42 protein-coding genes are annotated in these 43,938 nt (G+C 36.8%); 6 read left to right on the top strand and 36 right to left on the bottom strand.

Going from position 1 to position 43,938, the window contains the following annotated elements; all coding sequences use genetic code 11:
* Nucleotides 1-339: 339 nt before the first annotated feature.
* Nucleotides 340-1,410 (bottom strand): citrate/2-methylcitrate synthase, encoded by a 1,071-nt coding sequence (locus M3627_RS18155; protein ID WP_251556921.1) that lies wholly within the window; start codon nt 1,408-1,410, stop codon nt 340-342.
* Nucleotides 1,411-1,513: 103 nt separating this feature from the next.
* Here M3627_RS18155 and M3627_RS18150 point away from each other — a divergent pair, with 103 nt between their 5' ends.
* Nucleotides 1,514-2,395 carry a LysR family transcriptional regulator gene (locus M3627_RS18150; protein ID WP_251556920.1) on the top strand — a complete coding sequence of 294 codons (882 nt, stop codon included), beginning with the start codon at nt 1,514-1,516 and terminating at the stop codon, nt 2,393-2,395.
* A 130-nt stretch (nt 2,396-2,525) separates the two neighbouring features.
* Here M3627_RS18150 and M3627_RS18145 read toward each other — a convergent pair whose 3' ends face one another.
* Complete coding sequence (locus M3627_RS18145; protein WP_169358158.1) at nt 2,526-2,885, bottom strand: YolD-like family protein; 360 nt, start codon at nt 2,883-2,885, stop codon at nt 2,526-2,528.
* A 226-nt stretch (nt 2,886-3,111) separates the two neighbouring features.
* Here M3627_RS18145 and M3627_RS18140 point away from each other — a divergent pair, with 226 nt between their 5' ends.
* Entirely contained in the window at nt 3,112-3,744 is a 633-nt protein-coding gene (locus M3627_RS18140; protein WP_251556918.1) for a CPBP family intramembrane glutamic endopeptidase, read from the top strand.
* Between the two features lie 86 nt (nt 3,745-3,830).
* Here M3627_RS18140 and M3627_RS18135 read toward each other — a convergent pair whose 3' ends face one another.
* From M3627_RS18135 to M3627_RS18105, 7 genes are all read right to left on the bottom strand, one after another.
* On the bottom strand, nt 3,831-4,823 hold the full coding sequence (locus M3627_RS18135) for an LLM class flavin-dependent oxidoreductase (RefSeq protein WP_251556917.1): 993 nt from the start codon (nt 4,821-4,823) through the stop codon (nt 3,831-3,833).
* 394 nt (nt 4,824-5,217) lie between these two features.
* On the bottom strand, nt 5,218-6,534 hold the full coding sequence (locus tag M3627_RS18130) for a dihydrolipoamide acetyltransferase family protein (RefSeq protein ID WP_251556916.1): 1,317 nt from the start codon (nt 6,532-6,534) through the stop codon (nt 5,218-5,220).
* A 50-nt stretch (nt 6,535-6,584) separates the two neighbouring features.
* Nucleotides 6,585-7,568 (bottom strand): alpha-ketoacid dehydrogenase subunit beta, encoded by a 984-nt coding sequence (locus tag M3627_RS18125; RefSeq protein WP_251556915.1) that lies wholly within the window; start codon nt 7,566-7,568, stop codon nt 6,585-6,587.
* Nucleotides 7,568-8,578 carry a thiamine pyrophosphate-dependent dehydrogenase E1 component subunit alpha gene (locus M3627_RS18120; RefSeq protein ID WP_251556914.1) on the bottom strand — a complete coding sequence of 337 codons (1,011 nt, stop codon included), beginning with the start codon at nt 8,576-8,578 and terminating at the stop codon, nt 7,568-7,570. The genes M3627_RS18125 and M3627_RS18120 overlap by 1 nt, the downstream gene beginning before the upstream one ends.
* An 18-nt stretch (nt 8,579-8,596) precedes the next feature.
* Nucleotides 8,597-10,027 (bottom strand): dihydrolipoyl dehydrogenase, encoded by a 1,431-nt coding sequence (lpdA, locus tag M3627_RS18115; RefSeq protein ID WP_251556913.1) that lies wholly within the window; start codon nt 10,025-10,027, stop codon nt 8,597-8,599.
* Between the two features lie 85 nt (nt 10,028-10,112).
* Nucleotides 10,113-11,207, bottom strand: a complete 1,095-nt coding sequence (bcd, locus tag M3627_RS18110) for a branched-chain amino acid dehydrogenase (RefSeq protein WP_251556911.1) — start codon at nt 11,205-11,207, stop codon at nt 10,113-10,115.
* An 82-nt stretch (nt 11,208-11,289) separates the two neighbouring features.
* A complete protein-coding gene (locus tag M3627_RS18105) occupies nt 11,290-13,308 on the bottom strand; it encodes a sigma 54-interacting transcriptional regulator (RefSeq protein WP_169358150.1) in 2,019 nt (672 codons plus the stop codon).
* A gap of 129 nt (nt 13,309-13,437) precedes the next feature.
* Between M3627_RS18105 and M3627_RS18100 the strand changes: the two genes are divergently transcribed.
* Nucleotides 13,438-13,689 carry a DUF2627 family protein gene (locus tag M3627_RS18100; protein ID WP_169358149.1) on the top strand — a complete coding sequence of 84 codons (252 nt, stop codon included), beginning with the start codon at nt 13,438-13,440 and terminating at the stop codon, nt 13,687-13,689.
* A 208-nt stretch (nt 13,690-13,897) separates the two neighbouring features.
* Here the strand turns inward: M3627_RS18100 and M3627_RS18095 are convergent, their stop codons facing one another.
* The 3 genes from M3627_RS18095 to M3627_RS18085 all read right to left on the bottom strand — a co-directional run bounded on the left by M3627_RS18095 (nt 13,898) and on the right by M3627_RS18085 (nt 16,619).
* Nucleotides 13,898-14,623 carry a glycerophosphodiester phosphodiesterase gene (locus tag M3627_RS18095; RefSeq protein WP_251556909.1) on the bottom strand — a complete coding sequence of 242 codons (726 nt, stop codon included), beginning with the start codon at nt 14,621-14,623 and terminating at the stop codon, nt 13,898-13,900.
* A complete protein-coding gene (locus M3627_RS18090) occupies nt 14,616-16,103 on the bottom strand; it encodes a flagellar assembly protein A (RefSeq protein ID WP_251556907.1) in 1,488 nt (495 codons plus the stop codon). The genes M3627_RS18095 and M3627_RS18090 overlap by 8 nt, the downstream gene beginning before the upstream one ends.
* Nucleotides 16,104-16,442: 339 nt before the next feature.
* On the bottom strand, nt 16,443-16,619 hold the full coding sequence (locus tag M3627_RS18085) for a sporulation initiation factor Spo0A C-terminal domain-containing protein (protein WP_251556905.1): 177 nt from the start codon (nt 16,617-16,619) through the stop codon (nt 16,443-16,445).
* 116 nt (nt 16,620-16,735) lie between these two features.
* Between M3627_RS18085 and M3627_RS18080 the strand changes: the two genes are divergently transcribed.
* On the top strand, nt 16,736-17,278 hold the full coding sequence (locus tag M3627_RS18080; protein WP_251556903.1) for a hypothetical protein: 543 nt from the start codon (nt 16,736-16,738) through the stop codon (nt 17,276-17,278).
* A 343-nt stretch (nt 17,279-17,621) separates the two neighbouring features.
* Here M3627_RS18080 and spo0A read toward each other — a convergent pair whose 3' ends face one another.
* The 23 genes from spo0A to M3627_RS17965 all read right to left on the bottom strand — a co-directional run bounded on the left by spo0A (nt 17,622) and on the right by M3627_RS17965 (nt 41,108).
* The gene (spo0A, locus tag M3627_RS18075; RefSeq protein WP_169358145.1) at nt 17,622-18,413 is read right to left on the bottom strand and encodes a sporulation transcription factor Spo0A; all 792 of its coding nucleotides are present in this window, start codon (nt 18,411-18,413) and stop codon (nt 17,622-17,624) included.
* Between the two features lie 455 nt (nt 18,414-18,868).
* Nucleotides 18,869-19,825, bottom strand: coding sequence for a SpoIVB peptidase S55 domain-containing protein (locus M3627_RS18070; RefSeq protein WP_169358144.1), 957 nt, complete (start codon nt 19,823-19,825; stop codon nt 18,869-18,871).
* 95 nt (nt 19,826-19,920) lie between these two features.
* Nucleotides 19,921-21,624: a DNA repair protein RecN gene (gene recN, locus M3627_RS18065; RefSeq protein WP_169358143.1), complete on the bottom strand. Its 1,704-nt coding sequence runs from the start codon at nt 21,622-21,624 to the stop codon at nt 19,921-19,923.
* A 255-nt stretch (nt 21,625-21,879) separates the two neighbouring features.
* Nucleotides 21,880-22,329 carry a transcriptional regulator AhrC/ArgR gene (ahrC, locus tag M3627_RS18060; protein ID WP_169358142.1) on the bottom strand — a complete coding sequence of 150 codons (450 nt, stop codon included), beginning with the start codon at nt 22,327-22,329 and terminating at the stop codon, nt 21,880-21,882.
* A 98-nt stretch (nt 22,330-22,427) separates the two neighbouring features.
* Nucleotides 22,428-23,246: a TlyA family RNA methyltransferase gene (locus M3627_RS18055; RefSeq protein WP_169358141.1), complete on the bottom strand. Its 819-nt coding sequence runs from the start codon at nt 23,244-23,246 to the stop codon at nt 22,428-22,430.
* Nucleotides 23,243-25,138, bottom strand: a complete 1,896-nt coding sequence (dxs, locus tag M3627_RS18050) for a 1-deoxy-D-xylulose-5-phosphate synthase (protein WP_251556901.1) — start codon at nt 25,136-25,138, stop codon at nt 23,243-23,245. Before dxs ends, M3627_RS18055 begins: the two co-directional genes overlap by 4 nt.
* A gap of 89 nt (nt 25,139-25,227) precedes the next feature.
* Complete coding sequence (locus tag M3627_RS18045; protein ID WP_251556899.1) at nt 25,228-26,112, bottom strand: polyprenyl synthetase family protein; 885 nt, start codon at nt 26,110-26,112, stop codon at nt 25,228-25,230.
* Nucleotides 26,102-26,323 (bottom strand): exodeoxyribonuclease VII small subunit, encoded by a 222-nt coding sequence (gene xseB, locus M3627_RS18040; protein WP_169358139.1) that lies wholly within the window; start codon nt 26,321-26,323, stop codon nt 26,102-26,104. Before xseB ends, M3627_RS18045 begins: the two co-directional genes overlap by 11 nt.
* Before the next feature lies 1 nt (nt 26,324).
* Nucleotides 26,325-27,674, bottom strand: coding sequence for an exodeoxyribonuclease VII large subunit (gene xseA / locus M3627_RS18035; protein ID WP_251556897.1), 1,350 nt, complete (start codon nt 27,672-27,674; stop codon nt 26,325-26,327).
* Between the two features lie 62 nt (nt 27,675-27,736).
* Nucleotides 27,737-28,591 (bottom strand): bifunctional methylenetetrahydrofolate dehydrogenase/methenyltetrahydrofolate cyclohydrolase FolD, encoded by an 855-nt coding sequence (gene folD, locus M3627_RS18030; protein WP_251556895.1) that lies wholly within the window; start codon nt 28,589-28,591, stop codon nt 27,737-27,739.
* A 25-nt stretch (nt 28,592-28,616) separates the two neighbouring features.
* The gene (gene nusB, locus M3627_RS18025) at nt 28,617-28,994 is read right to left on the bottom strand and encodes a transcription antitermination factor NusB (RefSeq protein WP_169358136.1); all 378 of its coding nucleotides are present in this window, start codon (nt 28,992-28,994) and stop codon (nt 28,617-28,619) included.
* A 111-nt stretch (nt 28,995-29,105) separates the two neighbouring features.
* On the bottom strand, nt 29,106-29,501 hold the full coding sequence (locus tag M3627_RS18020) for an Asp23/Gls24 family envelope stress response protein (protein WP_169358135.1): 396 nt from the start codon (nt 29,499-29,501) through the stop codon (nt 29,106-29,108).
* 14 nt (nt 29,502-29,515) lie between these two features.
* A complete protein-coding gene (accC, locus tag M3627_RS18015) occupies nt 29,516-30,868 on the bottom strand; it encodes an acetyl-CoA carboxylase biotin carboxylase subunit (RefSeq protein WP_169358315.1) in 1,353 nt (450 codons plus the stop codon).
* 31 nt (nt 30,869-30,899) lie between these two features.
* A complete protein-coding gene (accB, locus tag M3627_RS18010) occupies nt 30,900-31,409 on the bottom strand; it encodes an acetyl-CoA carboxylase biotin carboxyl carrier protein (protein WP_251556893.1) in 510 nt (169 codons plus the stop codon).
* A 638-nt stretch (nt 31,410-32,047) separates the two neighbouring features.
* Entirely contained in the window at nt 32,048-32,581 is a 534-nt protein-coding gene (locus M3627_RS18005; RefSeq protein ID WP_169358133.1) for a SpoIIIAH-like family protein, read from the bottom strand.
* A 1-nt stretch (nt 32,582) separates the two neighbouring features.
* Complete coding sequence (locus M3627_RS18000) at nt 32,583-32,954, bottom strand: hypothetical protein (protein WP_251556891.1); 372 nt, start codon at nt 32,952-32,954, stop codon at nt 32,583-32,585.
* 263 nt (nt 32,955-33,217) lie between these two features.
* Complete coding sequence (locus tag M3627_RS17995) at nt 33,218-34,129, bottom strand: stage III sporulation protein AE (RefSeq protein WP_169358131.1); 912 nt, start codon at nt 34,127-34,129, stop codon at nt 33,218-33,220.
* Nucleotides 34,130-34,530: 401 nt separating this feature from the next.
* Entirely contained in the window at nt 34,531-34,740 is a 210-nt protein-coding gene (locus tag M3627_RS17990) for a SpoIIIAC/SpoIIIAD family protein (protein WP_144536004.1), read from the bottom strand.
* A gap of 284 nt (nt 34,741-35,024) precedes the next feature.
* Nucleotides 35,025-35,582, bottom strand: coding sequence for an elongation factor P (gene efp / locus M3627_RS17985; RefSeq protein ID WP_169358130.1), 558 nt, complete (start codon nt 35,580-35,582; stop codon nt 35,025-35,027).
* Between the two features lie 15 nt (nt 35,583-35,597).
* Nucleotides 35,598-36,662: a M24 family metallopeptidase gene (locus M3627_RS17980; protein ID WP_277347060.1), complete on the bottom strand. Its 1,065-nt coding sequence runs from the start codon at nt 36,660-36,662 to the stop codon at nt 35,598-35,600.
* A 70-nt stretch (nt 36,663-36,732) separates the two neighbouring features.
* Nucleotides 36,733-37,155, bottom strand: a complete 423-nt coding sequence (locus M3627_RS17975; protein WP_169358129.1) for a DNA helicase — start codon at nt 37,153-37,155, stop codon at nt 36,733-36,735.
* 390 nt (nt 37,156-37,545) lie between these two features.
* Nucleotides 37,546-40,113, bottom strand: coding sequence for a vitamin B12-dependent ribonucleotide reductase (locus tag M3627_RS17970; protein WP_251556890.1), 2,568 nt, complete (start codon nt 40,111-40,113; stop codon nt 37,546-37,548).
* 158 nt (nt 40,114-40,271) lie between these two features.
* Nucleotides 40,272-41,108 (bottom strand): lipoate--protein ligase family protein, encoded by an 837-nt coding sequence (locus M3627_RS17965; RefSeq protein ID WP_251556889.1) that lies wholly within the window; start codon nt 41,106-41,108, stop codon nt 40,272-40,274.
* A 103-nt stretch (nt 41,109-41,211) separates the two neighbouring features.
* On the opposite strand from M3627_RS17965, the gene M3627_RS17960 reads away from it, so the two are divergent.
* On the top strand, nt 41,212-41,595 hold the full coding sequence (locus M3627_RS17960) for a rhodanese-like domain-containing protein (RefSeq protein ID WP_169358126.1): 384 nt from the start codon (nt 41,212-41,214) through the stop codon (nt 41,593-41,595).
* A 73-nt stretch (nt 41,596-41,668) separates the two neighbouring features.
* On the top strand, nt 41,669-42,931 hold the full coding sequence (locus M3627_RS17955) for an ATP-binding protein (protein WP_251556888.1): 1,263 nt from the start codon (nt 41,669-41,671) through the stop codon (nt 42,929-42,931).
* A 239-nt stretch (nt 42,932-43,170) separates the two neighbouring features.
* On the opposite strand, the gene M3627_RS17950 is transcribed toward M3627_RS17955, so the two are convergent.
* Nucleotides 43,171-43,710, bottom strand: coding sequence for an alpha/beta fold hydrolase (locus M3627_RS17950; protein ID WP_251556887.1), 540 nt, complete (start codon nt 43,708-43,710; stop codon nt 43,171-43,173).
* Between the last annotated feature and the right edge of the window lie 228 nt (nt 43,711-43,938).

The following is a 43,938-nucleotide window of genomic DNA, read 5'->3' as shown; positions in this document are numbered from 1 at the left end:
CTTTTTTAAAAGCAGAAAAATGAGAGGTTTATTTGGTATGCGCAAAAAGTGTTCATTTGGAAAGTATCACTTAAGTAATTTCCAATTCATTTCTTTTTTTCGCTTGACATATTACCACTGGGCTTGTGAATATAAAGCAAATAGATAGTTACTTATAAATAAAATAAGAGGTTCACAAATTTATAACCTCCCTCTTATAAAATGTCTCCTATCATTTTATATCAGAATAGTCAAAATTAATATGCATTTTATACTATTTACTGTAAGAACTTACTAATTTATTCTTATACAAAATAAAAAAGGTTCCTGACAGCTGTCAAGAACCTCCACGTTTCTTACTTATTTTAGTTCCCCTACATAAATGGATTGTGGGCGGAAAATAGTATTGTCTCTAATTTGCTCAATTGCGTGTGCTGTCCATCCAACCATTCTTGCTGCACTAAATGTCGGTGTAAATAGTTCCGCTGGCATGTCAATTGAACGCATGATCGCTGCAGCATAATATTCTACATTTGTGTATAATTTACGCCCCGGCTTATGTTCTGCTAGTAACTCAATAATCTCCTTTTCAGCTATAGTCGCTATGTCTAGCCAAGGATCTTTCCCTTGTAGATTAAGGCATTTATCTCTCAGTAAAATAGATCGAGGGTCTTCAGTTTTATAGATGCGGTGACCAAAGCCCATAATTTTTTCACCGCTCGTAATCTTGTCTCTTACAATATCTCTAATCATTGTAGGATTTTTAAACTCATTGAGTAGTGAAATTACTCCGGAAGGCGCACCACCATGCAATGGTCCCTTCATTGTTCCTAATGCTGATGTTACTGCTGCAGTTAAGTCTGACTCGGTTGAAATAGTTACTCGAGCAGCAAATGTCGATGCATTCAAACCATGCTCCATCGTCAGCTTTAAATAAGTTTCAAGTGCTTCAACTTGTACATCTGTTGGCACTTCCCCATTTAACATCCATAAATAGTTTGCTGTATGGTTAAGCTCTTGTTTAGGTTCAACTATCGGTAATCCTTTTTGATTTCGGTAATGCCTTGCAATAATAACTGGCAATGCAGCCGTTAAAATTACTGCCTGCTCCTCTAGCGTTTTTTCCTTAAATTCTGTATGTGCAAAGGCAGAAATTGCTGTTCTCATGGCATCCATTAAAGAAACATCGCTTGGAAGAGCATCAATAATGGCGATTATATGATTTGGTAACACTCTATATTCTTTTAATGATGCCAAACTTGTATTTGCTCTTTCCCCTGACCATAAAAAGCTTGCGATATCTTCAAATGTCCCTTCATTTATAAGCTCATCTACCTTCACACCTCGGTATCTAAGCTCACCCTTCTCCCCGTCAACTGATGCAATTTTTGTATGAACGGCAACTACATCCTTTAGTCCCTTTTGAAACATACGAAACGCCTCCTTTTTCTTTATTATATTTCAAAACATTGATAATAAAAATTAAATATATATAATTATATTAATTAAAAAAATTAATTGAGTGGGTGTATATATGGAATACCATTGGTTAAAAACATTTTGTGTAGCAGCAGAAACCTTAAACTTTCGAAAAGCCTCTGAAAAATTAATGGTTTCTCAGCCTAGTGTAACTGTCCATATTAAATTGCTTGAAGAATATTTAGGTACCCCTCTTTTCGATCGAGTAAACAATCGTGTTTCTCTTTCAGACGCTGGTAAATTTTTTCTTCCAGAAGCTATGCGGCTTGTCCAACAAACAGATCATAGCGTCAACAATGTACGTGCATTCGCACAAGGGTATCGACGAAAATGGACTATTGCCATTTCTCCGCTTATGGCAGAGACAATCCTTCCTTACTTTTTAAAGACTTTCTTAAAGCGTCATCCAGACTTAGAGATAAATATTCGGGTAGAGGAATCCAATCTAATTGAGGATTTAGTAGATACAGGTGAAGTAAATATAGGAATATCAGCAATTGATTCTCAGAAAAAAAATATAGAATCTATTTCTATTTATGAGGATCCTATTCTATTTTTAATGCCATACGATGGTTTTGATGAAGAAAATGGACCCCCAATAGATATTAAGGATATTCTTCAAAAAAATTATCTTTTTACACACCATCATCCTGTGTTTTGGGATGAACTGTTATTAAAGCTGAATAAGCATGTAGTTGGATTAAGAACGATGAAGGTTACGCAGGCACACATAACTAAACGCTTTATACAAGAAGGACTCGGTATATCCTTTCTTCCTCACTCTATTGTGAGACGAGAATTAATCGAGGGAAAGATGATGCAACCACATTTTGATTTGTTTGAACTGCCTACAGTTTCTACATTTATAATTGTTAAAAAGAAGGGGGTGCTCGAAGAAGAGTTTATATCCCAAATTTCCAAATATTATTTTGGGTAAAATAAGCATATGTATGAGCAGGAACTTTCTTCATACTTTCACTTTCAAATCAAAACAAAAACGTAAAAAAGTTGCTGTTTTTTACGTTTTTGTTTTATTGATTACCTACATCAGCATCTTTTATCTACAATTACTCTAGAATAGTGACATCAACTATTTCATCAATCTTTACTTCATAAAAACGATAGGGATCGTCTAACTCAAGAACACGCCTATTTAAATCAATCCATTGAATCGTTCCACGATGATATAAAAATTCTCCATCCTTCCAACGTTTAACTTTTATATCTACATTTCTTTTCATAGCAATTTCTATTTGTTCCTGAATTGCCTCGTAGTCGAATTCGTTTAGATCTGGGCGTGGAACTTTTTTTATCTCCTCATGATAGTCTCTCAGCATTGTTACATGTTCTGGCAACATCATAGCCACCCATTTTTTCGAGCCTCTATCACGTATTTTAGATAAATCAAACTCCTCGAAATTAGTCATCTCCATCACCTTTCTTTTTTGACTATTATACAGAACACACGTTCTTAATACAACCGCCAATTTATACCTAGGCATGAAAATCCTTTACATAATAGTTATCCTTAAGAAAGTAATTGCTTAATAAAAAGTCGCCATTATTGCCAGCAATATTATTATTAATGTTTTTTAAAATGGATATTTATGTTAAATTTATAGTAGGTTCTATATTACAGAGAGGGAGATCAAGATGATTGCAACTAACAAAAATAGTAATACATTAAATAATTTTGTGTATGCCGTTTTACTTATGCTAACAGGATATGGAGTGAGTTATTTTAATAATCAACTTTTTAACGGATTTGGTACATTTATTTGGTTTACTATTTTCATTTTATTATCCATTAGTTTTAGTTCGGTTAGAAATTTAATTGTACCTTTAATAAACTTCAAGCCATTTAAAAGTTCTTGGACATATCTATATATGTTAGTAGGAATTATGATCCCCTACCTAATATTAAAGTTAAGCTTTCATTATGAAATTTTAATGGACCGAAGTATTATCGTTAATTATAAAAATGGTTGGCTTGAGGGTCCCAACCAACTTTCCTTAATAGATGCTGTCATCTTAGCTCCAATTTGGGAGGAGCTTCTTTTTAGAGGGGTACTACTATTTGCTCTATTGAAAGTGGTGAAGCCTGTATGGGCTGTAGTTATTACTTCGTTATTTTTCTCTCTTTTCCATCCTGCCTACCTATTCCTTTCACTTATTGCAGGGGTGGTATTAGCTTGTATAACTATAAAAACTAAGTCCGTTCTACCCTCCATGGCTATTCATTCTACCTGGAACTTGTATACTGGAAAGCTATTTCTATTCTTTTAACCGATTACAGCAGGCATTTTTATATAGCAACTCAAAAGAAAGTACACTAAAAAAGGCCCTGCATATAGCAGAGCCTCGAATACATATTACATTAATTCTTTTGCTAGCAATCGGTAAACGTCTAGTCGCTTTTGTTGAGAGTGTGGGATACTACAAATCATCACTTCATCGAAGCCATAATATGCCTGCTCCTCTTGAAGAGTATTAGCTACTTCCTTTGCAGATCCTACTAAGTGGATTTTGCGGTTTTCTTGAATCATCATCCGATCCATTTCTGTTAAAGGATAATTTTGTGCCTCTTCCGGTGTCATAAGCTGGCTAATCTGTCCTTTCATAAGTGAAAGTCTAGAAATATCTTGTGGTAGCGCCTCAAATTCCGCCTCTTCCTTAGTTTCTGCAGCAGTTACTAAATAGGTTACATTGATTTCTGGCTTTTCCATAAATGCTGAAGGTTTAAAATTCGAACGATAAGCATTTAAAATTGTTGGAGTCATCCCACCCTGGAAGAACTGAGCAAATGAATAACCTAGTCCCATCTGTCCAGCCTTAATCGCACTGTTTCCAGTAGATCCAAGCAGCCATGCTTCAGGAAGGACGACGTTAGATGGTGAAGCAATGGTTCTATTATAGACACTGTCCTCAGGAACCTCATCATTTAAAAGCTCTAGTGCTGTTCCTAATTTTTCGTATAAATTATTCACCATAGGCGGACGTCCTTCTGAAAGAGCGTACATCGCATAGTTGTCCCCGCCCGGGGCACGTCCTACTCCAAAGTCAATTCTTCCTGGAGAAAAAGCACTTAACGTTTTAAATACCTCCGCCAGCTTAAGCGCTGAGTAATGCATCATCATTACTCCACCCGTTCCAATTCGAAGGTTTGTCGTTTTCGCAGCAAGTTGAGCAGCAATAATTTCTGGAGCTGAGCTTGCAAAAGCACTTGTTCCGTGATGCTCCGCCATCCACATTCGGTGATAGCCGAGCTCATCAGCTAAAATTGCTAGTTCTTCTGCTTTTTTCAATGCATCTATTGCATTATTTCCTTTAGTGATCGGTGCTTGATCTAAGACACTTAATTTCATATATATATTCGCTCCTTCGTTTGCAATACATTCTCTACTTTCTATTTAAATGCTATAGAAATAGTAAGAAAAAGTAAACGAAAGGGTCTTGGAATTTCCTAAATAGATAATAAGGGGAGCCTCTTTAAAAGAGACTCCCCACACCTAAAGAGCGGACACGCACCTACAGGTAAGAAAGTGTCACCTAAACAGATAAAAAAGCCCGCCTTGGCGGACTTTTTTATTGGAATCGGTCGGTTTTTACACATAATCGGTTGGTTCGAGCCGATAATCGGTCGGTCACCCTGAATAATCGGTCGGTCACCCCGAAAAATCGGTCGGTCAACACTCACTCGAGACCATCCCTCAATTTATATCTAATTTTTGGACACCTATTGCTAGCTCTAGGTGTATTTTAGTATAATGAAGTATTTTCTTTCGAAATGTTTTCTAATATTTCTTTTACACGAGCCAAGAAACGACCACAAACTAGGCCATCTAATACACGATGATCAAGAGATAAGCATAGATTCACCATATCTCTAGCTGCAATCATGCCGCCCTCCATAATTACTGGTCGTTTTACAATAGACTCTACCTGAAGAATTGCTGCTTGTGGATAGTTAATGATCCCCATCGACTGAACAGAGCCAAATGAACCTGTATTGTTTACAGTGAAGGTACCACCTTGCATTTCATCAGATTTTAGCTTACCAGAGCGGACTTTTCCAGCTAGCTCCATTACTTCTCGAGCAATGCCTTTAATCGTCTTTTCGTCTGCATGCTTAATTACCGGAACAAATAAGGCATCATCTGTTGCAACTGCAATTGAAATATTGATGTCTTTCTTTTGGATAATTTTGTCGCCAGCCCACATAGAATTCATCATTGGAAATTCTTTTAATGCTTGTGCAACTGCTTTCACAAAGAATGCAAAATAAGTAACATTAAAGCCTTCTTTTTGTTTAAATTCATTTTTAATCGAATCACGGTATTGTACTAGGTTCGTCACATCTACTTCAATCATCGTCCAAGCGTGAGGTGCCTCATGCTTACTACGAAGCATATTTGCAGCAATTGCTTTACGGACACCAGTTACTGGAATTTCGATGTCACCTGCTCCGACTGGGACATTAATAGCAGCTGGCTTTGTTTGAGTGTTAGTAGGAGCAGAAGCTATAGCCGCTTTTTCCTCCACCTTAGCCTCGCTAGCTGGAGCTGTTTGTGGAATGTCTCCACTTTCTATTATTTTAAGTAAATCTTTACGAGTAATTCTTCCTTCATTACCAGTACCAGTCACTAAGGAAAGGTCGATGTTATGTTCCTGAGAAAGTTTTAGGACTGCTGGTGAGTAACGAGCTTTTGCTCCTTTTGCACGGTCTGCTGGCGCTGACTGTGCATGTTTATTCACCTCAGCAGGTTTAACCGTTTCAGCAGTTGGTTCTTCAGGCGCAGCTTCCTTTACCTCTACGATTTCTTCAGAAGAGCCTCCTTCTGTTTCAATCGTACAAACGATTTCTCCTACTGCAAGTGTATCTCCTTCATTGGCAATTAGTTCTTTAATAACTCCCGTGAAGGAAGAAGGTACTTCTGCAGTAACTTTATCTGTATTAACCTCAGCAAGTGCGTCATACTTATTGACATGATCGCCTGGTTTTACTAACCATTTTTCGATTGTCCCCTCGGTTACACTTTCCCCAAGCTGAGGCATTTTAATTTGTTCTAGTGCCATATGGGTTCCTCCTTTATAGATCAAATTTGCTTAGGCGTTTTTCCATTAGCTTAATATTCCGCCAGCTCACGCATTGCTTTTTCGACTTTGTCTGGATTAATCATAAAGAATTTTTCCATGGTAGGCGCATATGGCATAGCTGGAACATCAGGACCTGCAAGGCGCATAATCGGAGCATCTAAGTCAAACAAGCAATTTTCTGCAATAACCGCTGCTACCTCACTAATAATACTACCTTCTTTGTTATCCTCCGTTACAAGTAATACTTTACCTGTTTTAGAAGCAGCTTCTATAATTGAATCTTTGTCTAACGGGTAAATTGTACGTAAATCTAAAATATGAGCTGAAATACCGTCTTTTTCTAAGCGTTCTGCAGCTTGAAGTGCGAAATGGACAGCTAATCCATAAGTAATAACCGTAATATCTTCCCCTTCACGCTTTACGTCTGCCTTACCAATTTCAATCGTATAATCGTCGTCCGGAACTTCTCCTTTAATAAGGCGATAAGCACGCTTGTGTTCAAAAAACATAACCGGGTCCTCATCACGAATAGCTGCTTTTAACAATCCTTTCGCATCATACGGAGTAGAAGGAATAACTATTTTTAGACCTGGCTGGTTAGCAAAGATAGCCTCTACAGATTGAGAGTGATAGAGAGCACCATGAATACCCCCACCAAAAGGAGCACGAAATACGATTGGACAAGTCCAGTCATTGTTAGAGCGGTAGCGAATACGAGATGCCTCCGAGATAATTTGGTTAACTGCAGGCATGATAAAATCTGCAAATTGCATTTCTGCGATTGGACGAAGACCATACATGGCAGCTCCGATTCCTACACCCGCAATAGCTGATTCTGCAAGTGGTGTATCTAACACTCTATATTCACCGAATTCATCGTAAAGTCCGTTTGTTGCTTTGAACACGCCACCCTTACGACCAACATCTTCCCCAAGAACGAAAACGCGCTCATCGCGGGTCATTTCTTCCTTCATTGCAAGTGTTATTGCATCAATATAAGACATGATTGCCATTATGCGTTCCCCCCGTCTTTTTCAGCATAAACATGTTTTAATGCATCTTCTGGAGCAGCATATGGTGCAGCCTCTGCATAATCAGTTGCCTCATTTACTTCCTTCATAATGCGGTCATTGATCTCTTTTTCTAAATCGGTAGAAAGAATATCTAAATCTCTTAAATACTTTGCAAATGTAATAATAGGATCTAAAGCTTTTCCTTCTGCAATGTCTTCTGCCGTACGGTATTGTCTATCATCGTCATCTGATGAATGAGCTGTCAAACGGTAAGTAACGGCTTCTATAAGACTTGGTCCTTCTCCGTTTCTTGCGCGGTCAGCAGCTTCTTTTACTACTCTGTATACCTCGATTGGATCTTTACCATCCACCGTTACGCCTGGCATTCCGTAGCTACTCGCGCGGTCTGCAACATTTTTACTAGCAACCTGACGCTCAAAAGGAACTGATATCGCATATTTATTGTTTTCCACCATTGTTATACAAGGTAAATGATGTACTCCTGCAAAATTTAAGCCTTCATGGAAATCTCCTTGGTTAGATGAACCTTCTCCTAATGTAACAAAGGTAATGAAGTCTTTCTTTTCAATCTTGGCAGCTAAAGCAACACCAACAGCATGAGGTAGCTGCGTTGTAACTGGTGATGAGCCTGTTAAAATACGATTTTTCTTTTGCCCAAAATGTCCTGGCATTTGACGACCGCCAGAGTTTGGATCCTCTGCTTTAGCAAATGCTGATAGCATTAAATCTTTTGGAGTCATACCGAAATGTAAAACTACCCCCATATCTCGATAGTAAGGAGCGATATAATCCTTTGTATTATCTAAAGCAAATGCCGCCCCTACCTGAGCTGCCTCTTGTCCCTGACAAGAGATAACGAATGGAATTTTACCTGCACGGTTTAACAGCCACATACGCTCATCAATACGGCGCGCCATTAACATCGTCTCGAACATTTTTAATACATCTTCATTTGATAACCCTAATTCCTTATGACGATTGTTTGTCATATAGAGATCCCCCTTTTTTTACATATGAATCGCTTTACCATCAACAGCTAACGCTGCTTCTCCCATTATTTCACTTAAGGTTGGATGTGGATGAATTGTATGTGCCATTTCCCAAGGAGTAGCATCTAGAACCATAGCCAAACCAGCTTCTGAAATCATATCTGTGACGTGAGGTCCAATCATATGAACTCCTAAAATATCATTGGTTGCCTTATCTGCCACAATTTTAACAAAGCCATCCGATTCACCGTATACAAGAGCCTTACCAATTGCTTTAAAAGAGAACTTGCCTACTTTTACATCAAATCCCTTTTCTTTTGCCCGTTGCTCTGTAATTCCAACACTTGAGCTTTCAGGACTTGCATAAATACAGCGAGATACAAGATTGTAATCCATTGGAATTATGTCTTCTCCAGCAATATGCTCTATCGCTGTAATCCCCTCATGGCTTGCTACATGTGCCAATTGAAGTCCACCAATTACATCGCCAATTGCATATATATGAGATTCTTTTGTTTGAAATGTGTCAGAAACCTGAATAAATCCATTTTCAATCACGATATCTGTATTTTCTATACCAATACCTTCTGTGTTTGCTTGTCTACCAACAGATACAAGCATTTTCTCAGCAGTAAATGATTGAGTTTCCCCATTAACTTCAGCAGATATAGTAACTACGTTGTCTGCTGTATCTAAAGTATCTGGAAGTACTTTTGCATTTGTTGCAAATGTGATCCCCTTTTTCCCTAGAAGCTTTTGCATTTCTTTGGAAATATCTTTGTCTTCCGTAGGAATAATTCGATCAGCGTATTCGATTACTGTTACTTCTACTCCAAAGTCGTTTAGCATGGATGCCCATTCTATACCGATAACTCCTCCACCAACTATGAGAATAGACTTAGGTAGCTCTGTCATTGCTAACGCTTCATCCGAAGTCATCACTAGAGATCCATCTATTGACAAACCTGGCAAAGAGCGAGGGCGTGAACCAGTGGCAATGACTACATTTTTCGGGATAAGCATTTCATTTTCTTCACCATTGTTCATCTCAACCGAGACGGTCCCCCCAGGAGACGGAGAGAAAATAGATGGCCCGAGCATTCTGCCTGTTCCTTCATACACATCAATCTTGCCTTTTTTCATCAATCCCTGAACTCCTTGGAATAATTGGTTCACAATGGATTCCTTACGGGCTTGCACTCTACTAAAATCTAATGTTACTTCACTCGTATTTACGCCAAAGTCGGCCGCATGATTTTTAGTAGTAGAAAAAACCTCCGCACTTCGAAGTAAAGCTTTACTTGGAATACAACCTTTATGTAAACAAGTACCACCTAGTTTGCCTTTTTCAACAATAGCTGTTTTTAAACCTAATTGAGCTGAACGAATGGCAGCTACATACCCACCAGTTCCTCCGCCAATAATTACTACGTCGTATTCTTTTGCCAAATAAATCCTCTCCTTCCAAATAAGAAGGCCGCTTTACAAAAAATCTATAAAGTCGGCCAATTTGCTGCTAGGATATAATTATTGATTAACGGCCATTTAAAATATGTTTTCCGTTTTGTAGAAATTGACTACGAGATTTGCTTACACGCGCGATGCGCTCTTCAGCTAAACGGTCAGCAGCAACATAAGTTGGAATCCCGTCACGTTTTGAAATTTCAAAAATACGTTCAATTTTGTCATAGATACCTGCCACGCGTTTCATCGCACGGTCATGGTTGTAACCATATAATTCATCTGCTACATTGATCACTCCACCAGAGTTAATAACGTAATCTGGTGCATAAACGATACCCATTTCATGAATGATGTCGCCATGTGTAGTATCTTTCAATTGGTTGTTAGCTGAACCAGCAATTACTTTAGCTTTCAACTGTGGAATCGTAGCGTCGTTAATAATTGCTCCAAGTGCACAAGGAGCAAAGATATCTACGTCCTGTGAGTAAATTTCATCTGTTCCGACTTGTACTGCACCGAATGCTTCTACTGCACGATCCACCGATTTTTGGTTAATATCAGCAACGATCAATTTTGCTCCTTCTTCATGTAGGAATTCACATAGCGTATAAGCAACATTTCCAACACCTTGTACGGCAATTGTTTTTCCTTCTAATGAATCAGAACCAAATGCTTCTTTAGCTGCAGCTTTCATCCCAACGTAAACACCATAAGCTGTTACAGGAGATGGGTTACCTGAAGAACCAAACGCCTCAGAAATACCAGTTACGTAGTTTGTTTCTTCATGGATAAGGTCCATATCTGCAACCGTAGTACCTACGTCTTCCGCTGTAATATAACGTCCATTTAACCCCTGGATGAAACGTCCAAATGCACGGAACATTTCTTCATTTTTATCTTTTAATGGATCACCAATAATTACAGTTTTTCCTCCACCAAGATTAAGTCCTGCTGCCGCATTTTTATAAGTCATACCTTTAGCAAGACGAAGAGCATCCTCAATTGCTTCTTCTTCCGAAGCATAATTCCACATACGAGTACCACCAAGAGCCGGTCCTAATGTCGTATCATGAATAGCAATAATCGCTTTAAGTCCTGAAGTTTTGTCTTGGCAAAATACTAATTGTTCATAATCATAAGTTTCCATATATTTAAAGATTTCCATTTGTAGTTCCTCCTAGTAGTTAAATTGGTGCTTGTATAAATGATTTATAGTAAATACCCCTATTTACGTGAACACTTTCCTTTTACACCAGATTGTGTTTTTCTAGTTTGTAATATAATGAGCGAAGAGAAATACTTAACTTTTTAGCTGCTTGTGACTTATTGCCATCGCAAATTTTAAGCGCTTGGGCGAGTACTCTTTTCTCCATTTCATCCATTTGGTCCGCAAGTGGAGCAATCGAATCTTCATCCTCCCCTTGTGACAACTGGAGCATCGATTTTGGTAAATGCTGTTCATCTACTAATCGTTCATTCGATTGAAGAAAAATCATGGAGCGGCTAATAATATTCTCTAACTCTCTGACATTACCTGGCCAATCGTAAAGACATAAGGTTTCGAGAGCTTCCTCTGAAAATCCTTCAATGTTTCTCCCAAATTCTTGGTTAAGTTTAACGAGCAATCGTTCTGCAAGAAGCGGAATATCCTTTTTCCTTTGTCGTAAAGAAGGTATATAAATCGGCATTCTATTTAACTGAAAATAGAAATCCTCCCTAAAGGTGCCATCTCTCATTGCCTTTTCCAAGTTAAGACTACTTGCAGCAATGATACGAACATCAACCTGCTTCGGGGTTGTGGCCCCGATAGGTATGATAATATTATCTCGCAAAACCTGTAGGAGCTTAGCTTGAGTTTTCTTAGTCAACTCACCAACTTCATCTAAGAAAACCGTGCCTTTATATGCTTCTTCTAATTTACCAGGATATTTGATGCCATCTTCCTCATATCCAAATAATTCACGTTCTAAAAGATGTTCCTCTAAAGAACTGCAATTAACTCGGATAAAAGGATAGCTTGAACGCCCACTTTCTCCATGAATGGCATGAGCAAACAAATCCTTTCCTGCACCGACCTCTCCCCTTAAAAGGACGGTAATTGGAACGTTAGCTGCTAGTTTAGCTTGTTCTATTGCTAAATTAATCTCATCTGAAGTCCCGACTATGTCTTCAAATGAATAAGTTGATTCTAGTGTTCTGATAATAGTTCTTGCGCGATCTAATTCCTTCATTAAACCTCGCATTTCAGTCATATCGTGAATAACACCGACACTACCCTTTAACTGGTTATTCACAATAATTGGAGCTACATTAACAATAACGTCCTTTTCTTGTTTTCCAACTCGAAGATTGACACCTCTAATAGGTTTTTTAGATTGAAGGACCTTTAAATGTATACTTTCGCCCTCCGAAATGTCGGCAGTAGCCGGCTTTCCTATTACCTCTTCTTCACTAAATCCAGTGATACGAGTGTATGCGGGATTTATCAATATACCTTTTCCTTCTTCATCCACTACCGAAATTGCATCATCACTTGAGTAAATGATAGCCTCGAGCATTTTTTGAATTTCCGTAAGGTTAGTAACTTCCTCTGCAAGACGAACGACCTCAGAGATATCCTTAAAAACCGCAAAAGCACCAATTCTTTTTCCTTCTTCGTTTACCATCGGGTATCGAGAAGTGACTATTTTGGTACCGCTTTCAAGAGTAAGTTCTTTGTGAAGCTCAATCTTGCCAGTTTCAAATATTCTCGGTAATTCACTTAAAGAGATTACATCTGCTACATGCTTACCTAGGGCATCCTCAACAAGAATTGAGGTCATTCTTTCGGCACTCTTATTGAAAAAGTTAACAATACCTTGGCTATTAATGCCAATCATTCCTTCTTCAATAGAATTAAAAATGAGTTCCTGTAATGCTTTTTTCTGATCAATAATTTGAATATATTTGTTTTTCTCTTCTATTAATGTAACGATTAAGTTGGCTATCTCGCCAGGAATCAGTACAGCTGTAGCCGGCCTATTTTGAAGTAATTCATAGAAAACTTCCTTTCGACCAGTCACATCAATAATGATTTGAATATCATTGCTTAACAAGCTTTTCCATTCTGAATAGGTTGGTATATTTTGTTGTTTAGCGTAGATCATTCCAGGAGCCTCATCATTAATATCAACAATAGCAGTAACCTGAAGGTAATCTGCCTGCTCTATTAATTTGAGAAGTGCATATCCACCGTTACCAGCACCTACAATGAGTATGTTTTGCAAAAATATGCACACCCCCACTTTTTTTCTGCAACTTATTGCATTTCTTCTATATCATACCGTAACTTTCTGACATTGACAATCCTAAACTTGGATGTAAAATTAAAATAGTAGAGAACAGGAGTGAAAAAAGTGGCTCGTTTATTGGCTTTAATCGTATTATTAATACCTGGAATTTTAGCAGCATTTGGAATCAAACTGATGAGAGATACATTTTTTGGTCTACAAATACTTCCACTTGGTGGATTAGCGGTACAGTTTATTTGTGGTCTTCTATTTACAGTTTTAGGTTTAGGATTTTTCGCAGGATTTCTACTCAATAGAGATAGAAAAAATGGAAAAGTTGCTCCACGATTTCAAAAGAAAAAGGACAATGACTTATAATTAACGCACTCAAATAGCCTGATCAGTGTCCACAGCTAGTCTTTATCTATTGATGAAGTATCAAATAAAAAAATAACGTTAAAAAAAAGACACTCTCTGTCCAAAATGAACAGAGAGTGTCTTTTTTTGCTTAAAGAGCTCATATTTGGGGCATTCACCCTTATTCGACATAGTATAACGAGTTCAATACTCATTTTAGCAAAGTTATTTATCTTTTGGTCCGATTTTGCTGTTCGATTACTTTCCTTGGATAATCCGTGATCCAGCCAATAACCGCCTCATGAGGATTTATCAAATATTTCTCGGTACCCTTAATGTTATAAAAACGCATGGGAAATCCGGCATCCCAAATCTTGTTCATCAGGTCAGTCCCGTAAAACTTTTTGTTAAGATGTATTGCCTCATAGTTCCGGTTAGACAATATCTGATCCCAACTAGAACTCTTTTTACCAATGAAAGCTGTTTTTGTTTTTATAGGCATTCTTTGAATAACTTCTAGAATGCTTTCTTCAAAGGAAGAATAATGCACATCCTTAATAGCCTCGGTCTTATAGACAACCTCTTCAATTTTTTCGGTTTTGCCAAGAAAGGATTCCTTGAATTCCACGTTTAACTTCATATTTGTTTGCTTAAAAAATGTAAGAAAATCCTCTAAGCTCAACACTCGTGAATATAAAAATCTGCGCACAATTGTTTTCCCGAGCTTTAGCTTAAGAATTTCCTCCGCTGCCATATCAGTGATTCTTTTATTGATACCAGCTAGTCTAAAAAAGTCTATATCATGGGTCACGAAAGCAATTCCATCTGCTGAAAGCTGTAGGTCCATTTCAATACCATCTACACCTATTTTACTTGCAGCTTCAAAAGACTTTAAAGAATTCTCTACATACTTTGTCGCTCCACCTCTATGAGCGTATACAGGTATATTAGACATTTAACTCCCCATTTTCTAACTTAAATTTTCCTTTTGTAGTACTTGCTACGAAGGTAGATTTATTACCTATTTGTATATAGGTACCCGGATTAGCTTCTTTTGTAACATTCACATAGTATTCCGCTTTACTTCTTAGCATTCTTAAAATTCGTTGGATTTCCTTATCAGCTTCTTTCATTTCTTGCTGTAGCAGATTATATTTTTGTTTAACCTGTTCATACATTCCATTTTGTTGCGTTGTCATTTTGCCTTTGAACTGACCTAGCTGACTGATTTGATAGTTTAATTTAGTCGATTCTTCTTGATGCTGTACTATTTTTTCTGCTAGCATCTTTGCATTTTCAGTTAAAATTTTTCGATCGATCCCCTGTACAATTAACTCTGTCTTCCTTTCCATACTATTACTACTATATGCAGTAGTAATCGAATGAACTGCCACAGCTTTTCCACCAATAATCTTCCCCTTACGTTCGTCCAATATAATTTCATTGGCAAACATAGAAACACCAAGGGCATAGAAACCGATATGTATATTTTCCTTTGCGTCTAATGTACATTCATTTGCATGTTTAAGATATATATTATTATGAGCTTCCACCTTTGTTACTCCCCGTCCGAAAATGCCTCCTTTTATAAAGACATCTCCTTCAGCAGACTTGATCAGTTCAGCTGAATTAACGCCATCTTTCCCTTCAATAGACACATCTCCAGAAGCAATTACTGAATAGCCAGCCATTACAGAGCCTTTCACTTGAATTGATCCATCGAATTTCAAATTTCCTGTTTCTATACCGACATCTCCGTCAACTACCAAATGCTTTAATACAGAGAGAACCCCATTTACTTCTCCAATTACACCTTTTGTTTTCGAGCGAAGTACAATTTTTCCTCCCTCCTCTATTTCGTAGGCTGTCTTGGGATCATATTTAAGGGTGATATCGTCTCCAGGAGCTGCTTTAACAGTTTCCCCATATACATTCGTCCCATCCCCCCCTTCTTTAGCGGGTATTTTCTCTCCTAACCATGAGCCCTCATGGATTTCTTTTAAAAAATTCATATCAAAATAATCTGCTTTACCATCTTCATTAATAACCGGTTTTTTTTCAGCCTGCGCTAAATAGCTTACTTGTGCATCTAAACCTTTCTGAGATGGTGTACCTTGAGCAATAATGAACGGTTTTCCGGGTTTTAAAGACAATATATCTATGTTTTTTTTGCCATATGTAATATTATTTTTTTCTAATGCAATATGTATTTGAGATTGTACTTCTATTATATTTTCTTCAATATAGCTTTTTGATTCATTAACGGTTATAAGTGCCTGCATATAGTCTAAGCTAACATCTAACTCAACCAAATCAATCCAATTTCCGATTTCTATTGGTTCCGTAGACTTAGCCGAGAGTGCTTTTTTTAATGTCATAAAGCTTGTAATTTTAAAGCGAGGATTTTTTCGAGGATATTCTTCAAATTTTTTCAAACTGTATCCTTCTCTTTTGGTAAAAAGAAAAACCTTACCATCCTTTACAGACAAGGTTATGTGATCATTATCTTCTATTATCAAGTTTCTCACCCATTCCATATTATCTTAACTACTTACTTCATGTATTTTGAAATGACTCCCTTAAATTTGAGATCTAAATTCAGATGAAAGACACTTACTTTTAAAATCACCTGAGTCTTAATGACTATTCGAAAAACAAATCATTATACTTATTTAATATATATGATTAAGTCGGATAATACCATGAATTTTCTGGAAATTAGTTAGTTAATCTCATTTTATCACAATAATTTTCAATTATGAATTATTTTCATTTTAGCCAAAAAAAGTATCTATTTCTACGGAAATATCCATAATACTATCAACGATCATCGCGATGAATTCACTATTAGTAGGTTTAGATATGTACACTTGGACTCCTATGATATTGTCATATTTTTGATCACATGAGTTATGCAGAAGTAAAACTGCCTTCTCAACTATAGATGGCAAAAAAATTACAGGTTATATATAAGAAGTCAGCCCAATAAGGTGACACCAAGTATGATTATGTTATAATAATATTCCCTTAATTTACCTAAATATCGAAGATGAGAGGAAGAAACCCAATGTCACTAACTCCAATTGAAAAAGCTAAAAAGATATTACGAGGTATTGAAGAAGGCGACTTTTTATTTGATATGCACGGCCAATGGAGACACGAATATTATGACGATTACTTTAAATATTTTAATCATCCTGATCCCGAATTACGTAAGTGTTCTCTTATTATCTTTTGGTCTGGTCTTGGAAAAACGTGGCAGGGAACGGGTACTGTCTTCGCACCACTTAAAGAAAGAGAAGAATATGGATATGCTGATTCAAATAAAATTTATCTTTTCGAAGATTACATTAAATCATTCTTAGAAAATAAAGAAAGTATAAAAAAAGATTATCCGTTACTATATGAGGACTTGATAAGGTTTTTAATAAAGTTGGATATTCAAAAACGATTTGAAGATTCATTTGTTGAAGTTGATAAGGAACTTTTTGTAGAACTTAGAAAAGTCCTAGATGAATATAAAGATCTAGATGAATTTGGTGAATATTGTTTTGCTGATTACAATGAAATATATAAAGAGTGTGGATTTCCACCATTCTATTGGAAATGATGAATTGACACTGCAAGGGTTTTACCTTTGTAGTGTTTTTTTAAAATGGAAGGTATTATCAGAGGTATGATTTTTTAAACTTCACCTTTTAGGGAGAATCAAATAAAAACTCCTCCTTCAAATAGATTAGTTCTTTACTACGTCAGAAAATCTTCCAAATAAAATTCTAATTCTGTGATTTTCATATTTTTCGTCCTTTTTTTAAAAATACAAAAAAACCAGCGAATCAAATAATTCGTTGGCTTTGTTGATATTAGTTTATAGGCTTTGAAGTACAGATCAAGTTAATATTTCAGAAGTTGGTTGGTTTGTACATCCCGTCAAACCGTGATTCCTAACCCTTTCAGCTAGCCATGTTCTCCATGCGAATTTTATCTGCGATCATCGCGATGAATTCACTATTAGTAGGTTTAGATTTTAAGTGATGGACAGTATATCCAAACATTTTAGAAATAGTTTCATAGTTACCTCTGTTCCATGCTACTTCAATCGCATGGCGAATAGCGCGTTCTACACGTGAAGGTGTTGTTTGGAATTTCTTTGCTATCTCAGGATATAAAACTTTCGTAATTGATCCAAGCAGCTCAATATCTGAATACACCATTTGAATTGCTTCTCGGAGATAGGAATATCCTTTAATATGCGCGGGAACACCCATTTCTTTAATAACATTTGTAATGGTATTATCAATCATTCGCTTGTTTTGTAAAGCTTCTTTTTCCGGGTTTGACTTAACTGGCGCTTCCTGCATGGATCCCTGTCTTCCAGCGACTTGAATAATCTGTGTTACAAGACGGTCAAATTCAAAAGGCTTTAGCATAAAATAAGAGGCACCTAAGTCCACTGCTTGTTTCATCACATCTTCCTGGCCAAAAGCAGTTAGCATAATAACCTGTAATCCCTTTAGCTTATCATTTTTTTGGAGTGAGTCTAATACAGCAATTCCATCAAGGTGTGGCATGATTATATCTAACAATAAAACGTCTGGTTTAATATTTTCTAACATTTCCAAACATAATTTCCCATTATACGCGGTACCAATAACCTCAATTTCAGGGTGTTGTTCAAAATATGAATCCATTGTCCGTATTAGATCTTTGTTATCATCGACTATTGCTACTTTTATTTTCTCCATTAAAATTCATCCACCTTTTGTAAGTTTTTACATAATTACTATTCGCTAATTTTTCCCTACTTCCTTTATTAATTTTCAAAATGATTCTTTCCTATTACGATTCCGAGGTATTATGACAAATTGTAAATCTTTTTTTCTCATTTGTCGAATTATAGTTATTTACATTTTAAGCTTTTATACAAGAAAAGCGCAAGCGCCTATTTCTGCCCCGACAGGCAAATGGGAAAAAGCGAGGAGGCAGTCCCTCAGCCACCACAAACGCTCTTGTTTGCGACAAGCTTGCGCAGAAGCACCTTTTATCCATTTGACCCCGAGGGGCAAGGCTGCTTGCGCTAGACAAAATAGAAAAGCGCAAGCCGCCTATGTTTTTTTATCCATAGGTTTTCAGAATTTATTTTATAATTTGCTAAGCAATTACAAAAGGCTACACCCAAATGGATGTAGCCTTCATAAAATCATGGATTTTTCTTCATCATCTCTGTTATAGCTAAAGCAGCCCCGTTTTTTGGTTTATCCACGTACATATGAGTAACAACTCCAATTATTTTGTCAGCTTGAAGAATTGGGCTTCCACTCATGCCTTGAAGAATACCACCAGTCCTTTTAATGAGCTGGGAATCAGTTACCGTAAACTGAAATAGATGTCCTTCCACAGATGAGATATTTATTGTAAAGTCCTGCACTTTCTCACCATCGATTGATGTTCGCATAATTGCTTTACCTGTCGTTATTTCTTCTTTTTCTGCAACTGACATTTGTTGCATCGGTATATTTGCTAATGCTTTGTTTTCTAGCTTGCCAAAAACCCCATAAACATTATTTTCATTTACTCCCCCTATAGGTGGAGTGTTGTTTTCATGCGAAGTAATCTTATACCCAGGTTTTCCTGGAATACTTTTTTTGATTTGTTGAATGGAAGACAAATAAATAGAGCCTTCTGAAAATTTTGGAGTAACGCCAGAAGAATGGTCTACTATTTGATGCCCAAGTGCACCAAATTCATTTGTTTCTGGGTCATAATAAGTGAGCGTTCCTATTCCTTCAGTTGCATCTCGCAAGAAAGGGAATAATTTCATCATTTGATCTGGCGTAATATCTTTCGTATACATTTTTTTATCTCGCTCATACTGGATAATAATTTGTTTCTTATTTTTTAATTGCCTTTTTAAATCATCAATGTTAGATACCGTTTGGTCATTTATTTGATGAATTGCATCACCAGATTTTAGCCAATAGTCATCTTCTAACAACACATCGTGATTAAGAAACACAGATCCATACTGGAGGTCGATCTGAATAGATTGCCCAAGTGGAACAACTGTTATTTTTGAAGCGAATGCAGTGGTGCTTAGAAAGAACAAAGTAAAGAAAAGTATTGGCAAAAGCGACCAAATTCGATAGCTTTTTTTCATATTTCACCTCCCATACATCTTACTATGTCCTTTGCTGTGAACTCTATGTGAGGTAAATAATTGATAAAAAAAGAAGACCCAAAAGTTACAGGTCTTCAGGAGTTTCTTAATATTTTTTTACGTTCATTTGCAATTTTTAATAATTCTTTGGAGTGTTTTAATGTGGTCGTAGTTATTTCGGTACCTGACATCATTCGGCTCAATTCCTCAGCTCGTTTATTGTCTGTTATTTCCTCCAATAATGTATATGTTCTGTTTCCAGTCACTTCTTTTCGGATTAACAAATGCTGATCTGCCATTGCTGCAACCTGAGAAAGATGAGAAATGCACAAAACCTGAGAATTCGTAGCAATGCCAGCTATTTTCTCCGCTATGGCCTGAGCAACACGTCCGCTAACTCCTGTATCTACTTCATCGAAAATGATGGAAGTAATCCCTTGATGTTTTGAAAAAATGCTTTTTAGGGCCAACATCATACGAGAAAGTTCTCCTCCGGACGCTATTTTCGTTAATGCTTTTAATGGCTCTCCCACATTTGTAGAAATGTAAAATGACAAGTCATCTAAGCCATCTTCATTATACGTTTGGTTAGACTGCTCGTGAAACATAACTGAAAAAGTAGCTTTTTCCATATATAACTCTTTAAGCTGCTCCATAATTGCTTTACTTAACTTTTCAGCAGCAATTTTACGTTTTACGGTCAGTTCATTTGCTTCTAGCTGGAGATCAATTTCAATTTGCTTGATTTTTTCACCCATTTTTTGAATCTGTTCATCTCGATTGACTAATTGGCTTAGGCTATGCTGAATTTGATCTTTGTATTCTAAAATTTCTTCAATGGATGAGCCATATTTTCTCTTTAACGTTTGAATAGTTGCAAGTCTCTCTTCCACCTCAAGCAGCTGATTGCTATCATATTCCATCTCATCCAGCTCATTTTTAAGCTGGTGGGCGGCATCCTGTAATATATAAAAAGCAGAAGATACGCTTTCGCTTAACTCCTTCATATTATCATCCACATCGGCAATATCCATTAAATCAGACATTGCAGTTCCTATATAATCTAATCCTTTAGATTCTCCTAAAATAGCTTCATAGGAATTACTCATCTTGTCGAACACCTTATGAAAGTTTAATAATTTCTTTTTTTCATTTTGGAGCAATTCCTCTTCTCCACTTTTCAACTGTGCTTCTGCTATTTCCTCTACTTGAAAAGTGTACAAATCTATTTTGTGCGCTATTTGTTGTTCGTTTTCCGTTAATGTCGCAAGTTCTTTTTTCCATTTTTTATATTTATGGAACAATTCTTTATAATTTTCTTTTACTACCTTTAAGTCTTCGCCAGCAAACTGGTCTAGTAAATGAATATGAGCTTTGTCGTCCATAAGTTCTTGGCTTTCATGTTGGCCATGAATATCTATTAAACTAGCACCAATCTCTCTTAGAATGCCTATAGTAACTAATTTTCCATTAACTCTACAGACACTTTTTCCAGAATCATTTAAATCTCTACGGAGAATAATAGTTTCGTCGTCGACATCTATACCAACGTCAAACATTTTCTTAAAAACACTATGTTGTGGATCTGTTATGATGAATAATCCTTCCAGTTCAGCTTTCCGTGCTCCATGTCGAATAAATTCCTGTGAGCCTCTACCTCCACAGAGTAAATGAACTGCATCTATAATAATGGATTTACCAGCACCAGTCTCACCAGTTAATACAGTTAGTCCTTCGTCGAAGCCAACTGATAGCTCGTCTATAATAGCAAAGTTTTTAATGGAAAGTTCTTTTAACAAAATATCACCTCTGTTTAAAAAATCTGTATCGTTTTAGGTATTTCATTTCATTTGTATACACATTTAGATTTAACACCCTTTAAGATGGTAGCACGCAGACCTCGAATCCATGACTAGTAAGACATCACACCTACGCTCTTAAGACTTCTTACGCCACGGAAAGCGGCCGTGCTGATCAATGATTACACTTTTGATAGCTGTTCATTTTTGACAAAATAACCGGAATTACAGAATTACACATGAAGCCATTGGATATTACAGCATTTCCAGTAAACGATTTTTTAAAGTTTGACTATCTTCTTCTGTTCTACAAATGATTAAGCACGTGTCGTCACCACAAATAGTCCCCAATATCTCTTCCCAATCCAAATAATCAATCAGCGAGCCAATAGCATGAGCATTACCTGGTAAAGTTTTCATAACTAAAAAATGACTTGCTCCATCGATACTAACAAAGGCATCTGTTAATGCTCTATGCAGCTTTTGCATAGGATTAAATCGTTGGTCTGCAGGCAAACTGTACTTATAGTTACCATTTGGTAAGGGCACCTTTACTAAATGTAGTTCCTTTATATCTCTGGATACCGTAGCCTGAGTAACGTTAACCCCAGCATTTTTTAAATGATCGACTAAATCATCCTGTGTTTCAATTTCATAATTCGCTATTATATCCCTAATACGAATATGCCGTTGTCCTTTATTCATAATGAGCTCCTTGCTGTATAAATATACTGTTTTAATTATACCTTAGCATTACATTGCAAAAGTAACAAGAAAAAACGCGACTCTTGGGGAGTCGCGAATTATTTTAATAAATTATGTGCCTCATTGACAAGCTTTTCAAAGTCGAATGTATGAGGGAGAACTTCTTCAGGATTTACACTAACTAAATGGAATAGAAATTCTATATTACCTTCACCACCAGTAATAGGTGAATAAGAAACATTTTTCAATTGGAAGCCTTGGCTTTCGGCAAAATTTGCTATATCGTTGAGCACATCTATATGCACTGCCTTATCTCTCACTACACCCTTTTTACCAACTCGCTCTTTTCCAGCTTCAAACTGTGGCTTAACTAAAGCAATCACATCTCCGTTTGGAACGATGATTGTCTTTAAAGTTGGGAAGATAAGCTTAAGGGATATAAAAGAAACATCGATAGAAGCAAACGACGGTAAGCCCTCTTGGAAATCAGCAGGCGTAGAATAACGGAAATTTGTTTTTTCCATTACCGATACTCGTGGGTCCTGCCTGATTTTCCAAGCCAATTGATTACTACCTACATCTAATGCGTAAGCATGTGTCACTCCATTTTGAAGTCCACAGTCTGTGAATCCACCAGTAGAAGAACCAATATCTAACATAATTTTATCCTTAATCTCTAGATCAAACTGTTCGATTGCTTTTTCTAGCTTTAAACCACCACGGCTTACATATTTTAAAACCTGTCCCTTTACCGTTAATACAGAAGAGACCTCTATTTTTTCTCCCGGCTTATCTATTCTTTCTTCATTCTTGTAGATAAGCCCAGCCATAATAGCACGTTTAGCTTTTTCTCTCGTTTCAAACAACCCTTGTTCTACTAAGAGTATATCTACCCTCTCTTTTGGTATCTTACTCATGAGGAGATATACCTTGGGCTTTCTTTTAAAGTAGATTTTACTAAATCGATTATGCTATCGCTTGTAATATTAATTTCTTCGAGCAATTGATTAACATCTCCATGTTCAATAAACATATCAGGAATACCAATTCTTTTAACATTAGCTTGTAAATTTTGTTCGTTATAATATTCCAATACAGCACTTCCAAATCCACCTTGCAAGGCGCTTTCTTCAACTGTAATAATAGGCATATTACGCGAGTGAATATCTTTGAGCATTGCTTCATCAAGTGGTTTGATAAAACGAGCATTTACTACTTCTACAGAGATATTTAATTTACTTAGCTCGTCTGCTGCCTTTAATGCCATTGGAATAGTAGTTCCAAATGTTAGAATCACGGCTTGACTACCTTCTTTTAGTACTTCCCAAGACCCGATTGGAATAGGAGTTAGCTCTTCGTCCATTGGGACGCCAAGTCCATTACCACGAGGGTAGCGAAGGGCAATTGGGCCATCAGAATAGTCAAACGCAGTTTTTACCATATGTTGTCCTTCATTTTCATCCTTTGGCATCATGATGACCATATTAGGCATATGTCGAAGGAAGGAAATGTCAAATACGCCTTGATGCGTTTCTCCATCTGCTCCTACTAGACCTGAACGGTCAATACCAATTACGACATTTAACTTTTGACGGCAAATATCGTGTAAAACTTGATCATATGCTCGTTGAAGGAATGTAGAATAGATGACTAATAACGGTTTCATCCCTTCAGCTGCCATTCCAGCTGCCATTGTAGTGGCGTGCTGCTCTGCTATCCCTACATCGAACATTCGATCTGGGAATTCTGATGCAAACCCTTCCAATTTAGAACCAACCGGCATAGCTGGAGTAATTGCTACAATACGATTATCTTCACGAGCTAATTTTCTTGCAGTTTCGGCTACTAGTGCACTCCAAGAAGGTGCTTTAGAGGCAGACTTCACAAAGTCACCAGTCTCCATTTTATAAGGACCTGTACCATGCCAAGTACCTATTTTATCTTGTTCAGCCGGTTTGAAGCCTTTTCCTTTTTTCGTAATCACATGAATAAGGACTGGGCCCTTCATTTTTTTCGCATTTTTCAAGTTTTCTTCTAGGTCTTCAAAGCTATGCCCATCAATTGGTCCAAGGTAAGTGAAGCCTAGTTCTTCAAAAAATGCTCCAGAAACTAGTAGATACTTTAACGAATCTTTTAAGCGTTCTGCAGTACCTGCTAGTTTACCGCCAACAGCTGGAATTTTTTTCAGCAAGGATTCAATTTCATCCTTAGCCTTGTTATACGTTCCATGAGTACGTAATTTACCCAATACATTATGCAATGCTCCTACGTTTGGAGCAATCGACATCTCATTATCGTTTAGAATGACAATCATGTCTGTTTTTTCATGACCGATATGATTCAATGCTTCAAGAGCCATACCACCTGTGAGAGCCCCATCACCAATAATAGGTATCACAAAGTTTTTCTTCTTTTGAATATCACGAGCTTTTGCCATTCCCATTGCGGCAGAAAGAGAAGTAGAGCTATGCCCTGCCTCCCATACATCGTGCTCGCTTTCAATCATTTTAGGAAATCCACATAGTCCTTTAAATTGGCGTAGCGTATCGAATTGATCTGCACGGCCAGTTAAGATTTTGTGAACGTATGCCTGGTGTCCAACATCCCAAAGAAATTTATCATCTGGGCTATTAAAAGCTTTATGCAGTGCCACAGTTAATTCAACTACACCTAAGTTAGGTCCAATATGTCCACCTGTAACTGATAACTTTTCTATTAAAAACGATCGAATATCTTCACTTAAGTCCTTTAATTGTTCATTGTCTAAACGTTTTAAAAAGGATGGACTAGAAATTGAAGTTAAATCCATTGCCATCACTCACCTTCTTTTAGATTTCCTTTAATAAAGCTAGGTATAATCATATCAATATTTGCTTATAAAACAAAATTATACGCTATTTATTTTGATCTTTTTGTTATGTAGTCGGCTAATTCTACTAAAAGTCCCTTGTTTAGTGTTACAGGATGTAACGCCTCAATGGCCAAATTATACTGCTTCTGTAATTGTTCCTTAGCACCAGCCAAAGTTAAAATAGAAGGATAAGTATTTTTTTCACTCAAAATATCTTTTCCAGCAGTTTTACCTAATTGCTCAGAAGTACCTTCAACGTCTAAAATATCATCTTGAATTTGAAAAGCTAGTCCAATATGGATGGAATATTGATGGAGAGCTTTCATAATATCTTCGTTTGCATTGGCAATTATTCCGCCAGCTAAAATACTATAAGATAATAATGCTCCAGTTTTGTTCAGATGTACCTCTTCTAACTCTTCTAAAGAAAGTCTCTTACCTTCTCCAAGCATATCTAAAACTTGACCGCCTACCATACCTTCCGCTCCTGATGCCATACTTAATTCATCAATCAAGCGAACTTTTTGGCTCGGCTCCAAGTCTTTGAGTCTAGCTATAATGCCGAATGCTAGTGTTACTAAGGCATCCCCTGCAAGAATTGCTAAAGCTTCACCAAAAACCTTATGGTTAGTAGGCTTACCTCTGCGTAAATCATCATTGTCCATGCTAGGTAAGTCATCATGTATTAAAGAATAGGTATGAATCATCTCTATAGTACTGGCAACTTTTATAGCTTCTACATTTTCCACTCCAAGTTCTTGCAACACAGCAAGAGTGTATAACGGTCTAATTCTCTTACCGCCTGCTTTAAGAGAGTAAAGCATAGCTTCTTTTAATTCATGTGGAGCTGTAATGTCATTTATAATTGACTCGAGCTGGAGTTCAATATGTGGAAGGTTGGTTTCAATAAATGTTTGTAAGTTACTCATCATTTTGCCCTACCTCTTCTTTATTTTCCCCCATAAAGGAAACTAATTGTTTTTCAGCGCTTTGTAATTTATCACTGCAAAGTTTTGATAGCTCCATCCCTTTTTGGTAGAGCTCGATTGCATTTTCAAGTGGGACATCCCCTTGCTCTAGCTGACGAACAATTTGTTCTAATTGGAGCATTGCTTCATCAAATGGAATCTCTTTTTTTGCCATGTTATTTTACCCCCTCTTTACTCACTGCTTGTTGAACTATGGCATCTATTTGACCATCAGGTAAAGTGACAGCGATTGTTTCACCTTTTTGAACTTCATCTATCGACTTGATTACTTGTCCATCCTTATAAGTAATGCTATAGCCGCGATCCATGATTTTTAGAGGATTTAGAGCCTCCAAGGTTCTTAACGACCCAATAAATTGTTGACGATTTTTTTCAAAAGCCGCAATCATTACTTGGTTCAGTTGATTTGTACTAGTTACCAATTGTTTAGATTGTAATGTAATTAATCTTTGCGGTGAAAGCTGTTTAAACCGATTGTCTAACTGAGAAAAGTTGCGCACTTTGTCACCAAATAATCGATTAACCTCTCGATTTAGTTGCTGTTCCGTTCGAATATATCTCTCTATAAAGGGACGATATAATTTTTCAGGAGTTGCCATGACTGGTGATGTGATTGCTCTATCGTATCTGTTTTTTTCATCCGTCAGTCTTTTAGTAATAAAGTGAAGACTTGCAGACTGATAAGATAGAATGTTCTTCATAAGATTTTCTTTGCTTGGGACAGCCATTTCTGCAGCTGCTGTCGGTGTTGGTGCCCTTAAATCAGATACAAAGTCAGCAATAGTTGTATCTGTTTCATGTCCCACCGCACTAATGATAGGAACACTGCTTTCTGCTATTGCCCGAGCAACAATTTCCTCGTTAAATGCCCATAAGTCCTCTATGGATCCTCCACCTCTACCAACGATTAATACATCAATACTTCCTAGGGTATTAGCTTGTTTAATGGATTTTACGATAGAAGGGGCTGCTTGAGGGCCTTGAACGATACTAGGGAAAACGATAACCTCACTAATTGGGTAACGTCTTTCGAGCGTAGTCAAAATATCTCGAATCGCTGCACCTGTCTTCGATGTGACGACTCCAATTTTTTTAGGAAATGCAGGTAGTCGTTTTTTCCTATTTGGATGAAAAAGTCCTTCTTGTTCTAGCTTTTTCTTTAGCTGTTCGAAGGCTAAAAAAAGCTCACCAATACCATCTGGCTGTATAGAAGAGGCATACAACTGATATTGTCCTGCTGCCTCAAATACATTAATGTCCCCTCGAACTAGCACATTCATACCACTCTCAGGTCTGAATTTAAGGCTACGAGCGTTCATAGCAAACATAACTGAGGTCAGACGAGCAGATTCGTCTTTTAAAGTGAAATAAATGTGACCACTAGAGTGAACCTTTACATTTGAAAGTTCTCCTTTTACGTAAACATCTCGCAAATGAGTATCCGCATCAAATTTTCTTTTTATGTATTTAGTTAAGGCTTTTACAGTTAAATATGTTTGAGACATCCAATCAACTCCCAAGACTGTTGACAAGGTAAAAGCTGTTCTCTTGTAGAACAGCTTTCAGCTTATTTATCTAGTGTATTCTCTGCTGCAAGGCATGTATTTTCCATTAACATTGCAATAGTCATTGGACCTACACCACCAGGAACAGGGGTGATTTTAGAAGCAATTTCTTTAGCAGAAGCAAAGTCTACATCGCCGCATAGTTTATTGTCTTCATTACGGTGAATCCCAACATCTATTACAACCGCACCTTCTTTTAAGTGACTAGCATTGATCATTTTCGGCTGACCAGTTGCTACTACTAAAATATCTGCTTGTTTTGTAAAGCTATGTAAGTCTTTTGTTTTCGAGTGGCAGTAGGTTACTGTAGCGTTCTTTTGTAAAAGGAGCTGACCCATTGGTTTGCCAACGATGTTACTTCTCCCAATAACTACAGCGTGTTTCCCTTCTAATGCTATATCGCTATATTCTAAAAGTTTCATTACACCAAAGGGCGTACAGGATAAGAAAGTAGGTTGCCCAATGAGCATCTTACCGACATTTACTGGATGAAAACCATCTACATCTTTTAATGGAGATATAGCTGCAATTACTCTATCCTCATTTATTTGCTTTGGTAGTGGTAATTGAACTAGAATACCGTGTATCTTATCATCGTCGTTTAGCTTGTTAACGTGAGTTAATAGTTCTTCTTCGGATATATTTTCTTCTAGTTCTATCATAACAGAATACATACCGAGTCTTTCGCACGTTCGTGTTTTACTATTCACATAGGTTTGAGAAGCTGGATCACTTCCAACTAATACAACCGCTAATCCTGGGGTAATACCCTTTGATTTTAGATGTTCCACACGTTCTTTCACTTTTTCAGTTACTTTTCCAGCTATTTCTTTCCCATTAATAAGATTATCTGCCACTATAAACGCCCCTTAATGTCGAAATTTATTGATCTGTATATTTAGATAAAACTCCATTTACAAATCGGCTAGATTTTTCATCGCCATAGATTTTACATATTTCCAATGCTTCATTTATAACTACTTTTGCTGGTGCTTCGTTTGCATATAGTAGTTCATAAACTGCGATTCGCAGAACTGTTCTTTCGATTTTAGGTAATCTGGAAAGAGACCAGTTTTCTAGCTTGTCTGTCAAAGAGGTATCAATTTCATCTTTATGCTCAATTGTCCCTTTCACTAAATCAGTTAAAAAAGGGTCATTTTCTTCTGTAACATGCCCTATCGCTTCTTGTATTGTTATCTCATGATTGTCTAGCTGAAATAGTGCTTGTAATGCTAGCTCTCTTGCTTGTCTACGTTTCATTATTAGTTCTCCTTTAAATGTAGCTATCTTACCCATAATATCATATTTTTTTGTAGAGTGCTTATTAGAAAGTAGAAAATAAGAAAAAGAGCCCCAACTGGAGCTCTTTTCTCATGATTCAACCGTTTCAAATTGTACGCCTGTAATATGAACGTTTACTTCGGTTGGAACTAAGCTAGTCATATTTTCAATAGCCTGGCGAATTTGAGACTGCACTTCTCTTGCTACATTAGGAACGGATATACCGTATTTCACAAGGCAATATACATCAATATACAGACCGTCATTTGTGATTTCAGTCTTTATGCCCTTACCATGCACTTTTTTTCCTAAGCGCTCTACTACGCCTGCTGCAAAGTTACCACGTGTACCCGCGATACCTTCTACTTCAGTTGTAGCAATTCCAGCAATTACCGTTATAACCTCTGGAGCAATTTCAATTGTCCCTAGGTTTTCTTTGCCATCAGGAGTCATTTGAACAAATTTTTGTTCGGTTGTTTCTGTCATATGGATCACTCCTTTTATGAATTCATCACATCGTATCTCTCTAAAAACTTAGTATCGAAATCTCCAGAGACAAATACCTCATGATTCATGAGCTTTTCATGGAAGCCAATAGTGGTATCGACACCTTCAATGGCGAATTCACTAAGTGCACGTTTCATCTTAGCAATCGCCTCTTCTCTTGTCTCACCAAAAGTAATAAGTTTAGCCACCATAGAATCATAAAATGGAGGAATTGTATAACCAGGATATACTGCTGAATCTACTCGAACTCCAAGTCCGCCTGGTGGTAAATAGAATTCAACAAGTCCCGGAGAAGGCATGAAGTTTTTATCTGGGTTTTCCGCATTAATACGACATTCTATTGCCCATCCATTAAGTTTAATATCTTTTTGCTCAAATGGCAATTTTTCTCCGGCTGCAACTTTTAACATTTGTTTAATTAAGTCAATACCAGTAATCATCTCTGTCACTGGATGCTCAACTTGAATACGAGTATTCATCTCCATAAAGTAGAACTTTTGGTTAATATGATCAAAAATAAATTCTACTGTTCCAGCACTTTCATAGCCAACTGCTAGTGCTGCCTTTACTGCCGCAGCGCCCATTTCGGCACGCATAGCTTCTGATAAAGCTGGTGATGGAGCTTCTTCCACTAGCTTTTGCATACGTCTTTGGATGGAGCAATCTCTTTCACCCAAATGTACTGCATTACCATGAGAGTCAGCTAATACTTGAATTTCTACATGACGAAATACTTCAATATATTTTTCGAGATAAACGCCAGGATTACCAAATGCTGCAGCAGCTTCTTTTTGGGTAACTTTTATCCCTTTGATTAAATCAGCTTCGTCTTTTGCTACGCGGATACCTTTACCACCACCGCCAGCAGTTGCTTTGATGATAACCGGATATCCTATTTCATTTGCTACCTTAAGTGCATCCTCTTCCGTTTTAACGATACCCTTTGAACCAGGAACTGTAGGAACTCCAGCTTTTTGCATAGTTTCCTTTGCTACATCCTTTATACCCATGCTTTTGATCGCCTGTGATGTAGGACCGATAAACTTAATATCACATTCCTCACATAGCTCAGCGAATTCAGCATTTTCCGCTAGAAAACCATAGCCAGGATGTATCCCTTCACAGCCCGTTAGCTTGGCAACGCTGATAATATTTGAAAAGTTTAAATAGGAATCTTTCGATAATCTAGGCCCTATACAATAAGCTTCATCTGCCAGTTGCACATGTAAAGCCTCTCGATCCGCTTCAGAATATACAGCAACAGTTTCAATATTTAGCTCCTTGCATGCTCTAATAATACGAACAGCTATTTCACCACGATTGGCAATTAACACTTTTTTCATGATGCTTACCCCTTTCCTTATTTAATTCATATTTTTAAGCTTTAACTAAGAATAGAGGTTGACCGTATTCTACTAATTGACCGTCTTTAACTAGAATTTCAACGATTTCTCCAGTTACTTCTGCTTCAATTTCATTGAATAGTTTCATCGCTTCTACTATACAAACAATTGAATCTGCAGTAACCTTGCTGCCGACCTCAACGTATGCAGGAGAATCTGGTGATGAAGATTGATAGAATGTCCCAACCATTGGAGAAGTAATTTTATGTAAAGAGCTATTTCCCTCTTCAACTGGAGCTTGTTTTGTTACAGAGCTTTCTACAGCCGCTGCTTTTGGAGATTCCTGTACAGCTGGTGTCTGAACTTCTTGTACTTTAGGAAGTTCTCCAACCGAAGAGCTTTCTATCGTTTGAACAGTAGATTTATGAGAGTTTTTATCCCCTCTTTTAATTTTAATTTTTGTACCCTCTGTTTCGTATGAAAATTCATCTAGTGTAGATTGATCGATCAGTTTAATAATTTCTCTGATTTCTTGGATTTTCAATTATCCCATCTCCTTTTAGTTGCATTTTAATACTTCCTTATTCATTTTAGTCGTTTTTAAGGTAATTGAAAATAGAAACGTGCAAATGTTCTTAACTTTTAGGGAATAAAAATCTTATATAATCCAATAATTGTATTTTATGCAGTAGCTTTAAGATAGTAAAATGTTCCACTTTTTTATCATTTTATTTCAAAATAAGCTTTGTTAAAGTGAATGTTTGATTTTGACTAACAATTATTTTTATTGTGACTGTAAACATAAAAAAAGAATATTCAGTGGCTATTTAGAACATAAATAGATGATGAAATTTAAGTTAGTTACAGTTTTTTCAGCTTTGTTTATGCGAGTAAATCAATTAGCACTTTATCGATGCTAAAGCTGTTCCCATTTATTGATTGCAGCGCCTGCCGGCGACTCCGCTGGAGGAGGGAGACAGATAAGACATCACAACCACGCGCGTCAGCGATGGGTGGTGGCTTATCGCTCCCCCCGCGGAAAGCGTCCGGTTGGGGCGAAAAATCAATTCTACTCTCTGATTTAGGATTTCTTTGCATTAAAAAAGTACTATTCACATACAACAATTCCGCGTTATAACTAATTGAAAACAAAAGAAAAAGTGCCCTTTAAAGGCACTTTTGTTATAGTCCGTCAAATTTCACTTCAACATTGTATGCTTGAGGGTATTCTCGCTTAACTGCGTATATAATAGCATCAGCCTTTTTTGAAGATTGTTCATTTGAAACTACATCGATCAGCACTTTGTTTTGGTCAATACGAACAAGTGCATCGTCATATCCTAATGATTTTATAATTAGCTCCAACATCGCTTCTGTAGAGTTTATCTTTACTAATTGTTCAATTTCGTTGTATGCTTCATTTTTTTCTTCTGGAGAGAAATCATTTGAAGCGACCTTAGATTCTAATTGCTCATGTAACTGTGAACGTTTTTCCTGCACTTCCATACGTAATTCTTCATATTGATTACTGTGAGAAACAAACGATTCTTCATTCGTTGAAGATGTTTCTACCAATTTCACATCATCAACTGAGTCATTAGAAAATAGGGCTATTCCATCAAAAGGGGATGGCTTTTCTGTTGCATAATACACCGTCACTACTGCCACTAAGCTTAGTAAAGTTAAAAACCATACGGATCTTTTTTTAATGTTCATATCATTTATCCTCCAATTCCATTTCTTCTATTACTATTCGATGTGGAGATATTTGCAATACAGATGAAAGGGTTTTAATAAGATTGTTTTTTATACGTTTATCGCTCGCTCCTTCCGCAACTACCAGTATTCCAATCAGTTCTTCTTTTTCCATCTTGCTGTCACTTGTCCATTGGAAAAATGATAAATCACTTTCCGTTTTATTTTCAGCTCGTTCTGCGTAATGAAAGTAAATAGATACTTTTCCAACCCCATGGATTTTTTCCAATATAGCGGAAAGCTCATCTTTTGTGTGAACCTCTGGTGGGCTAGTGTTTTTATTTACATCATCCGTCAGTCCGAAAATCTCTGAAAATAAGAGACTAATAACCAAAACCGCTAAACTTATTACTACAAAACGAAAAGTGGGTTTTTTTTTTAATGAGATAGTGTTCACCCTTCTTTTCATATTGGATAACATACTTTATGCAGGACAATCTATTTATATGAAGAAAAAGGAGATAATCCATGAGATTATAGAAAGTTTTATAAGAAAGCCCGTCTTCTCCTTGTCCAAATGCTCAATTAGAATAGATAGAATCTCTCCGATTATGACAATCATTAAAATCCCATATAGCAATGTAGAGAAGTTAAACATTATCCCTTCACACCTATCAATAATTTGGCGAAAAGCATGATTAATATCACTGTAAAGAAAAAGGCAAAGGCTATTAATACGGAAATGATAGAAAGTACAAATAGCGTTTTTCCAATATCGTCTAATAGTCCACTAATTTGTCCATCTACAAAAGGCTCAAGAATAGCACTTAGAAATCGGTAGAGAAAAGCAATCAGGATCGTTTGAATAGTTGGAATAGAAATAAGAACTAGAATTGATATCAAAACAGAATTCCCAGTGACAGCAGCAGCAGTAGATGAGTAGCTTTTCATCGTACTAATACTCTCTGTAAGCAAGGAACCGACAAAGGGAATATTATTGGAGATTAATCTCTTTACAGTTTCGTTTACAGCACCACTTACTGACCAGGTTACTACACCGTTTACGGTTATAAACAGACTATATAATACGAGAATAATCGAGGTAGCCCCAACTAAAGTCATTCGTATTAGGTCAGACATTCGAGAAAAAGATATAGAAGGTTGAATTCTAGTCATAAGATCAAATATAAAGGCTGACAATAAGGCTGGAATCATAATCTTGTCTGCCACAATACTAGTAAAAGAGGCAAAGAGCATTACAACTGGATTCCATAAAGTAATAAGAAAAGCGCCACCCGACAGTGCTATTCCAGCAGTTAATACTGGATATACTCCTATAAACACATTAACGAGTTCACCTGTTACTACTTGAATCATCTTTACTGAGCGAAAAGCTGGCTCTAAGCAATAAAAACAAATAATAAGAATAAACAATAACTTAAATAATCGCTTGCTACTGGGAATAAGCCATTCTAAACACATAAATACAAAACCGAACAGGAGAATATAAACAAACGTTTGCAGTACTTCTTTCGCGGGTTGCAAGATTGTTGCAATTAATTCTTCCATTACTGCTCATTCCTTCAAGAGAGTAGTCCCATAAATGAAAAAAATTTTTGATAAAATGGTTCCATATGCTGAATCCATACAACAAGTAATATTGCCTTGGTCGTAATTGTTATTAGTGAGGCCAAACTAGTATATTCATAGTCTTCAAGCAGCTCTTCTATTATTTGTGAGATAAATAAAAGGATTACTGAAAATAATAGCAATTTCACAATAGGTAGAATGGCGACCGGTACGTTTGAAATATACTGGTTTATAAAAGGAATAATGACCGAAGTGGAGAGGTAAGTTAAAAAAAGGAAAATATAAATAGTATAAATTAGGGAATGAAATTTGGGGTAGGTTTCTTTAACTAACTGCAACAAGCAAAATGCAACAATGATAGTAATATAGACAATCATTTGTTAACTCGTCATAACAAGCCATTCTAAAAATGAGGAAATTTCATAAAAGAACAGCCTAAGCAAACGTAGTAACTCAATAGTCATGTAAATATAACCCACAAAAAACAAGAAGAATGCAAACTCTTTTTTTCCAGTCGATTCAAAAAATAAGTGAAGAATTGCTATCAATAAGCCTATACCCGCAACTCGAAGTACATCGTGAAGTTCCACAATGCCTCCCCCTTCCCTATTACGTACTATATGTTGGACAGGTGGAGAATATGAACATACTGTTTGAAATTTACAAGTCCTTGACCGGCTATTTTCACTAGACTGATCTAAATCATTAAACGGAGGTGTTTAGTGAGTTTCAACACATTTTTTTCTGGTTAATGATTACTCTAGTTATTTAGGATTGCAGAATTCGATCTCCTGTCATTTTCGATTTTTCCTTGTATGCCCATAAAAAAAAGACATCAAGAGGTTTCCCCTCTTGATGTCTTTTAAAAAGTCTCTTAAGCTCTTGAAACGTATGAACCTTCATCTGTATTAATAATTAGTTTGTCACCAACATTAATAAATAGAGGTACTGTTACAACTAAACCAGTTTCTAATTTAGCAGTTTTAGATCCACCACCAGAAGTATCTCCTTTGATTCCTGGCTCCGTTTCAATAACTTCTAGCTCTACCGATTTAGGTAATTCTACTCCAAGTGTTTCTCCTTGGTATTGAATTACTTGTAATTCCATGTTTTCACGTAGGAATTTCAACTCATATTCGATTTGGTTTTCATTAAGCTCTAATTGCTCGTATGAATCCGTATCCATGAATACATGTTGATCTCCACTTGCATAAAGATATTGCATTTTTTTGTTATCAATTTGTGCTTTTTCTACTTTTTCACCAGCACGGAATGTTTTTTCGTTCACAGAGCCGTTACGTAAGTTTCTAAGTTTTGAACGAACAAACGCTGCTCCTTTACCAGGCTTTACGTGTTGAAAATCAAGAACACGGTAAAGAACGCCATCTACTAAAATTGTTAAACCTGTTTTAAAATCATTTACTGAAATCATTTATTTCCCTCCAAATTACGATAATATAAGTAGCTCTTTCGTCGAATGTGTTAACTTCTCTAATCCATTCTCCGTAACTAGTGCGTCATCCTCTATACGCACCCCACCGATGTTCGGTAGATAAATTCCCGGTTCAATTGTTATAACCATTCCTGGTTCTAAAACAATGTCTGATCGGAAGGATAAACCAGGTCCTTCATGTACCTCAAGACCAATACCATGACCAAGTGAATGACCAAATGCCTCACCATATCCTTTTGACGCAATATAGTCTCGTGCAATAGCATCCGCTTCTTTACCTGTCATTCCTGGTTGAACCTTTTCAAGAGCTAATAATTGAGCATCTAAAACTACTTGATAAATTTCTTTTAGTTTTTCACTCGGCTCTCCTACTGCAAGTGTACGAGTCGTATCAGAAATATACCCGTTGTAAAGTGCTCCGAAATCTAATGTTACAAAATCGCCAACTTCAATTACTTTATCTGTTGCTACACCATGCGGCAATGCAGAACGCGTACCTGAAGCTACTATTGTATCAAAAGAGGAGGAGGTAGCGCCACGTTTACGCATAAAGAATTCTAGTTCGTTCGAGACTTGAAGTTCTGTCATGCCGGGTTTTATGTAAGTCACGATATGCTCATATGCCTCATCTGCAATACGACAAGCTGCCTTTATTATACTAATCTCTTCGTCCGTCTTTATCAAGCGAATTTTTTCTACTACACCTGATAGAGGTACTAAATCTGCTGAAACAGCTTGCTTGTATAATTCATATACACCGTATGTTACGTCATCTTTTTCAAACCCAAGTGATTTAATACCCATTTCGTTTACTTGGTGGGAAATTTCCTCGATCAACGTTTTAGCATGTTGAACTATACGGAAATCCTTTATTTGACTAGCAGCTTGTTCTGTATATCTGAAGTCTGTAATAAAAACTGCATCATTTTTGGAAACTATTGCTACACCCGCTGTCCCAGTGAATCCGGTGATATATCGACGGCTGTAATCATTTGTTATCAATAATGCGTCAACGCCTCTTTCTTCTAATGCTAAACGCAGCTTTTCTAATTTCATCAATTTCCCTCTCCCCATTTTCAAAATAAACACTATAGTCTATTTTATCATAGTAAAGAGGGGTGGTAAATTTTCATTTTGCGATGGGCTGATCCTTTGAATGAAAAATAGCTGACTCCATTAGAAAACGCATTCCAATAACTACAATACAAATAAATGGTATGGACAGTTTCTTCATCGTTTTAAGCATTGTTCCAGCATCGCTAATTAACCACTCTACAACAAATGCGAGAAGTATCCCAAAAATAAGGCTAGATATAGCAACGGGTACTTTAGAAGTTAAAAGACTTATATAATAAATCACTATACTAATAACCCAAATAACTAGAAATAAAACCAGCCAGCGTAAGTATACATTCGTATCTTCAAACATCTCAAAGGATTTTGAAAAACCTACTGGATTCCATTTAACAAAACTGAATAAGTGTAAAAATTTAAGTAACGCAGTAATTCCAATAGCCGCCGCCAAACTGGTCAATACCGATAAGCTTTTCATTTCTGCTCTCCTCCTTTTAAAGACAGTTTGTACCTTTTCTTGTTTTACTAAACAAATAGCTAGAACATTTCTTCAAAAGAGGTTACATAAAATTAAACGTCATGAAAGCGCGTCATCGATTGAAAAAAAAGAAACGGGTAGAAGGCTCTCGTCCAAAAAAAACATCTCGGAGATTTGTTATAAGAAATATAGTGTCGCTGGTTAAGAAAGCCTAAGATGTGGATAATATACTCAATGAACTGCCCTCTATATGCTATCTTCCGGTTTCCAATTATTTAGGTTTTTTTGAAATATTAAAACCCCTTTGGATAAAATAATCCAAAGGGGTGTAATTTTATTTGAAATTGTACAATCTTAATTCAAATCCATATCAAATGCTCTCTATAAAATTTACAGTCCACATTTCAACTGGGCATTACAATTTGTACAAGTGTTGCATCCGCCCATTTCCTCTACAGTTCCTTTACGGCAGACAGGACAGGTATTACCAACCTCTGAACCGATTGTAACGTTAGTAGAACGTATATCTTGAATCGTATCAATCAATACTATTGGACGTTTTTCCATCACTTTTTCTTCCTTCACCGTATCATCATTTACAGTGTTTTCTTCCGCCTTAAGCGTAAGAACTTGCGAGTCACGGCTTCCATCTACATATACTGTTCCGCCTTTTGCTCCACCATTATATAGACGTTCGTAAACACCTTCTACTTGTTCTACTGTATATCCTCTAGGAGCATTTACAGTCTTCGAAATAGAGCTATCAATCCAACGTTGAATAATACATTGTACGTCTGCATGGGCTTCTGGTGGCAATTCCATTGCAGTAACAAACCAATTAGGTAATTCATCTTCTTTAGTATCTGGATTTGCATCTAAGTATTCTTGTACAATATCCGCTTTTACCTCGATGAATTTACCTAAACGACCACTACGGTAATACGTAAATGAATAATAAGGTTCTAAACCAGTAGAAACTCCAACCATAGTACCCGTGGATCCAGTAGGTGCAACAGTTAATAAGTGAGAATTGCGAATACCTTTTTCAAGTACTGCTTCACGAATCTCCTGTGGCATTGTTTGCATAAATCCAGTTTCCGTAAATGCCTTACGAAGTCTGTTCGTTTCCTCTTCTGTTTCTCCAGTCAAGAACGGGAAGCTACCTCTTTCGTTTGCTAGGTCTGCAGATGTTTCGTAAGCAGCTATTGCAATCGTCTTGAAGATTTCATCAACAAGAAGATTTCCTTCCTCAGAGCCGTATTCTTTTTGGCAATAGATTAAAAGGTCAGCTAATCCCATGACACCTAGACCTACACGTCTTTCACCAAGTGCTTGAACTTTATTTTCCTCTAAGAAATAAGGCGTAGCATCGATTACGTTATCTTGCATACGAACTCCCACACGAACAGTTTCTTTTAATGCTTCAAAATCAACTGTTTTTGTATCTTTGTTAGCAAACTGAGCTAGGTTGACTGCTGCAAGGTTACAAACGGAATACGGAGCAAGTGGCTGCTCTCCACATGGATTTGTTGCAACAACCTTTTGACCATATGCAGTTGCATTTGTTTTTTCGTTAGCATTATCGATAAAGAATACGCCTGGCTCAGCAGAATAAGTTGCACAAATATTGATTAAGTTCCACAATTCTTTCGCTTTCACTGTGCGATAGGTACGAACCTTGTAGCCCATACGCTCCCACTCACGAACATCACCAATTTTGTGCCAATTTTCGTTATAAAAAGCCATCTCTTCTTCTGTATAAGTTTCTGTTGCAGGGAAGCGAAGAGCGAAGTCTTCATCTTTTTCTACAGCTTTCATGAAATCCTCAGTTAAAGTTACAGAAATATTCGCTCCTGTTAAAAACTCCGGATTGTGAACAGAAAAAGTTCCGCCATCTCTTAGTTTCGTTTGAGCGTCGCGTATGATTTCATCGCTAAAACCACCTAAGCCAGGGATGTGTTGATAGTTTACAATTCCTTGATACATTGCTTCTTCTTGTGCAGTTAGCGGCTTAAACTTAAGCTTGTCCTTTGCAAGTTGTTTGATTGTTTCATCACTTGTGTTCTCAATCAAGAAGCGAAGGATACGTGGGTTTTGCATTTTAGAAATGATAAACTCTGCGATGTCCGGATGCCAATCTGCAAGCATAATCATTTGCGCACCGCGTCTTGAACCGCCTTGTTCCACTAGGTGTGTCAGTTTAGCAATGTCATCTAACCAAGAAACAGACCCTGAAGACTTACCATTAACTCCTCGAGCTAAAGTATTACGAGGACGTAATGTAGATCCGTTTGTTCCAACTCCACCGCCACGACTCATGATCTCCATCACTTGTTTTCGATGATCACTGATGCCTTCACGTGAGTCAGCAACAAAAGGCATAACGTAACAATTAAAGTAAGTTACATCTGTACCTGTACCTGCTCCATATAGAACTCGTCCAGCAGGGATAAATTTTAGTGATACTAATTGCTGATAGAACTTTTCGAACCATTCTGTTCTTTTTTCTTCTGTCACTTCAACAGAAGCAAGTCCAGTCGCATTTCGCTTAGCAATTTGCTCATAGAAAACCTCCAAAGGTTTTTCAATAACACTTAAAGGACGGCGTACAATTCCTGATTTAACTTTAGTACTATCATCGATTGCACTACGATAATCTTCTTCGATCAAAACTTCTGCCGTTTTATCTTCCTGGTTAATGGAAACAATATAACCAAGACCTCGTGCAGGAAATTTAGGGTCTTCTTTCACCGTTAAAACGACAAAATCCCCTACTTTTAGTGTTTTCTTTTCGGTATCCTTGAATGAATATCGATCAATCATCACCAAACGTGACACACCTTTGTGTGTTAGATTCATATCTTCTGTTATTGGATGTACTTGAGGAAATAATTCGATATCGTGATTTAATTCTTTTACATTTAATTTTATTTGAGATTCATTTGTAGTAGTTACCAATTCTTTTCCTCCTTTCTACAACTCGTATTGACACAAGATGTAGTAGTTTCATTTATCATACGGCACTACATATAGAGGTGTAAAGCAATTTAGTTGTTCAAATTAATTTTTAAGTATTAATTCCTATACCTCATATTCTCCATATGTCTTTCATACTTTTATTTTTTAAAATTCCAGGCGTCATTATCATAACGCCGTCTTTCCAGCATTTTCACGTATTCATTTTGTTCATTATTTAAATGAAATGGTACCAATTCAATGTTTAAGGCTTCAGAAAATCCCTTTTTAAAAGCATCCTTACATATGTCTATTGGTATCGATTTTTGTAATAATTTGTTTATAGCAACAGCTTTTTGATTAATACTATTTTTCACTTTTTCCCGGACTTCATCGGAAGAAAATTTAAAGGTTTGCACAAGTTTTTCATCATCTAAGTCTAAAAGAATTGCACCATGCTGAAGTATAACACCTTTTTGTCTAGTTTGAGCACTTCCAGCTACTTTCCTGCCTTCTACTACGAGCTCATACCAGCTTGGTGTGTCAAAGCAAACAGCAGTTTTCGGACTTTTTAAGGCTTGCAGTTTATCTGGAGTATTAGGAATAGAAAAATATGCCTCTAATCCCAGACTTTGAAATCCCTTTAATAGCCCTTCACTGATCACTCGATAAGCTTCAGTCACTGTTGCTGGCATATCAGGATAGTTTTCCGAAACAATCACGCTATATGTAAGTTCATGCTCATGAAGAACTCCTCGTCCTCCCGTCGGTCTGCGGACAAATCCTAAACCGAGTCTTCTAACTGCTTCCATATCTATCTCTTTTTCTACCGATTGAAAATAACCAATCGATAGAGTTGCTGGATTCCATTCATAGAATCGAATCACTGGTGGAATCAACCCTTCACTATGCCAATCTAAAAGGGCCTCGTCAAGCGCCATATTATAGGACGGGGCGCACGGACCTGAATCAATAAAATACCATTTTGTCTTTTTCAAACTTTCTCCCCCCTAACAACGCTATTCATTTTACCAAAATGATTGAATTGTATCTAGCAAATCTTTTATAATAGATAATGGAAGTATAGAAAGGGGAAAGACCGTGTTAGAGACTCTTTATATTATTATAGCAATATTGGTCGTATTATTAGTTTATGCAGGAATTTCAGCATACCGACTAAAGAAAACAGTTACAAACCTTACGCAGGAGCAATTCATCGAGGGCTATCGTAAAGCTCAATTAATCGATGTACGCGAGCCTAAAGAATTTGATGGTGGCCATATCCTTGGAGCAAGAAATATTCCTTCCTCCCAGTTAAGACAACGCCACAAAGAAATTCGCCCAGACAAACCAGTATATCTGTATTGTCAAAATGGTGCAAGAAGTGGACGTGCAGCTATGTTCTTAAAGAAAAAAGGGCATACCCAACTTAACCAGTTACAAGGCGGCTTTAAGGGCTGGACCGGCAAAATCAAATCTAAATAGTATAACATAAGGTTCTTCTTAACAAGAGGAACCTTTTTTGTTTAGAGCTTACACTAAGGGGGCATGAACTACTATGAAAGTAATATTTTCCCACGAAGAACAATTTCGGGAGATTCATCCAAGTTATGAGGATTTCGCTATTCTGACAAGGCGAATCACTAATGTTTTAAATGAAGAACAGGCAGGCAGCTGGCAATTAGTCAACATTGACAATCAATTTAATCAGTTAGATACTAATTTAATTGAAATGATGGAGCATCAATTGATTCCTTATAAAATTTTAGCAAATATTTACGAAGCTAAGCCTTTAAGTAAAATAACAAGCAAATCCCTACTTTCTATGGAAAATCAACTGGGAATGGTTAGTACATTTGAGAATACACTCATAATGTTTCCGGATTATCAGGTGGCAGTAACTATGGCATTTAACTATTCTCAAGGTAACTCTTGGCCGGATTACTTTTTCTTTTCCACCTCCCCTCAAGCCGCCCTTTTCTTTTTAGAGGAGATCAATGAAAAGCTTCGCGAGCTTCTAATGCAGTCAGTCACCTATTTAGTTGACACGGAGCAAGGGGTTCAGCGAAGAAAATATAGTGAGCAAGCAGTCGTTCCTCGAGAAGAGGTTCTACTAGAGAATAAAATCAAACAAGATATTTTTCGATCCATCGATGAATTTTTTAAAGAGGACGGTTTGTTTTTTAAGGAATATGGTCTTCCTTATAAAAGAGGTATATTACTATATGGTTCCCCTGGAAACGGGAAAACGACACTAGTAAAATCGATTACCGGCTCTACGAAAGCTCCTGTCGTCTATTGGCAAATCACTGAGTTCACAGGAAGTCACTCCATCCAAGAGGTTTTTGGAATTGTTTCTAGATTAGCCCCAGCTATTCTGGTGATTGAGGATATTGACTCAATGCCCGAGTATACAAGATCTGTCTTTTTAAACACATTAGACGGAACACAATCTAGAGAGGGTCTATTTATCATTGGAACAACTAACTACCCACAGAAGATTGATCCAGCATTAATTAACCGTGCCGGAAGATTCGATCGTGCATATGAGATTCCTTCACCACCCCAACAAGTGAGAGAAAATTATTTACGTAAGCTTGATATAAAGAAGATTCTTCTTGACCACGTCTTAGTAGATATAGCTAAACGATCAAAAGGCTTATCCATTTCTCAACTAAACGAGCTGTACATGTCCATTGCACTTAACTGGCATTATGATGGCAAGCTGGAATACGAAACACGGATCGACGAGCTGATTAAACAAAATAAACGAACCATAAAAAATGACTGGGAAGAAGACAATCATTCTATTGGTTTTTAAAAAAGTAAAACACTCCCCACAATAAAAAGGGAGTGTTATATTTTTTTAGATAACATTTAAGGTAAAAAGCATACGACAATTAAATTTTAACTTCAATAAATATTGAGTTTCTTCTATATATTAGAAGAATTTTGCGTTCATAAGAATTCTGAATAGTAGTTGGGATGCAAAAAAGCATGCTAACAGCATTCTTCTTACAAGACTACGTAATTTCTGGTTAAAGAAGTTCTATTATTAGTTCAGCATTTCGGAATTACTTTAGTGTTCAGAAGTAGTCCTGCACCTTCTAACCAGTTTTCTAATATATCATTAAAAAAATCTGGAGCAGCTATTGGAATACCATGACCAATACCAGTGATCGTAATTCCCTGAGCTCTGTCTTGTTTGCTTAAAAGGTCAATTGCTGAGCTTTTCATCACTTTTCTTTCTTTCTCGCCTACTGTTATTAAAAGGTCTGCTTTTACGTCAGCATAGGAATCTGGTACTTGAAAAGACATATTCTCTTCTAGAACCATTGTTAATGTATCTAAAGACATTCGATTGCTATCTTTAAAGTACTTTTCAAAAAGGTTTGGACCAATATACAATTGTTTAGCTTGTAGCTTGGAAAAGAATCTATATTTTATCAAAGGATATGTTAACTTTATAGTAGGTTTAACCATTTCCTTTCCAAATGGTACTTTTCTTACGAGAGCACTGTTAATCATTGCATAATCGATTAAATCGAGAGACTGACTAAGCATCTGAATAGCAATTTGAGCACCAAGTGAAAATCCCACGACTATTATCTTTTTATCTTCTTTTTTTCCTCAAGTAAGTGTATAAGCTGAAATGCGCAATCTTTAATAGAGACAAAATAAGTCTCCCTACTACGACCATGGAGGGCACTGAAAAACTTACGTTTTTATAATAATTTTGTTTTTGAAAATTAAAAAAGGGTACTTTTTGTTCAAACTGAACAGAAAATACCCTTTTTCATTGCCTTATTCTTGCTCTCATTCGTTAAG

The sequence above is a fragment of the Psychrobacillus sp. MER TA 171 genome (genome assembly GCF_023713305.1).
In the GTDB taxonomy this organism is placed as follows: Bacteria; Bacillota; Bacilli; order Bacillales_A; family Planococcaceae; genus Psychrobacillus.
This window is presented reverse-complemented; position numbering and strand designations above follow the sequence as displayed.

Coding starts and splice junctions, on each gene's coding strand:
- efp (WP_169358130.1), bottom strand. CDS start 35,582: ATGATTTCAGTAAATGATTTTAAAACAGGTTTAACAATTTTAGTAGAT.
- M3627_RS18145 (WP_169358158.1), bottom strand. CDS start 2,885: ATGACTAATTTCGAGGAGTTTGATTTATCTAAAATACGTGATAGAGGC.
- M3627_RS18080 (WP_251556903.1), top strand. CDS start 16,736: ATGTCACTAACTCCAATTGAAAAAGCTAAAAAGATATTACGAGGTATT.
- M3627_RS18020 (WP_169358135.1), bottom strand. CDS start 29,501: ATGACAGAAACAACCGAACAAAAATTTGTTCAAATGACTCCTGATGGC.
- M3627_RS17995 (WP_169358131.1), bottom strand. CDS start 34,129: ATGGAAGAATTAATTGCAACAATCTTGCAACCCGCGAAAGAAGTACTG.
- M3627_RS18070 (WP_169358144.1), bottom strand. CDS start 19,825: ATGAAAAAAAGCTATCGAATTTGGTCGCTTTTGCCAATACTTTTCTTT.
- M3627_RS17955 (WP_251556888.1), top strand. CDS start 41,669: ATGAAAGTAATATTTTCCCACGAAGAACAATTTCGGGAGATTCATCCA.
- M3627_RS18055 (WP_169358141.1), bottom strand. CDS start 23,246: ATGAGTAAGATACCAAAAGAGAGGGTAGATATACTCTTAGTAGAACAA.
- xseA (WP_251556897.1), bottom strand. CDS start 27,674: ATGTCTCAAACATATTTAACTGTAAAAGCCTTAACTAAATACATAAAA.
- M3627_RS18135 (WP_251556917.1), bottom strand. CDS start 4,823: ATGAAATTAAGTGTCTTAGATCAAGCACCGATCACTAAAGGAAATAAT.
- xseB (WP_169358139.1), bottom strand. CDS start 26,323: ATGGCAAAAAAAGAGATTCCATTTGATGAAGCAATGCTCCAATTAGAA.
- ahrC (WP_169358142.1), bottom strand. CDS start 22,329: ATGAATAAAGGACAACGGCATATTCGTATTAGGGATATAATAGCGAAT.
- dxs (WP_251556901.1), bottom strand. CDS start 25,138: ATGGATTTAACTTCAATTTCTAGTCCATCCTTTTTAAAACGTTTAGAC.
- M3627_RS18125 (WP_251556915.1), bottom strand. CDS start 7,568: ATGGCAATCATGTCTTATATTGATGCAATAACACTTGCAATGAAGGAA.
- M3627_RS18045 (WP_251556899.1), bottom strand. CDS start 26,112: ATGATGAGTAACTTACAAACATTTATTGAAACCAACCTTCCACATATT.
- M3627_RS18155 (WP_251556921.1), bottom strand. CDS start 1,410: ATGTTTCAAAAGGGACTAAAGGATGTAGTTGCCGTTCATACAAAAATT.
- nusB (WP_169358136.1), bottom strand. CDS start 28,994: ATGAAACGTAGACAAGCAAGAGAGCTAGCATTACAAGCACTATTTCAG.
- M3627_RS18095 (WP_251556909.1), bottom strand. CDS start 14,623: ATGTCTAATATACCTGTATACGCTCATAGAGGTGGAGCGACAAAGTAT.
- M3627_RS18005 (WP_169358133.1), bottom strand. CDS start 32,581: ATGAACATTAAAAAAAGATCCGTATGGTTTTTAACTTTACTAAGCTTA.
- spo0A (WP_169358145.1), bottom strand. CDS start 18,413: ATGGAGAAAATAAAAGTAGCAATAGTCGATGATAACAAAGATCTAATA.
- M3627_RS18130 (WP_251556916.1), bottom strand. CDS start 6,534: ATGGCACTAGAACAAATTAAAATGCCTCAGCTTGGGGAAAGTGTAACC.
- M3627_RS18150 (WP_251556920.1), top strand. CDS start 1,514: ATGGAATACCATTGGTTAAAAACATTTTGTGTAGCAGCAGAAACCTTA.
- M3627_RS17975 (WP_169358129.1), bottom strand. CDS start 37,155: ATGAAAAGCTTATCGGTATTGACCAGTTTGGCGGCGGCTATTGGAATT.
- M3627_RS18120 (WP_251556914.1), bottom strand. CDS start 8,578: ATGACAAACAATCGTCATAAGGAATTAGGGTTATCAAATGAAGATGTA.
- M3627_RS18140 (WP_251556918.1), top strand. CDS start 3,112: ATGATTGCAACTAACAAAAATAGTAATACATTAAATAATTTTGTGTAT.
- bcd (WP_251556911.1), bottom strand. CDS start 11,207: ATGGAAATCTTTAAATATATGGAAACTTATGATTATGAACAATTAGTA.